This window comes from Tabrizicola sp., assembly GCF_041911175.1.
Lineage (GTDB): Bacteria > Pseudomonadota > Alphaproteobacteria > Rhodobacterales > Rhodobacteraceae > Tabrizicola.
On record NZ_JAYRPN010000139.1, the window covers coordinates 1 to 42,662 of the forward strand.

Here is a 42,662-nt window from a genome sequence, read left to right on the forward strand (position 1 = left end):
CACCATCCTGTCGACCGCCCTGCCCACCATCGCCAGCGACCTGAACGTCAACCCTCTGGCGCTGAAGCTGGCGCTGACCTCCTACCTGATCAGCCTGGCGATCTTCATCCCGCCCTCGGGCTGGATCGCCGACCGCTTCGGCGCGCGGCGGGTGTTCGCGTCTGCCGTCCTGGTCTTCATGGCCGGATCGGTCGCCTGCACCACCGTTTCGACGCTGGAAGGCTTCGTCGTCGCGCGCTTCCTGCAAGGCATGGGCGGGGCGATGATGGTGCCGGTCGGGCGGCTGATCGTCGCCCGCAACACGCCGAAACAGGGCTTCGTCGCGGCGATGACCTGGCTGACCATGCCCGCGCTTCTTGGTCCGGTGCTTGGCCCGCTGGTCGGCGGGATCATCGTCACCAACTACCCCTGGCACTGGATCTTCCTGATCAACATCCCCATCGGCCTTCTCTGCCTGGGGCTGGCGCTCGCCCTCCTGCCCCGTGAGGCCCCGCGCCCCGTCGGCCGCTTCGACGGCTGGGGTTTTCTCCTCTCCGGTTTCGCGCTCTCCGCCCTGATGCTCGGCTCGATGGAAATGACCGAGATGACCGGCCCCTCCGCCAGCATGCTGGGCCTGCTGGCCTTTGGCGCGGTGATGATGGCGGTTCTGGTCTGGCACTGTCGCCGGGTGCCGCAGCCGATCCTGGATTTCTCGCTTTTGCGCATCGCCACCTTCCGCAGCTCGGTCCTCGGCGGCACCCTCTTCCGCACCGGGATCGGGGCCATCCCCTTCCTCCTCCCCCTCATGCTGCAACTGGGCTTCGGCCTGTCGGCAATCCAGTCCGGCGCGCTGACCTTCGTCTCGGCGCTTGGCGCGCTGTTCATGAAGCCGGTCAACGCCCTGATCCTGCGCCGCTTCGGCTTTCGCCGGGTGCTCTTGGTCAACGGCGCGCTGGCCATCGCCTCGCTGGCCGCCATCGGGCTCTTCCGCGCCGACACCCCGCATCTGGTGATCTACGCCGTGCTCTTCCTCGGCGGCTGCCTGCGGTCGATCCAGTTCACCAGCCTGAACTCCATCGCCTTCGCCGACCTCGCCCAGGAGGAGATGAGCCGCGCCACCTCGCTCTCCAGCGCCGCGCAGCAGGTCTCGCTCGGCCTTGGCGTCACCCTTGGCGCGACCGCCGTTGCCGCCAGCATGGCCTGGCGCGGGGGCGACACGCTGACCGCCGCCGATTTCCCGCCCGCCTTCCTGATCGTCGCCCTCGTCTCGGGCCTGTCGCTCCTCGTATTCCGCCGCCTTCCCGCCGAAGCAGGCGCCCAGATGTCGGGCCGCCGCGCCTGACCTCGTGCGTGCGCTGGCACGGTACCCTCGGGCCGGACCGCCCGGGCGACGCGATAGCCTTGGGCGAGAGGCTTCCGTTCGTCTATCGTCGGCGGCGTTTCCATCAGTGTCACCTGCGCCAGATCATCGCGACCCACGCCACGGCCTTGCCTCCGATACCGCAAAGTGGCAAGAAAGACTGACCAATTTCGCCAGGACACCCCATGCCCGTCATCACCTGCATCGACGACCTGAAACGCCTGCACCAGAAACGCACGCCGAGGATGTTCTGGGATTACTGCGAATCCGGCAGCTACACCGAGCAGACCTTCCGCGAGAACACCTCCGACTTCGCAAAACTGCGCCTGCGCCAGCGCGTCGCCCGCGACCTTTCGGGCCGGGTGCTGGACAGCACGATGGCCGGGCAGAAGGTGTCGATGCCCGTCGGGCTTTCCCCCGTCGGGTCGGCGGGCATGCAGCATCCCGACGGCGAAATCCTCGCCGCCCGCGCTGCCGCGAAGGCCGGGGTGCCCTTTACCCTATCCACCATGTCGATCTGTTCCATCGAGGATGTGGCGGAAGCCAGCCCCGATCCGTTCTGGTTCCAGCTTTACGTCATGAACGACCAGGATTTCGTCGACGCCATCATCGAACGCGCCCGCGCCGCGAAATGCTCGGCGCTGGTTCTGACGCTGGACCTGCAGATCCTGGGGCAACGGCACAAGGACCTGAAGAATGGCCTGACCTCGCCGCCCAAGCTGACGATCCCGAACATCCTCAACATGATGACCAAGCCGCGCTGGTCTTTGGGCATGCTGCGCACCCCGCGCCGCCAGTTCCGCAACATCGTCGGCCATGTGAAGGGGGTGACGAAGCTCGCCGACCTGACCGCCTGGGCCAACGAACAGTTCGACCCCAAGCTCGACTGGTCCAAGGTCGCCCGCATCCGCGACCAGTGGGGCGGCAAGTTCATCCTGAAGGGCGTGCTCGACGCCGAGGACGCGAAGATGGCCGCCGATGCCGGGGCCGATGCGGTGATCGTCTCGAACCACGGCGGGCGGCAGTTGGACGGGGCGCTCTCCTCGATCCGCATGCTGCCCTCCATCGTCCGCGCCATCGGCGACCGGACCGAGGTCTGGCTGGATTCGGGCATCCGCTCGGGCCAGGACGTTCTGAAAGCGCTGGCGCTCGGGGCGAAGGGCACGATGATCGGCCGCGCCTATATCCACGGCCTCGGCGCAATGGGCGAGGCGGGGGTGACGGCGGCGCTTGACGTGATCCGCAAGGAGATGGACATCACGATGGCGCTCTGCGGCGAGCGCGACGTGAAGAACCTCGGGCGGCATAACCTGCTGGTGCCCAGGGATTTCGAGGGCGACTGGATCTGACAGGCGGCTCCTCGTCGACTTCGTCACTCGTCGCTGGCGCCCGCGAGGAGAAGTCGAAGACGCACGACGAGCCGCCCCTTGCAATTTGATCAAATTCCGGCGCATAACCGCTGCGACGCTTTCCGGGGCCTGCCATGTCCGCTGATCTGATCGCCGGTATCCGCCGTGACCACCTCGCCGCCTTCGCCGCGCGCGAGGCCGAAGCCTACACCAAGGCCCGCCCGAAGGCCCTGAAGGCCTTGCAGAAAGGCGCGGGGACCTTCCTCGGCGGCGTGCCGATGCACTGGATGGCCGACTGGCCGATGCCGCACCTTCCGCTGGTCGCCAAGGCCCACGGCGCGCGGATCGAGGATATCGACGGCCTGACGCTGGACGACTTCTGCCTCGGCGACACCGGGTCGATGTTCGGCCACTCCCCCGCCCCGGTGGCGAAAGCCATCCGCCACCAGGCCCGGCGCGGCCTGACCTACATGCTGCCGACCGAGGCTGCGCTGGAAGCCGGGCGCTTGCTGACAGACCGGTTCGGCCCCTTCCGCTGGCAGATCGCCACCACCGCGACCGACGCCAACCGCTTCGCCCTGCGCGTCGCGCGCGCCATCACCGGCAAGCCCAAGGTGCTGGTCTTCAACGGCTGCTACCACGGCACGGTGGACGACACCTTCGTGTCCTTGGAAAACGGCCGCACCACCGCCTCCCCCGGCCTTCTTGGCCAGGTGGCCGACCTGACGCAGGCCGCCGTCGCCTGCGAATTCAATGACCTCGCCAGCGTCGAAGCCGCGCTGGCCAAGGGAGACGTCGCCGCCATCCTGACCGAGCCGGTGATGACCAACTCCTGCATGGTCCTGCCCGAAGCCGGGTTCCATGACGGGCTGCGGCAGCTGTCGATGAAATACGGCGCGCTCCTCATCATGGACGAGACGCACACCATCTCCTCCGGCCTCGGCGGCTATACCCGCGTCCATTCGCTGCGCCCTGACATCTTCGTCGTGGGCAAATGCGTCGCGGGCGGCATGCCCACCGCCGTCTGGGGCCTGACCGAGGACACCGCGAAGCGCTATCACGCCGCCGACGCGATGCGCGAACCCGGTCGCACCGGCATGGGCACCACGCTCTCCGCCAACCCGATGCAGTTCGCCTGCCTTGTGGCGACCCTGTCCGAGGTGATGACCCCGGAAAACTACGCCCATATGGAAAAGCTGGCCGAACGCCTCTCGCACGGGCTTGCCCGGATCATCGACAAGCACCACGCCCCCTGGCACGTCGTCCGCGTCGGCGCGCGGGTGGAATTCATCTGCGCCCCCGGCCCGCTGAAGAACGGCACCCAGGCCGGCATGGCCCACCACCCGCAGGTCGAAGCCGCGATCCACACCGGCCTCATCAACCGGGGCACCCTCATCGCGCCCTTCCACAACATGATGCTCATCAGCCCGGCGACGAAGAAGGCCCAGGTCGACCGCCTGATCGCCTCCTTCGACGCCATCCTTTCCGATCTTTTCCAGGCAGCCTGAAAATGACCCAAGTTAGTCCCTCCGGTTCCACTCCGTCCGAGGCCGAAGCCTTCCTCGCCGCCCATCCCGAGATCGAGGCTTTTGACATTATCCTGCACGATGCCAATGGCATTGGCCGGGGAAAGATCATCCGCCGCCATGAGCTTTTGTCCTTTTACAACAATGGCCGCCACCTGCCGATTTCCATCCTCGGCCTCGACATCTGCGGCGAGGATGTGCACGAAACCGGCCTGATCTGGGACCAGGGCGACGGCGACCTGCGCGCCTGGCCGATCCCCGGCACGCTGAAGCCCCTGCACAACACCCAGCCCCCGCGCGGCGAGGTGTTCATGTCGATGTACACCCTCGACGGCGCGCCGATGACCTCGGACCCGCGCCACGCCCTGCAACGGCAGGTCGACCTTCTGGCGCAGGACGGCCTGCACCCCGCCGGGGCCTTTGAACTGGAATTCTTCCTCCTCGACCCCGAACGCGGCCCCGACGGCAAGATGCAGCCCGCTTGCGACGTGCTGGACCGCCGCGCCAGCCACAAGACCGAGGTCTATTCCGTCGACCACCTGCACGGGATGCTGCCCCTCTTCTCCGACATCTATGCCGGGGCGGAAAAGGCGGGCATCAAGGCCGAGACGCTGATCTCGGAATACGCCCCCGGCCAGTATGAACTGACCCTGCACTACCGCACCGACGTGATGCAGGCCGCCGATGACCTGATGCGCCTCAAGCGGATCGTCCGCGCCCAGGCCCGCGCGCATGGCGTCGTCGCCTGCTTCATGGCCAAGCCGAACGAGAACTACGCCGGATCAGGCATGCATTTCCACGTCTCGATGCTGGACGATGCGGGCAAGAACGTCTTCGTCGAGGCGGAAGAGGGCAAGTGGAACCCCACCATCCTGCACGCCCTCGGCGGCCTGAAGCAGACGATGGGCGAATCGATGCTGGTTTTCGCCCCCCACGCGAACAGCTGGCGCCGCTTCGCCAGCCAGTCCTATGCCCCGGTCAGCCCGACCTGGGGCGTCAACAACCGCTCGGTCGCGCTGCGCATCCCGGCGGGCGACATCAAGGCCCGCCGCATCGAACACCGCCCGGCGGGGGTGGACGCGAACCCCTATCTGGTTGCGGCCACGGTCCTCGCCGGTGTGCGCAAGGGGATGCGGGAGCAGATCGACCCCGGCCCAGAAACCACCGGCAACGGCTATGAGGACGAAAGCGGCGCGGAAATCCCGGCCGAATGGAAATCCGCCATCGACGCCGCCAAGCGGTCGGCCTTCCTGCAGGACGCGCTGGGTGAGGACATGCACCGCACCTTCACCGCGATCATGGCCGCCGAATACGCCCGGGTGATGCGCACCGTCAGCGAGGTCGACTTCGATCTCTACCTGCACACGGTCTGATAGCTGGGGACCAAATTTCTTGAGTAAGAAATTTGTCAAAATCCTTCCTTAAGGATTTTGGCCCCCGGCCCAGCGGCAACTGCCCGAACAGACCGGCACCCCCAGCAGCAGCGCCGAGGCGATCAGCCCCGGCACCCGCCCGTCGGCCCCGACCGGCGGCAGGATGCGTCCCCGGAAGCCCGCCTCGGCAAGCGCCCGCGGCAGGTCATCTTCAACATGCCCGCCCGCCGCCGCGAAGAACGGCAGGCAGACCGCGCCCGGCCCGAACCCGGTCAGCGTCGACAGCTGCGGCGCCTGGTCGATGAAGCCGACCTCGACCCGCGCGATCCCGGTCTCCGCCCTGATCCGCGCCGCGACATGCCGGGCGACCTCCGAGGGCTCGGCGGATTTCGACGACCCGTGCGCCGCAACGATTACCTCGTCCGCCCCGGATTCCCGGACCAGCGCCACGCAAAGGTCCTGCACCTTCGGATCGCAGCCGAAGGGCTCCAGCACCTTCCAGCGCGACGCCCCGGACTCGAACAGCCGGTTCGGGATCTGCACCTTGGTGAACCAGCCCCGGGCCATGAACAACGGGTAGACCAGGCCGAAGTCCCTGCCGGACACCCCCCTTGCGATGGCCAGGGGTTCGGCCAGCGTCGCGGCCTTCACGCTCCAGCGCGGCAGATAGGCCGCCACCTGCATCGCCAGATCCTCCAGCGCACGAGCAGCCGGAAACGGGTCCGAAGGCTGCCCGTGGGCGACCAGCAAGGCAGGGGAAAGGCCGTCGTTCATATTCATGAGCCCATCAGCGCCGCACATCGGGCTTTGGTCAAGCCCCGCCCGACGGCCGCGACGATCCGCGCCGCAGCCTCCCCCGGACCCGCCCGCCGCCGCAGGTCAGGCAGGCATCCGGCTGGCAATGTAACGGGCGAAGTCATAGTTCGGCCGCTCCAGATGGCTGAGCGCCCCCGGCGCCGACATCCCCGCGCACAAGCCCTTCCAGACCTTCTCGACGCAACCCTTGTCCTCGACATTCACGTCATCCAGCAGGGCCTTGACCTGCGCCAGATGCGCCTCCGCCTCCGGGTCCGCCATCCATTCCGCGCTCATGCCCCCGCCGAACAGCACCCGCACCGAGCCCGGCCCGTCCGGCGTCAGGGAAAGATACCAGAAATACCCCGGCGTCAGCGTGATGAGCAGCGCCGGGTAGATCGCCAGCAGCCAGGTGATCCGCCGGTCATCCCCTTTCAACACCGTGTTCGACGGATGCGCCAAAGCCAGCGGGACAAGGTCGTTCTTGACGATCCAGTGGTAGTTGAACGCCGCCTCGCCTTCCGGGCATTCCATCTTGTTCAGGTCGCTGGCCCCGCCGATGGTCCCGGCATGGCAGACCGGCAGGTGGTAGCTTTCCATGAAATTCTCGGCCAGCACCTTCCAGTTGGTGTCCCAGCGGAACTCCTCCCGGAACACCTCGCGATAGTCGGCCATCGGCAGGTGTCCGACCAGCCGATCCACCCCCGCCAGCCGCTCGGCCACCGGGGGCGCCTCGGGGTTCCGCGTCACCATGATCCAGCCCTGCCAGTCCTCGACCCGGACCGGCGGCAGCTTCACGTCGTCGCGGCAGAAGTCCTCGTTCCGCGCCATCGCCGGGGCGCCGCGGAGCGAGCCGTCGAGGTTGTAGGTCCAGGCGTGGTAGGGGCAGACGATGGACCGCACGTTGCCCCGGCCTTCCAGCAAAGTGCTCATCCGGTGGCGGCAGACGTTGGACATGCCACGCAGCGCGCCTTCGCGGTCGCGCAATATGATCACCGGCTCGCCCGCGATGTTCATCGTCAGGTAGTCGCCCGGTTTCGCCAGCGCATCCGCCCGGCCCGCGCACAGCCATTCCTGCGCGAAGATGTGCTCCTCCTCGGCCTTGGCGAAGGCGGGCGAAGTGTAGACCGATTTCGGCATGGCATGGGCGCGTTCGAACGGCACCGAGACATTGGCGCGCAGTTCCGCGATGGCGAGCGTGGGATCGTGCTGGGTCATGGCGGGCCTCCTTTCCCCGATCCTGCGCCCGATCCGGCAGGCCGTTCTAGCGGAATTGCGCCATCAATCGGGGAAATGCGCCGTGATCGCCGCCGCGAAAGCCTCCGCCAGCGCCGGGTTTGCCTCGGCGCCGTAGTGGATGCCGTCGACGGGCGAGACCTGCACCACCTGTCCCGCGTCCAGGAACGCGACGCCCGCCCGCCGTGCCGCCGCCCCGATCTCCCGCGCCAGACCTTGCGACTTCGCCGCCCCGCCCGCGAACATCCCCGCCAGGCACCCCACCTCCAGAATCGGCGGCGGCGCCACCAGCAGCACCCCCGGCGCCGCTCCGGCCGGCCCGGCCTCCGAGACCTTGATCACCCGCACCAGCCGCTCCAGCGACAGCCCGATGTCGCAGGCATTGACCGAAAAGCGTTCCTTCAGGTCGTTGGTCCCCAGCATCACCAGCACCAGATCCAGCGGCCTGTGGGACTCAAGCAAAGCCGGCAGCACCGTCAGCCCGTTCCGATGCGCCCCCTCGACCGGGTCGTCATGCACCGTGGTCCGCCCCGGATGCCCCTCGGCGATCACCTCCCAATCCGGCAGCAGCTTCGCCAGCCGCCCCGCCCAGCGCTCGTCGCGGTCGAAGCGGCCATCGAAGTCCAGGTCGGGCATCGGCATCGTGCCGTGCGTGTTGCTGTCGCCGAACAGAAGCAGGCTGCGCATGGGGGTCCCTCCGTTTCGGGCAGGATGCACCGGGGGGACCGGGAAGGGGAAGGGGGTGAGCCAAGCGCGGCCCGCCAGAAGCGACACCCTTGCGGCCCCAAGGACCTCCACCCGCCAGAAGCGCCTCCCTCCCCCCTCTGTGGGGAGGGATGGGGTGGGGGGCACCGGCGAAACCCCTAACATCAAGTAAATGCCCACGCCCATCCTCCTGATTCCAAACCGGAATCAGAAAATGTCCACCGTGGGCACTAGCCCTCCCGCTGGCCGACGTTCTGGTCGATCAGATACCTCTGCGACAGCGGAATCGCCGCGGCCCCCAAGGCGCGGGCATCCGCCCCCACTGTTCCCTCCCGGATCACCGGAGGCTCGATCCCCGCCAGGTCGAGGCCCAGCAGCGCCGCCCCCGTCCGCCGCACCATCTCGGCCCGCACCGCAACCGGCATCCAGCCGTCGATCAACACCGCCTGCACCTCCAAGAGCGCCGCCGCCGCCAGCGTGGCATGGGCCAGCGCCCCCGCCGCCTGGTCGAGCCAGGCCGACAGCACCCCCTCCGACACCTCCCAGCGGTCGTGCTGCGACCAGAGGTGGTCCGACCCCTCCCCCGCCGCCTCCATCGCCGCCGCCAGCACCGACATCGAGGCGAGGTCGATCAGCCGCCGCGTCCCGCCCCCCGGCGCGGGCACCTGGATCGACCCCACCGCCGCCGCGTTGCCGGTCCGGCCGAGGAACAGCTGGCCGTTCATCACCAGCCCCCCGCCGATGAAAGTCCCGAAATAGAAGTAGAGGAAGTCCTTCGGCCGCTCCCCCGTCCCGAAGATCAGCTCCGCCCCGCAGGCAGAGGTGGCGTCGTTCTGGACATAGACCGGCAGGCCCAGCGCCGCCCCCAGCTCCGCCCCGATGTCGCGCAGCCGCCAGGCGTCCATCTCCTCCTGCGGGACCCCCAGGACCGAGACCCAGTTCCACAGCTGGAAGGGCATCGCGACCCCCATCCCCATGATCCGGCTCCGCAGGGCCGGGGACAGCTCACCCGCCAGCGCCGGGGCGGCCTCCTGCACGAAGCTCACCACCGCGTCGGGGGTCGGGTAGCGGTAGACCCGGCGGCGCGCGGCGCGCAACCGGCCGCGGAAGTCGGTCAGGACCAGATCCGCCGACCGCCGACCCACCTTCAGCCCGAAGAAGAACGCCCCCTCCGCCGCCAGCGACATCGGGATCGAGGGCTGCCCCACCCGCCCCCGCACCGGCTCGCCGCGCTCCAGCAGCCCCTCCTCCTCCAGCCCGCGCATGATCACGCTGACCGTCTGCGCCGAGAGCCCCGTCATCCGCGCGATGTCCGACTTCGCCAGCGCCCCGTGACGGCGGACCAGCGACAGCACCAGCCTTTCGTTGTGGTCGCGCATGCCGGACTGGTTGGTGCCGCGCAGGGCCTCGGTCGTGCTGCGGTCGGGCGGCGGGGCGTCCTGCATGTCCGAACCGTCCCCCCTTGCAGCCCGGGCTCATCCCGCCGGGCCGATCACGCCCTTGCGCAGGATGACATTGGCAAACAGCGCCATCTCACTGGTCGCCACGATGGCGTGCGCCGCGCGGATGCGGGGATAAAGCGCCTCGCCGGACAAGGCAACCACCAGCATATCCGGCACCATGCGGGCGCAAAGCGCGTCGATCTGGCCGTGAATCTCGCCCCTCTGGCCCGGATCGTTGTTCAGGCTGGCCCGGAACAGCGCGGCGGGCACCGCCCGGTCGATCGGCATCACCGTGAGCACCGCCTGAACCACCGCCAGCAGCCCATGCCCGTCCGCCCGCACCAGCCGCCGCGCGTGGTCGAGCGCGGGATAGTTGCCGTCGACGATGGCGATCTCGTCGCCGTGGCCCATCGCCCGAAGGGTCGCCAGGAAGTCGGGCCCCAGGAGGGGCGGAATGCCGATGAGCATGGTCGTCTCCCCCCTCAGCGGGACTCGTGTTCCCGCAGACTGGCGGTCGACGCCAAATCTGTCAATAATAAATCACAGAGATTTAATTATCTTGACGCAGGTGCGAGAATCAGGTTTCTTTCCCCTCGGCGCAGCGGACCAAAGGACCGCCGCGCACAGATTGCAACGGGGCGTAACCGCCCTCACCTTGGGAGGAAGACCATGAAAGTCATCACCAAAGCCCTTCTGGGCGCGGGCGCGCTGGCGCTGTCGGCGGGCATCGCCTCGGCGCAGGACGCCGTCTCGGCCTGCCTGATCACCAAGACCGACACCAACCCCTTCTTCGTCAAGATGAAGGAAGGCGCCGAGGCCAAGGCCGCCGAACTGGGCGTGACGCTGAAATCCTATGCGGGCAAGGTCGACGGCGACCATGAAAGCCAGGTCGCGGCCATCGAGGCCTGCGTGGCCGACGGCGCCAAGGGCATCCTGATCGCCGCTTCGGACACCAAGGCCATCGTCGACTCGGTCAAGGCCGCGCGGGATGCGGGTGTGCTGGTCATTGCGCTCGACACGCCGCTCGACCCGATCGACGCCGCCGACGCCACCTTCGCGACCGACAACTTCCAGGCCGGGCTTCTGATCGGCCAGTGGGCGAAGGCCACGATGGGCGACGCGGCGGCCGACGCCAAGATCGCGATGCTCGACCTTGCCATCTCGCAGCCTTCGGTCGACGTGCTGCGCGACCAGGGCTTCCTGACCGGCTTCGGGATCGACGTGAAGGACGCCGCGAAATGGGGTGACGAGGAAGATCCCCGCATCGTCGGCAACGAAGTCACCGCCGGCAACGAAGAGGGCGGCCTGAAGGCGATGGAAGCGCTCCTCGCCAAGAACGCCGACATCAACGTGGTCTACACGATCAACGAACCCTCCGCCGCCGGAGCCTTCGAGGCGCTGAAGGCCGCGGGCAAGGAAGGCGTGCTGATCGTCTCGGTCGACGGCGGCTGTCCGGGCGTGGCGGATGTGAAGGACGGCGTGATCGGCGCGACCTCGCAGCAATATCCGCTGCAGATGGCGGCGCTTGGGGTCGAGGCCATCGCCAAATATGCGGCCGACGGCACCAAGCCCGCGCCGACCGAGGGCAAGGCCTTCTTCGACACCGGCGTGGCGCTGATCACCGACAAGCCGGTGGAAGGCGTCGAGTCGATCGACACCGCCAAGGGCACCGAGCTTTGCTGGGGCTGAGCCCAGATCATTGTTGATCGGCGGGCCCCATGTGGCCAGACTGACGTCAAGGGCGGCCCTCGCGCCGCCCTTGGCACAACCGGGTCCGGGCAACGGACCCCTGGGGAGGGGAAGGCCCATGTCGAACGACGCCAAGTCGGTCTCGGGCAGCTATGAGGCGGGCCTTGCCGGTGCCGCCGAAACGGTCGCCGAATTCCACGAGCCTGAAAGTCTGCTGAAGAAGCTGCAGCACTGGCTGCACCAGACGCCCTCGGCGGTGCCGATGATCGTGCTGGTGGTAGCGCTGGTGGTCTTCGGACTTCTGGCCAGCAACTTCTTCAAGGCGGCCACGCTGTCGACCATCCTGCAGCAGATCGCCATCGTCGGCATCCTGGGCTGCGCGCAGACCATCGTCGTGCTGACCGCAGGCATCGACCTGTCGGTCGGGGCCATCGCGGTCTTCTCCTCGGTGCTGATGGGCCAGATGACCTTCCGCTACGGACTTCCGGCGGAATTGTCGATCGTGATCGGCCTGATCCTCGGCACCGCAATGGGGGCCTTGAACGGCGTCCTGATCGCCCGGCTGAAACTGCCGCCCTTCATCGTGACGCTCGGGACCTGGCAGATCCTCCTCGCCTCGAACTTCATCTATTCCGCGAACGAAACCATCCGCTCCTCCGACATCGAGGCGCAGGCCCCGGCCCTGCAGCTCTGGGGCAAGGACGTGGTCTTCTTCGCCGACGCCGCCGTGAAGAACAGCGGGGTGAAGGTGCTTTACGCCGTCTTCCTGATGATCCTCCTGGTGGCGATCATGGCCTATGTCCTGCGCCACACCGCCTGGGGCCGCCATGTCTATGCCACCGGCGACGATCCGGGCGCGGCGGAACTGGCCGGGGTGCCGACGAAGAAGGTGCTGATCCAGGTCTATGCGCTGGCGGGTTTCTTCTGCGCCATCGCGGGCTGGGTGATGATCGGCCGCTTCGGGTCGGTCTCGCCCACCGCCTCCACCGGGCAGCTTGGCAACATCCAGTCGATCACCGCCGTGGTGATCGGGGGGATCAGCCTCTTCGGCGGGCGCGGCAGCATCGTCGGCATGTTCTTCGGCGCCCTCATCGTCGGCGTCTTCGAGATGGGCCTGCGCCTGGTCGGCACCGACCCGCAATGGACCTTCTTCCTCATCGGCGTCCTGATCATCTTCGCCGTCGCCGTGGACCAATGGATCAGAAAGGTGGCAGGCTGATGGAACCGATCCTGAACGCGAAGGGCCTGACCAAGCGCTACGGCAAGGTCACCGCGCTGAACGACTGCGACTTCGAGCTCTATCCCGGCGAAATCCTCGCCGTGATCGGCGACAACGGCGCGGGGAAATCGACGCTGATCAAGGCGATCTCGGGCGCGGTGGTGCCCGACGAGGGGCAGATCTGGCTCGACGGCAAGGAGGTCGCCTTCAAGGCCCCGATCGAGGCCCGTGCGGCGGGGATCGAGACGGTCTACCAGACCCTCGCGATGTCGCCCGCGCTGTCCATCGCCGACAACATGTTCATGGGGCGCGAGCTGCGCGCGCCGGGGATCATGGGGTCGCTCTTCCGCAAGCTCGACCGCCCGAGGATGGAGAAATTCGCGCGGGAGAAGCTGAGCGAGCTGGGCCTGATGACGATCCAGAACATCAACCAGGCGGTCGAGACTTTGTCCGGCGGCCAGCGCCAGGGGGTCGCGGTGGCGCGCGCGGCGGCCTTCGGCTCGAAGGTGGTGATCCTCGACGAACCCACCGCCGCGCTGGGGGTCAAGGAAAGCCGCCGGGTGCTGGAGCTGATCCGCGACGTGCGCGCCCGCGGCATCCCGATCATCCTGATCAGCCACAACATGCCGCATGTGTTCGAAGTGGCCGACCGCATCCACATCCACCGCCTCGGCCGCAGGCTCTGCGTGATCCGACCGCAGGATTATTCGATGTCGGATGCGGTGGCCTTCATGACCGGGGCGAAACTGCCCGAAGGCGTGACCGAAGCCGCCTGACCCGGCGCGGCGGCAACCAGATCGAGCGGCTGCCGCTTGCCAAGCTCTCAGGTCGTCTGCGCGGGCTTCGCATCCGCTTGTCTCCGCGGCTCCCGGCACGGGCCTTGCGCTGCTCCTCAAGCGCTGCGCCTGGCCGCAAGGTGGGATGCCTCCGGCGGGAGTATTTCGAAAAGAGCAACTGCAAGAGTGCACGCCCGCCCGACGCGACGAAAGTCTGGGCTTGGTGTCCCCCGCCGGACGGGACGCGACTTGCTCCTTGCGGTCATCGGGACTCCTCCCTGTACCGCGAGAAGAAGGATGCGACGGCAAAGGTTAAGAAATCGCAAAGCAGATTGCTCCTTGCGAAATACTCCCGCCGGAGGCATCGACGCCTCCCCCTGCTCCACGCTCCAGGACCCTCCCGCGGCAGCCCGGACGCGGGGGCTCGATGCCCCCAAGGACGGTCCCGGCTCAAGATTGCCATTGCCCCCGCTCGCCCTTCCGGGTTGAACTGGCGCGGAAAGGTGCCATATCGACGGGAACCCGCCGCGACGCAAAGCCCGCGCCCAGAACGCACGCACGACGAGGAAGCCGCCTGAATGTCCCTAGCCCTGATCGCGGCTCTCCCCTTCCTTGGCGCCGTCCTTCCCGCGCTCGCGATCCGCGCCGGACGCGATGCCGCAGCCATTGCCGCCGGGGCCGTGACGCTGGCGGCGCTCCTGCTCCTTGTCGCCGAGGCCCCCGCCGTCCTTGCCGGCGGCGTGGTCCAGACCCGGATCGACTGGCTTCCCGCCCTCGGCCTCAACGCCAATTTCATGCTCGACGGCCTTGGCCTCCTCTTCGCCGGCCTGATCCTCGGCATCGGCCTTCTCATCATCCTCTACGCCCGCTTCTACCTGGCGAAGACCGACCCGATGGGGCAGTTCTTCAGCTACCTCCTGCTCTTCCAGGGCGCGATGCTGGGGATCGTGCTCTCCGACAACATCCTCCTGCTCCTCGTGTTCTGGGAGCTGACCTCGCTCTCCTCCTTCCTGCTCATCGGCTACTGGAAGCACCTGCCGGAGGGCCGCCAGGGCGCGCGGATGGCGCTGGCCGTCACCGGCGGCGGCGGCCTCGCGATGATCGGGGGCATGCTGATCCTCGGGCAGATCGCGGGCAGCTACGACCTGAGCGTGATCCTGACGCAGAAGGAGGCGATCCAGGCCTCGCCCCTTTACCTGCCCGCGCTGATCCTGATCCTCGCGGGTGCCTTCACCAAATCCGCCCAGTTCCCCTTCCACTTCTGGCTGCCGCACGCGATGGCCGCGCCCACGCCCGTCTCGGCCTACCTGCACTCGGCCACGATGGTGAAGGCCGGGATCTTCCTGATGGCCCGGCTCTGGCCCGTCCTCTCCGGCACCTGGGACTGGTTCGTGATCGTCAGCCTGACCGGGCTTTTCACCATGCTCCTCGGGGCGAAGGTCGCCTTCTTCAAGGACGACCTGAAGGCGATCCTCGCCTATTCGACAGTCAGCCACCTCGGCCTGATCACCATGCTCCTCGGCTTCGGCACGCCCGAGGCGGCGGTGATCGCGATCTTCCACATCGTCAACCACGCCACCTTCAAGGCCGCACTCTTCATGACCGCCGGGATCGTCGACCACGAGACCGGAACCCGTGACCTCCGCCGTCTCGGCGGGCTTCGCCGCCTGATGCCCGTCACCTTCACCCTCGCCGCCCTCGCCGCGCTGTCGATGGCCGGGGTGCCGCCGCTGAACGGGTTCCTCTCGAAAGAGATGATGCTGGAGGAAGCCGCGCATGTCGCCTGGCCGACCCCCTGGGCGATGGGCCTTGCCGCCACGCTCGGCGCGCTGCTGTCGGTCGCCTACTCCTTCCGCTTCCTTGCCCACGGCTTCCTCGGCCCCGAACGGTCCGACTACCCGCACGAACCCCATGATCCCGGCCCCGGCCTGTGGACCGCCCCCGCCGTGCTGGTGACGCTGGTGGTCCTGATCGGGCTTTTCCCGAACCAGACGGCCCGGGGGATCGTCAACCTCGCCGCCAGCGCCACCACCGGGCGGGGCATCGGGATGAACGTCAGCCACTGGCACGGGCTCGCCGCCCCCGCGCTCTGGATGTCGCTCGCGGCCATCGGCGGCGGCCTCGTCCTCCTCGGCGCCTGGCCCCGCCTTCGCGCGCTGTGGGACGCCTTCCCCAAGCCCGAGGCGAAGCGCCTCTTCGACGCCGTGGTCGAGCCCCTGGCCGCCGATGCTCGCAGGCTGACCACGGCGATCCACAACGGCAGCTTCGGCCGCAGCCTGGCCCTCGGCCTCGCCGCCATCCTCGCCGCCGGAGCCTATGCCTTCCTCTCCGCCCCGCACCTGCCCGGCAGTCGGGCGATGCTCCCTCTCGACGTCGAGACGCTGGCGCTGGGAACCGTCCTGATCGCCGCCACGCTGGCGACCCCCGTCCTGCACCGCAACCGCCTTGTCGCGCTGATCCTGACCGGGGTCGTCGGCCTGATGATCGCGCCCCTCTTCGCCCGCTTCTCCGCCCCCGACCTCGCCCTGACCCAGGTCGCGGTCGAGGTGGTGACGGTGCTTCTCATGCTCCTCTCCCTCGCCTTCCTTCCGCCCGAGTCCCCGCGCGAAAGCGCTGCACCCCGCCGCCTGCGCGACCTGACCCTCGCCGCGACCGGCGGCCTCGCCACCGGCGCGCTGGCGTTCGTCATGCTGACCCGCGCACCCGCCTTCCCGCCGATCTCCGCCTTCCACCTGGCGCAGTCGAAGCCCGGCGCGGGCGGGACCAACGCGGTCAACACCATCATCGTCGACTTCCGAGGCTACGACACCTTCGGCGAGATCATCGTGCTCTCCATCGCCGCCCTGGTCATCTTCGCGCTCTCCGAGACGCTGCTCACCAGCCCCGCCGTCACCCGCCGCCTCGCCAGCCTGCCGCGGCGCGAGGAATCCGGCGACCGCCACCCGATGATGCCGGTTGTCGTCACCCGGCTTCTCCTGCCGATGGCGATGATGGTCGGCACCTATGTCTACCTGCGCGGCCACAACCTGCCCGGCGGCGGCTTCGTCGCGGGGCTGGTCTTCGCCATCGCCTATCTGCTGCAATATTTCGCCTCGGGCTATGACTGGTCCCAGGCCCGCCAACGCATCGACCACCACGCCCTGATCGGTGCGGGCGTCTCCGTCGCGCTCCTGGCGGGCGTCGGCGCCTGGGCCTTCGGCCTCCCGTTCCTCACTTCGGGCTACACCTACCTGCACCTGCCCGCCCTGGACGAGATCGAACTGGCCACCGCCGCGATCTTCGACCTCGGCGTCTTCCTCTGCGTCCTCGGCGCCGTGCTCCTTGCGCTGGCCTCGCTTTCGCGCCTGGCGCTGAAGACCGGCGAGCGTCCGAACACCACCGCCTTCGACCTTCAGGAGCCGCGCTGATGGAAGCCCTCCTCGCCCTTGCCATCGGCCTCCTGACCGCGACCGGCCTCTACCTGATGCTGCGGCAGCGGACCTTCCCGGTGATCCTCGGCCTCACCTTCCTCAGCTATGCGGTCAACCTCTTCCTCTTCGCCTCCGGCCGCCTGGCGCTGAACGCCACCCCGATCATCGGCACATCGGAGACCTATACCGACCCCCTGCCGCAAGCCCTGGTCCTGACCGCCATCGTCATCTCCTTCGGCATGACCGCCGTCATCACCATCCTCGCCATCGGCGGCCACCTGCACGCAGGCCACGACCGCATCGACCTCGGCCCCGACGACGAGGCCCCGAAGTGACCCGCCCCCTGCCTTTCACATTTGCCCAAATATCCCCGCCGGAGGCCGTCCGAGGCCTTGTGCGTCCTTCACGCACAAAGTCGAGACAAAAGACTTGCGCGCCAGCGCTCGATTCGATTGACGCCCCCGACACAAGAAGCGCCCCCGCCAGCCCTTCAACCCCGACACTGGCCAAAGGCGCCCCCCTCCCCCTCGTGGGGAGGGACGGGGTGGGGGGTTCCCCGGCCAACCGATATCCGACCCCGGGGCGCAGCGCATGAGCCACTGGATCATCGCCCCCGTCGTCCTGCCCGCCGTCGCCGCCGCGCTGATGGTCCTCGCGCTGCGCGGGACCCTCGCCCTGCAACGCGTCCTGAGCCTCGCCGCGATCCTCGCGCTGAACGCCATCGCCCTCGCCCTCCTCCACGCCACCACCACCGGCGCGCCGCAGGCCTATTTCCTCGGCGACTGGCCCGCCCCCTTCGGCATCGTCCTCGTCCTCGACCGGCTCTCCGCCCTGATGGTCGCCCTCCTCGCCGCCCTGGCACTCCCGGTTGCCCTCTACGCCATCGGCTCCGGCTGGGACGCGAAAGGCGCGCATTTCCACCCGCTCCTGATGTTCCTCCTGATGGGGATCGGCGGCGCCTTCCTGACCGGCGACGCCTTCAACCTCTTCGTCTTCTTCGAGGTCCTGCTCATCGCCTCCTACGGGCTGATGATCCACGGCGGGGGCGAGGCGCGGACCCGCGCGGGCCTCCACTATGTCGCCTTCAACCTCCTGGGCTCTGCGCTCTTCCTCTTCGCGCTGGGGCTTCTCTACGCCACCACCGGCACGCTCAACATGGCCGACCTCGCCGTGAAGCTGCCGGACCTGCCCGAAGGCGACGCGGCCCTTCTGCGCACCGCCGCGGTGATGCTGTTCCTGGTCTTCGCCATCAAGGGCGCGCTGGTGCCGCTGCACTTCTGGCTCCCCTCGACCTATGCCAACGCGCCTGGAGTGACCGCCGCCCTCTTCGCGATCATGACCAAGGTCGGCGCCTATGCCACCTTGCGCTTCGCCAGCCTCGTCTTCCCGCCCGACCTGCCCGCGACCGGGTTGATCCTGCCGACCTTCCTCCTCCCCGCCGCGCTCCTCACCCTCGGCCTCGGGGCCATCGGCACGCTCGGCGCCGCCACCCTGCCCCGCCTCGCCGCCTTCGCCGGGATCGCCTCGATGGGCACTGTCTTCCTTGCCCTCGCGCAGATGAGCCCCGTTGCCAACGCCGCCGCGCTTTTCTATCTCGTCCACTCCACCCTCGCGACCGCGCTGATCTTCCTCGTGGCCGACCTCCTGAGCCGCCGCCGCGCCCACCTGCGCCTCGACACCCCCGCGAACATCACGCAACCCGGCCCGACCGGCGCGCTCTACTTCGCCGCCGCCATCGCGCTGGCAGGCCTGCCGCCGCTCTCCGGCTTCCCCGGCAAGCTGATGATCCTCGACGTCTGGCGCGACCAGGCCGCCGTGATCTGGCCCGCCGTCCTCGTCTCCTCCTTCCTGATGCTCCTCGGCCTCTCCCGCGCGGGCTCGTGCCTCTTCTGGAAACCCGGTTCCGACCCGGCGCCGACCGCCCCGCACGAGCCGCTGGCGCTCGCCGCAGCCTTCGCCCTTCTCGCGGGCCTCGCCGCCCTGACCGTCTTCGCCGGGCCCGTCACCGACTGGCTCACCGCCACCGCCGACGCCCTCTCCGACCCCGCCGCCTATATCGCCGCAAACCGGCTCGGGGTCGCGCCATGAGACGCCTCTTCCCCCACCCCGTCCTCTCTGCGACCCTGACCCTCCTCTGGCTCCTCCTCGCGAACCGCTGGACGCTCGGCAGCCTCATCCTCGCCCTGATCCTCGCCACGCTGATCCCGCTCCTCACTGCCCCCTGGTGGCCCGACCGGCCACGGGTCCGCCGCCCCTTCGGACTGGTCGGCTATCTCCTCGTCGTCATCCATGACGTGATCGTCGCCAGCTTCCAGGTTGCCCGCATCATCCTGTTCCTGCCCGCCGACCAGATCCGCTCCGCCTGGATCGCCGTGCCCCTCGACCTCACCTCGCCCGAGGCGATCAGCCTTCTTGCCGGGACCATCACCATGACCCCCGGCACACTCACTGCCGATGTTTCCGCCGACGGTCGCGCGCTTCTCGTCCACGCGCTGCACGCCCCCGATCCCGACGCCGTCCGGGACGAGATCAAGACCCGCTACGAAGCCCGGCTGAAAAGGATTTTCGCATGATCCTCTCCCCCGTCCTGTCGGTCGCCCTGACCTTCGCCCTCGGCTGCTTCGCCCTGGCGCTGGTCCTGAACCTGGTCCGCCTCTTCACCGCCCCCACCCTGACCGACCGCATCCTCACCGTCGACACCATGACGGTGAACACCATCGCGCTGATTGTGCTTCTCGGCCTCCGCACCGGTTCGGCGCTTTCGGTCGAGATCGCGCTCCTCTTCGCGCTGACCGGCTTCGTCTCCACCGTCGCCTTCTGCAAATACCTCCTGCGCGGGTGCATCATCGAATGACAACGTTCGCCGAATATCTCCTCGCCGCGCTCCTGGTCATGGGCGGCGGTTTCGGCCTGATCGGCAGCTATGGCCTCCTCAAGCTGAAGGACCCGATGCAGCGCCTGCACGCGCCCACGAAGGCCACTACGCTGGGCGTCGGCGCCGCGCTCGTCGCCTCGGCGCTGGGGCTCGCGCTCCAGGGCCACGGTATCGCCTGGCAGGAAATCCTCATCTCCGTCTTCCTGTTCCTCACAGCCCCCCTCTCGGCGCTCTACCTCGCCAAGACCCATATCCTGCACACGATCCGGCGCCGCGATCTGCCCCCCAGCGCCAGTGACGCGGCCTGGGCCACGCTGTCGCAGGGCACCGCCGGGGACCGCCCACCCGGAATTTGACCATCCGGTCAACATTTCCCGGCGAACCCCTTGCCCGACCGCCCCCCGCATGGCATCGTCCCCTGGTCCCGCACCCGTCTGGGAGAGGCCCGATGACCACGCTTTCCCCCGCCCGAACGGGCCTTTTGCCGCAAGTCACCCATGCCCGGAACCCCGGCATGGCGCTCGACCTCGACTGGGTGGCAAGCGTGCAGGCCAACACCTCCGCCATCGAACGCCGCGCCGCCACCCTGCCCGGTCGCCGAAGCGTGAAGAAGGAGTATCAGGCGGCCTGGCTCCTGAAGGCGATCAGCCTCATCGACCTCACCACCCTCAGCGGAGACGACACCGCAGGCCGCGTCCAGCGCCTCTGCGCCAAGGCCCGCCAACCCGTCGCGCCCTGGATGCTGGAGAAGCTGGGGATGCAGGGCCTGACCACCGGCGCCGTCTGCGTCTATCACGAGATGGTCGAAACCGCCGTCCGCGCCCTCGAAGGCACCGCGATCCCCGTCGCCGCCGTCTCCACCGGCTTCCCGGCGGGCCTCTCGCCCTACCGCTTGCGCATCGCCGAGATCGGCGAAAGCGTCCGTGCCGGGGCGCGCGAGATCGACATCGTCATCTCCCGCCGCCATGTCCTGACGCAGAACTGGCAGGCGCTCTACGACGAAATGCGCGACATGCGCGAGGCCTGCGGCGACGCCCATGTGAAAGCCATCCTCGCCACCGGCGAACTCGGCACGCTCCGCAACGTCGCCCGCGCGAGCCTCGTCTGCATGATGGGCGGCGCCGATTTCATCAAGACCTCGACCGGGAAAGAGGCGGTGAACGCCACCCTCCCCGTCTCCCTCACCATGATCCGCGCCATCCGCGACTATCAGGAGCGCACCGGCTTCAAGGTCGGCTACAAGCCCGCAGGCGGCATCGCCAAGGCCAAGGACGCGCTGGTCTACCTCTCGCTCATGAAGGACGAACTCGGCCATCCCTGGCTGCAACCCGACCTCTTCCGCTTCGGCGCCTCCAGCCTCCTCGGCGACATCGAACGCCAGCTCGAACACCACCTCACCGGCCACTACTCCGCCGCCAACCGCCACGCGATGGGTTAAGCAATGATCTGGATGCTAATTGCCGTAATCGAAGGTGAGCCCATCAAGACTAACCTGACGTTTGACAGTTTGTCGGCCTGTCTCGCTGCCGATGATGAGGTAAGGTTGGAACACGCGAAAGAGTTCAACGCCTGGGTGAGTTGGGCAGCGGAGAACCCTTCCGATTCATCCTATCCGGAGTCTCAAGCGTTCATGGAGAAGCGCATTGGGCTGAAAACCTACTACACTTGCATACCTCACAACGTCGAAGACATAGGCGCCCCATGACCATCAAGGAAATCTTCGACAGCATGGCCTACGGCCCCGCCCCCGAATCCGCCGCCGAAGCCCTCGCCTGGATCGCGAAACACGGCGGCACCTTCGGCCACTTCATCGACGGCACCTTCACCAAGCCGGGCGAGACCTTCACCACCTCCAACCCCGCCACCGGCAAGCCCCTCGCCGAAGTCACCCAGGGCACCGCCGATGACGTCGCCACGGCGGTGCAAGCCGCCCGCCGCGCCCAGCCGAAATGGGCCAGGCTCCCCGCCTTCAAGCGCGCGCAATACCTGTATGCTCTTGCAAGGCTCACCCAGAAACATTCCCGCCTCCTCGCCACGCTGGAAACCCTCGACAACGGCAAGCCGATCCGCGAGAGCCGCGACATCGACATCCCCCTCGTTGCCCGGCATTTCTCCTACCACGCGGGCCTCGCCCAGCTCCTCCCCTCCGAACACCCCGGCCTCGCCCCACTGGGAGTCTGCGGCGCCGTCATCCCCTGGAACTTCCCGCTCCTGATGCTCGCCTGGAAGGTCGCCCCGGCCCTCGCCGCCGGGAACACCGTGGTCCTCAAACCCGCCGAATACACCCCGCTCACCGCGCTGCTTTTCGCCGACATCAGCCGCGAGGCGGGCCTCCCCAAAGGCGTCCTCAACATCGTCACCGGCGACGGCGCGACCGGCGCCGCCCTCGTCGACGCGCCAGTGGACAAGATCGCCTTCACCGGCTCCACCTCCGTCGGCAAGCGCATCCGCGAGGCGACCGCAGGCACCGGCAAGGCGCTCACCCTCGAACTCGGCGGCAAGTCCCCCTACATCGTCTTCGACGACGCCGATCTCGACAGCGCCATCGAGGGGCTGGTCGACGCGATCTGGTTCAACCAGGGCCAGGTCTGCTGCGCCGGCTCCCGCCTCCTCGTCCAGGAAGGCGTCGCCCCCCGCTTCTACGACAAGCTGAAGCGCCGGATGGACGGCCTCCGCCTCGGCGACCCGCTGGACAAGGCCATCGACATCGGCGCCATCGTCGATCCCATCCAACTCGACACCATCACCCGGCTGGTCAGGGACAACCCCGAGGGTGACCACTACCAGGCCCCCTGCCCCCTCCCCGCGAGCGGATCCTTCTACCCCCCCACCCTCATCACCGGCCTCGGCACCGCCTCCCCGCTCATGCAAGAGGAAATCTTCGGCCCCGTCCTCGTCGCCATGACCTTCCGCACGCCCGAGGAAGCCGTCCAACTCGCCAACAACACCAAATACGGCCTCGCCGCCACCGTCTGGACCGAGAACATCAACCTCGCCCTCGACATCGCCCCCAAGCTGAAAGCCGGGGTCGTCTGGATCAACGCCACCAACCTCTTCGACGCCGCCGCAGGCTTCGGCGGCGTCCGCGAATCCGGCTTCGGCCGCGAAGGCGGCTGGGAGGGCCTGATGGCCTACCTCAAGCCCTCCGCCAAACCCGCCGCCCTCAAGACCGCGACCCCGATTGCGGCCCCCGAGGACCCGCAAGTCGACACCCTCGACCGCACCGCCAAGATGTACATCGGCGGCAAACAGACCCGCCCCGACAGCGGCTATTCGCAACCCGTCTACGGGCCCAAAGGCAAGCTCCTCGGCCACATCGGCATCGGCAACCGCAAGGACATCCGCAACGCGGTGGAGGCCGCCCATGCCGCCAAAGGCTGGGCCAGGACCACCGCCTACAACCGCGCCCAGGTCCTCTACTTCATCGCCGAAAACCTCTCCGCCCGCGCCGCCGAGTTCGCCACCCGCCTCCAAGACCTCACCGGCAAACCCGGCGCGCAGGAGGTGGACGCCGCGATCCAGCGCCTCTTCACCTACGCCGCCTGGGCCGACAAATACGACGGCGCCGTCAAATCCGTCCCGATCCGCGGCATCGCGCTTGCGATGAACGAACCCGTGGGCGTGATCGGCGCCCTCCTCCCCGACGAATGCCCCCTCCTCGGCCTCGTCTCCGTCATGGCCCCCGCCATCGCGATGGGCAACACCACGGTCCTCGTCCCCGGCACCGCCCCGCTCAGCGCCACCGATTTCTACCAGGTCCTCGACACCTCCGACGTACCGCCCGGAGTCGTCAACATCGTCACCGGCCCGGCGCAGGACCTCGCCAAAACCCTCGCCGGCCACCTGGACGTAGGCGCCGTCTGGAGCTTCTCCTCCCACCCCCTCTCCGCCCTCATCGAGCGCGAGGCGGCAGGCAACCTCAAACGCACCTGGGTCAACCACGCCCGCGCGCGCAACTGGCTGGGACCCGAGGGCGAAGGCCGGGCGTTCCTGTCCCAGTCCACCGAGGTCAAGACCATCTGGGTGCCGTATGGGGAGTGACCCGTAGGTCGGGGCTTGCCCCGACTCTCACGGGATGCGCATTCATTGTGCAGCCGCACTGAGAGGTCGAGACCCTACTCAGCGATCCTTAGTGTTGCATCAGCCTTCCCCTCGCACCGGAACAAGAGACGTCACCGGAACGCCATGGACGCGAAGGTCAAAGATGTCAGGCCGAGAGTAATGCCCTGCCGAGTCGCAGGCGGTCTTTGCGGCGCGGATGACAGAGGGATCGGCCTCGAAGGTCAGAATCGTCTCTTCGCCGCGAGGTGCCCGGGCCACGATCTCGCCGCGAGGATCGATGATCAGACTGCCTGCCCCACTGGAATAGGCAAGCGAACGAAACTGTTCGGGCACGAGGTCAGGGGTGATGATCCCCCCGACGGAGATGACATAGCACGCCCCTTGCGATGCAAAGGCCCGCGACAGAAGTTCCTGTCGCGACCAAAGCGCCTCGGGTGACGCGGGTACGGTGGCAGGTTCTCCCCCAGGCCAATTGGCGACATGCACTTGGGTGCCTTGCGCCATCAGTGCATAGCCAGGTAGCACCATCTGGTGTTCCCAGCACGCCAATGTGCTGATACGGGCGTAAGATCGCTCCCATACAGTCAGATCATCTCCGCGCCCCTCACCCCAGGCAATACGCTCCTCCATGGTCGGCTTCAGCTTGCGGTGGCAACCCAGAATGCGGCCTTCGCGCCCAATCACCAAGTTGGTGCAATAGACCGTTCCGCGTGTCCGGCTTTCAAGCTCGACCACTCCAATCACGACATCCACATCTGCGGACTTGGCAGCGTCGCAAAGCGCGTCCGTCTCTGGACCGGGGATCGTCATCGCCTGATCCAGATACAATTGCGCCGCATCCCAGCGGGCAGCCGATGATTCAGCAAAGGCAAAGAAGGCATAACCGGGAATCCAGGTTTCGCCAAAGGCAGCCAGGGAAGCACCCTTCCGACCAGCTTCCGCAATCAGGCAAATTGCCTTTTCAACTGAGGCTTGACGATCCAGGTAAATGGGCGCCGCCTGAATGGCAGCAAGGATGAAGTGTTCGGACACGGACCACCTCCCAACTTGCTCGGCAAACGTAGCACATGAAGCGAACTCCGCAGCAATTTTCCAGTCGATCTTCTGCGCTTCACCTTGGTCCGACCAGGCCGCCGCTACCTCGATTCGCCCCTCAAGGTTAACGCCCCACCCCCCATACGCGCGTATGGCCGCTTTCCATACGCTTCCCATACGGTTTCCAGACTCCCGAAAAGCCCAAATCCCCCGGATTAACCCAGCGTTCCCAACCCCTTACTCGGAGTTCCTTGCGGCCTCAGGCCCGCCCCGCCGCCGCGCTCAGGGTCAAGGGATCAATCCCCATCCCCCGCAGCGCCGCCGACCACTTGGCCCCGTCATCCGGCGCAAACAGCAACCCCTCCGGAGCCTCACAGGTCAGCCAGTCGTTCCGCGCGATCTCGGCCTCCAGCTGACCCGGCCCCCAGCCGGAATAGCCCAATGCCAGCAAAGCCTTGCCCGGCCCCCCGCCTGAGGCCAGGGCCTCCAGCACGTTGATCGTCGCGGTCATCTCCAGGCCGCCCGGCACCTTCATCGTGCCCTCGCCGTCCCGCGCCCAGTCGGCGGAGTGCAGGACAAACCCCCGCCCCCGCTCCACCGGGCCGCCGAAATGCACGCGGATGTCGCGGCCCTCGGGCCCCAGGGGGATGTTCAGATGCTCCAGCAGCCCGGAAAAGCTCAGCTCTTCCAAGGGCTTGTTGACGATCAACCCCATCGCCCCCTCGTCGGAATGGGCGCAGACCAGCACCACGCTCCGCTCGAAGCGCGGGTCGGCCATTCCCGGCATGGCGATCAGGATCTGTCCGGCAAGGTCCATGCCCCAAACATGACCCGCAAACCCCGGCCCGGCAAGACCCGGACCAGTGCCAAAACGCCACGCTCACGGCGCTTCGCCGAAAGGTGATTTCCCAATCCGCCCGCATTTCCTATGTTCCCCCCATGATCAAGACCGCTGCCACCCTCGCGCTCCTCGCCGCGCCCGCCCTTGCCACGACGCAGGACGACGTGCTTGCCGCCCAGCTAAGGCCCGGATATCAGATGGAAAACGGCAGCTACATGGCCGCTGTCGAACTCCAGCTTGCCCCCGGCTGGAAGACCTACTGGCGCAGTCCGGGTGATGCCGGGATTCCGCCCAGCTTCGACTGGTCGGGGTCCGAGAATGTGAAATCCGTCCGCCTGCACTGGCCCGCGCCCGAGGTGTTCGAGGCCAACGGGATGCAGACCATCGGCTACCACGAACGCCTTGTCCTGCCGGTGGAAATCACCCCCGAGGACCCGTCCCGCCCGGTCCGGCTGTCGGTCGTCATGGCGCTTGGCGTCTGCGACGAGATCTGCCTGCCCGCCACCATCGACCTGACGTCCAACCTTACAGCCCCCGGCGCCCCGGACCCCAGCATCAAGGCCGCGCTGCAGGCCCGGGCCGAGACGGCGGGCGAGGCGGGTGTCACCTTCGTCGCCTGCCAGGTCGACCCGATCACCGACGGGTTGCGCGTCACCGCCCGCGTCCGCCTGCCTGACCCCGGCCGTCCAGAGGTTGTGGCCTTCGAGACAGCCGACCGCCAGGTCTGGGTGTCCGAGGCCATCACCCAGCGCCAGGGCGGAGAGCTGGTCAGCTCGGCCGAGCTTGTCCCGCCGAACGGCGCGCCCTTCGCGCTGGACCGGTCCGGGATCACGCTGACCATCCTTGCTGCCGGGGGCGCGGTCGAGGTGAAGGGTTGCCCCGCCGCACCTTGAGCGGCCCGGTTGTGGCCCTGACCCGCAGGGCCTAGTCTGCCGACATGGGAATCGCCGCCGAGATCGCTGACGACTGGCACGCCGCGCTGGCCGCTCTCGCCTGGGAGGTCGAGGCGGGCGCGGACGAGACGATCCTCGACGCTCCGGTCAACCGCTACGAGCTTGCGGCGGAGGCCCCCAAGCCACTGTCGGCGAAGCCTGTTTCGCCGCCCGTCGCCGCTGATCCGGTCCAGGCCGACCCCGCCGCCGCCGCCCGTTCAGCCGCCGCACGCGCGCAGACGCTGGATGCCCTGCGGGATGCCATCTCCGGTTTCGACCTATGCGAGCTGAAGAAGGGCGCGCGGAACACCGTCTTCGCCGACGGCAACCCGAAGGCCCGTGTGCTGATCCTGGGCGAGGCACCGGGGGCCGAGGAAGATCGCGAAGGTCGCCCCTTCGTCGGCCGTGCGGGCCAGCTTCTGGACCGGATGCTCGCCGCCATCGGCCTGTCGCGCACCAGCCCCGACAGCGAAGCCGCGTTCTACATCACCAACGTCATGCCCTGGCGGCCCCCCGGCAATCGCGACCCGGACCCGGCGGAAATCGCGATGATGATGCCCTTCGTCGAGCGCCACATTGCGCTGGTCGACCCGCAGGTGATCGTGGCGGTCGGCAACACCTCCCTCTTCGCCCTGACCGGCTCAAAAGGCATCCTGCGGGCCCGCGGGAACTGGACGCTGGCCCTTGGCAAGCCGCTTCTTCCGATGACCCATCCGGCCTATCTCCTGCGCAACCCCGCCGCCAAGCGCGAGGCCTGGGCGGACCTCCTGTCCCTGCAAGCAAGGCTACGGGGATGAAGGTTGCTTTTTCGCTTCTGTTTCTGGCCTCACCATCCGGAGCCGAGCCGTGGATCGACTATGAGCTTCTTTTCCAGCAGAATGCCGACAAGATTGTGGTCACGACGGATGCCATGGGCACAGTCACGCGCAGCATTGACCTAGGCGACGGGGTCACGGTGTCATGTTCGGATGAGGGCTGCATCGGAGTAGATATGAAGGGAGGGGTCGGATGCTCATGGCTGATCTTCTCCGAATTGCTGGCCGTGGCCGAAGTCTGCGATCTACCGAAGGACCAGACAGCGAACCTGACAGAGTTTCAGCGGAAGCAGACAGCCTTCATCGCCGAGAATGCTGTGCCGCCGCGAAGTTTGGCCGAAGTCGAAGGGTATCATCGGCAGACGGTCGACCTGTTTCGCTTGGGCGGCGCTGGCGCGAAACCTCTGGACTGCAAGGCGATCACTGCACCTGACTCCGATGCCATGGTTATGTTGAAGAATCTGTCTGACTCTCTTGCCAAGCAAAACTTGGAAGACCTGAATTTTGAACCCCGCCTGCCCGTGATGAACCCCTGTTTCTGAGGTCCCATGCTTCCCGTCGAACCGCTGACCCTTCTCGCCTTCATCCCCGCCGGGCTGGCGCTGAACCTCACGCCGGGGGCGGACATGATGTTCTGCCTTGGCCAGGGGCTGAAATCCGGCTGGAAGCCCGCGATGGCGGCGAATTTCGGCATCGCGACGGGCGGGATGGTGCACACCCTTCTCGCTGCGCTTGGCCTCGGGGCGCTGGTTGCGGCGCATCCGGCGGCTTTCGAGGCGATCCGCTGGCTGGGGGTCGGCTACCTGCTCTGGCTCGCCGTGGCCGCCCTGCGCGCCTCGCCCTTCGCGGCCGAGGCCAAGGTGGTGCCGACTTCCACCGCCAAGGCCTTTGGCCAAGGGCTGATGGTCAACCTCTTGAATCCCAAGGTGATCCTCTTCATCCTCGCCTTCCTGCCACAGTTCGTCGATCCCTCGCGCGCAATCCTGCCGCAGTTCCTGACGCTCGGCCTGGTGTTCAGCTTCGGCGGGCTTCTGGTCAACGGGGCCATCGGTATTTTCGCGGGCTCCATCGGCCAGCGCGTCGCGCGCTCGGCAGGGCTGGCGAAATGGCTCTCCCGGATCAGCGCCACGATCTTTGGCGCGCTGGCCCTGCGGCTGGCGCTGATGCCCCGGAGCTAGAGATGCCGCGCATCGACGAGAGCCTGCCCTTCCACCCGGTCCGTATCGCGGTGCTGACGGTCAGCGACAGCCGCACGCCCGGCACGGACAAGTCCGGTGACACACTGGTCGAGCGGTTGACGCAGGCCGGTCATGTGCTGGCCGACCGCGGAATCGTGACCGACGACCGGCCCGCCATCACCGCCCGCCTGCGCGGGTGGATCGCCGATCCGCAGGTGGATGTGATCCTGACCACCGGCGGCACCGGCCTCACCGGCCGCGATGTCACGGTCGAGGCCCACCGCGAGGTCTACGAGAAGGAGATCGAGGCCTTCGGGACCGTCTTCACCATCGTCTCCATGCAGAAGATCGGCACGTCAGCCGTGCAAAGCCGCGCCACCGGGGGCGTGGCGGGGGGAACCTATCTCTTCGCCCTTCCGGGCAGCCCCGGCGCCTGCCGCGACGCCTGGGACGAAATCCTGAAGCCGCAACTCGACAGCCGCCACCGGCCCTGCAACTTCGTCGAGATCATGCCGCGCCTGGAAGAGCACCTGAAGCGGAAGTGACGCCTCGCCGGAAACCTCCTCGTTCGCCTTCGGCTTCTCGTCGGGGATGCGCCCGCGAGGAACGAGGTTCCCGACGAGCAGACCGCTTGCCGTGCCCCGTTGGCTTTGCGATAGAGGGCGAAACCGGACAAGGGGACGAACATGGCTTTCCGCGCCCGCCATCTTCTGGGGATCGAGCAGCTTGCACCCTTGGAGATCACGACCGTCCTCGACCTGGCCGAGCGCTATGTCGACCTGAACCGCCGCACGGTGAAGCAGTCCGACGTGCTGGCCGGGATGACGCAGATCAACCTCTTCTTCGAGAATTCGACCCGCACCCAGTCCAGCTTCGAACTGGCTGGGAAACGGCTGGGCGCGGATGTGATGAACATGTCGGTGGCGAATTCCTCGGTGAAGAAGGGGGAAACCCTGATCGACACCGCGATGACGCTGAACGCGATGCACCCGGACCTGCTGGTGGTCCGCCACGGTGCAAGCGGCGCGGTCAACCTGCTGGCCCAGAAGGTGGATTGCGCGGTGCTGAACGCGGGCGATGGGCGGCATGAGCATCCGACGCAGGCGCTGCTCGATGCCCTCACCATCCGCCGCGCCAAGGGCCGCATCCAGCGCCTGACCATCGCCATCTGCGGCGACATCGCCCATTCCCGCGTCGCCCGCAGCAACCTGATCCTGCTGGGAAAAATGGAGAACCGCCTGCGCCTGATCGCCCCGCCGACGCTGATGCCTTCGGGGGTTGAGGACTTCGGCTGCGAGTTGTTCGACGACATGCGCGAGGGGCTGAAGGGCGCCGACGTGGTGATGATGCTGCGGCTGCAGAAGGAGCGGATGGACGGCGGCTTCATCCCTTCGGAGCGCGAGTACTACCACCGCTACGGGCTGGATGCCGAGAAGCTCAGCCACGCCGCGCCGGATGCCATCGTCATGCACCCCGGCCCGATGAACCGGGGGGTAGAGATCGACGGGGACCTCGCCGACGACATCAATCGAAGCGTGATCCAGGACCAGGTGGAGATGGGTGTGGCCGTGCGGATGGCCTGCATGGACCTTCTCGCGCGGAACCTGCGGGCCGAGCGCGGGCGGAAGATCGTGGGGATGATGGCGTGAAGCGCCGGTCCGCCGTAGGGTGCGCTACAGCGCACCTCTTCCCGGTGGAGCGGCGCGCGGTAGCGCACCCTACGCGACTCCGGCGCGCGACCTCCACCGCGTGACCCCCCTCCCGCTCCGCCCCAATGAAACCGTGCTCTGGGAGGGCGCCCCCGTCCCCGGCCTGCACCAGCGCGGCAAGGCTGTGTTTCTGATGATCTTCGGCCTGCCCTTCCTGATCATCGGCATCGCCTGCTTCTTCTTCGGCCTGCACCGTCTGACCCAGGCCCCCACCCTATCGGACGCCGGTCTCGCGCTCTTCCTCACCGCCTTCGGCCTGCCCTTTGCCGCCCTCGGGGCCTTCCTCGTCTTCGGCCCGCTGGTCGAGGCCCGCACCGCGTCCCGCGACATCCGCTACGCGCTCAGCACACGCGCGGCCTATGTGCAGCGGACGGGGCGGTTCCCCAGCCTCAAGGTCTACCCGATCACCCCTTCGACCCACCTGGAACTGGAACCGGGCAAACGCGCCTCGACCATATGGCTGCACGCCCGGCTTGAGCGGGACTCGGACGGCGACCTCGGCACGACGAAGGCAGGCTTTGAAAACATCGCCGAGGGTGAGAAGGTGTTCGGAATGATCCGCGATTTGCAGGACAAGCCCGCATGACCCCCGACCCCGACCGCAAGCCCACACGTCAGGAGATGCGCCAGGGCGGCATGGTGGCCGCGGCCGTCCTCGTCTTCATCGCGGTCTTCACCACCGTCATCGTCTGGATCGCCTGATGGCCCGGATCTCACCCGACAGCCTCCCCGGCCCCGCCCCCCCATTGCAGGGCGGCGAAACGCTGGTCGCCGAGTTCCGTGCCGACCGCCTCGCCTACTGGCGCAGTCACCTGATCATGGCCGTGGTGCTTGGCGTCGCGGCCGGGCTGTTCCTTATCCTCCTGGGCAACCCTTATCCCGCCGCCGGTCCCTTCGGCGCCGTTCTGGCCATTGGCGCGCGGGCGGCCTATCTTGCCCCGCAGGCACTGGCCGAAGTCTGGCGGCTGACCGACCGCCGTCTCCTCGGACCCGATGGACGGGCGATCCCGCTGGCCCGCATCCGCTCGGCCCGGCCCTTCCTTGGCGCGGTGCAGATCACCACCACGACCGGCGACCGCGCGCTTATCCGATACCAGTCCGACCCCGATGCCACCGCAACCCGCATCACGGAGCGATCATGACCAGTGTCAGCATTCCCGCCCATGACCAGCACGGACTTCGCGTCTTCACCGCGCGCCTGACCCCGGAAGACCTGCGGCGCGACAAGGCCGCCCTGGTGGCCGATCTTCTGCACGACCCTGACCTCGACCCTGCCTTCGTCGAGATCTTCGATCTGGCCGACCTGTCGGGCGTCGGGCTGGCGGGCTACCTGACCGAAGGCCTGGGCGTGCCCGACGCCGCAGTTGCCGCCGACCGGGCGCGGCTGGACACCTTGCAGGGCCCGGTCCTGATCCTGCTGTCCAAGGCGCTGCACGGACGGGCCGCCACGCTGACCCCCGACCCACGCCTGACCCTTGTCGGCACCTTTGCCGAAGCCAGCCCGCCGGTGCATTTCGAACCGCTGCCGACCGCTGCGGCGAAAGGCACGCTGACCCCCAACCTTCCGCCCGACCGCACCCCGCAACGCCCGACCCGGGCCTTCCTCCTTCTTGGCCTCGCCCTCCTCCTGGTGGCGGGCGTCACGTTCTGGCTGGCCCGGGGCTGAGTTCCAGTGGACAACCCGCCCGCGCCGTCGCATATCGGGCCAGCCCTTCGGACGGACCGGACATGACCACGCTGCACTTCGCCAACGCCCGCCTGATCGACCCCGAGGCCGGGACGGACACCCTGGGCAGCCTGACGGTGAAGGGCGGGCTGATCCTTGCCCGCGACGAAAAGGCGCCGAAGGGCGCGCGGGTCGTCGACTGCGGGGCCAGATGCCTCGCGCCCGGGATCGTCGACTGGGGCGTCAAGATCGGCGAGCCGGGGGAACGGCACCGCGAAAGCTTCGGCTCGGCGGGTCAGGCGGCGGCGGCAGGCGGCGTGACGACGATCATCGCCCGGCCCGACACCTCCCCCGCCATCGACACGCCAGAAACGCTGGAATTCGTCACCCGCCGCGCGGCGGAAGCCCCGGTGCGCATCCGCCACATGGCCGCGCTGACCAAGGCGCGCGAGGGGCGCGAGATGACCGAGATCGGCTTCCTCCGCGATGCCGGGGCGATTGCCTTTTCGGATGTGTTCCGCGTCTCGACCGAGGCCAAGGCGATCACCCGCGCGATGAGCTATGCCCGCTCGCTGGGCGCGCTGGTCGTCGGCCACCCGCAGGATCCCGGCCTGTCGTCAGGCGCCTCGGCAACCTCGGGCAAGTTCGCCTCGCTGCGCGGCATCCCCGCCGTCTCGCCGATGGCGGAACGGATGGGCCTCGAACGCGACCTCGCGCTGGTCGAGATGACCGGCGTCCGCTACCACGCCGACCAGATCACCACCGCCCGCGCCCTGCCCGCGCTGGCCCGGGCCAAGGCCGCCGGGCTGGACGTGACGGCGGGGACCTCGATCCACCACCTCACGCTGAACGAATTTGACGTCGGCGACTACCGGACCTTCTTCAAGTTCACCCCGCCGCTTCGGTCGGAACCGGACCGGCTGGCGATGGTCGCGGCTGTAGCGGACGGCACCATCGACGTGATCTCCTCGCTGCACACCCCCGCCGACGAGGAATCGAAACGGCTTCCCTTCGAGGACGCCGCTGCCGGGGCCGTCGCGCTGGAGACTTTCCTCCCGGCAGCGATGCGGCTTTTCCACGCCGGGCATCTGGACCTGCCCTCGCTCTTCCGCGCGATGGCTCTGAATCCGGCGAACCGGCTGGGGCTGCCGCAGGGGCGGCTGGCCCTTGGGGCACCTGCGGACCTTGTCCTCTTCGACCCCGACGCCCCCTTTCTGATGGACCGCTTCAAGCTGCGGTCGAAGTCGAAGAACACTCCGTTTGACGGCGCACGGATGGAGGGTAAGGTGCTGGCCACCTGGGTCGGCGGGATGCAGGTCTTTGCGGCGGAAGAGTGAGACATGCCTGATTTCGTGACCTCGCAGGGGATGCTGCTCCTGACTGCCGTGCTCGGCTACCTGCTGGGATCGATCCCCTTCGGCATCCTGGTGACGCGGGCGATGGGCCTGGGCGACCTGCGCTCCATCGGGTCGGGGAACATCGGGGCCACCAACGTGCTGCGGACCGGGAACAAGCGGGCGGCCCTGGCGACGCTGCTCCTCGACGGCGGCAAGGGGGCGCTGGCGGTGCTCATGGCCCGCTGGTTGGTGGGCGGCGAGGATGCGGCACAGGTGGCGGGGCTGGCGGCCTTCCTGGGGCACCTCTATCCGGTCTGGCTGGGCTTCAAGGGCGGCAAGGGGGTGGCGACCTTCCTCGGCCTCTTCCTCGCACTCGACTGGCGGGTCGGGGTCTGCCTCTGCCTGACCTGGCTGGTGACGGCGGTAGCGACGCGGTATTCCTCGATCGCGGCGCTGTTCGCGGCGGCTAGCGCGGGGCTGTGGGTCCTGTGGTGGACCGACGGGAGCCTGCTGGTCCTCGCGCTGGTCCTGACCGTGCTGGTCTATGTCCGGCATTCGGCGAACCTCGGCCGGTTGAAGGCGGGGACAGAGCCGCGGATCGGACAGAAGAAGGGCTGACAGTCCGCGCAGGACGTGGCTTCCGAAATCAACGGAATCAACGGGTTATTTGTGGGCGTTTACGGTCCGGCAACGCCTCCGACTTCCGCCCGCCGAAGATTTCGTACCGCCGCACGGCCTTTCCCGACGAAGCAACGAAGGCGAACAGGCCCGCTGGGCAGCCTAGCCGCGCACCTCGACCGCCGCATCGACGATGGCCGCCGCGATATAGTCCAGCTCACCTTCCGTCAGCCGCGTCGGCAGCCGCACGTCGCAGGCCCGCATCAACATGGCCCGGGTCTGCGGCAATTCCGGGGTCTCCCCTAAAAACTGCCAGTTCCAGAACGCCCGCGCATTGCCCTCGCTCAGCCCGAAGACCTGCACCGAGACCCCCCGCGCCTTCGCCGCCGCCTGGAAAGCCACCGCCTCGGCATCCGACCAGTCGCCCAGCAGGTTGAACTGGATCGAATCCGGCGCGCGGCTCTCCGGCCCCAAAGCCTCCGGCACGGCCAGATGCGCCGAACCGTTCAGGACGCCCGCCACCCGGTCATGCCCCGCCCGCCCCTTCGCCACCCGCTCGGCCACCAGCGGCAGTTGCGGCCGGATCACCGCCGCCGACAAGTTCTGCATCCGCAGGTTATAAAGCGGCAGCTTGTTCTGCCAATGTGCGCAGGAATTGGTCAGCCCCGGATGCTTCTTCCAGTTGGTCTCGTAAGCCCCCGACATGATGATCGCCCGCGCCGCCACTTCGGGATCGTCGGTGATCATGATCCCGCCCTCGCCCGCGTTCACCAGCTTGTAGGACTGGAAGCTGAAGCAGCCGACACGACCGATGGTCCCGATGTTCCGCCCGCCCCAGACCGTCCCCAGCGAATGCGCCGCATCCTCGATCACCGGCACCCCGGCGGCGTCACACAAGGCCATGATCGCGTCCATGTCCGAGGTATGCCCCCGCATGTGGCTGATCATCACCGCATCCGCGCCCGGCAGCTTTGCCGCGAAATCCGCCATGTCGACGCGGTAGTTCTCTCCGACCTCGACCAGCACCGGCACGCAGTCGGCATGGACGACCGAGGACGGCACCGCCGCGAAGGTGAAAGCCGGGATCAGCACCTTGGCCCCCGCAGGCAGGTCCAGCGCCTTCAAGGACAGGAACAGCGCCGCCGAACAGGACGACACGGCCAGCGCATAGCGGGCACCCAGAAGCTCGGCGAACTCGGCTTCCAAGAGGGCCACCGGCGCATCCGAGGGCGCGGTATAGCGGAACAGGTCGCCCGAGGAGAGCAGCCGCTCGATCTCGGCCCGCGCGGCTTCGGGGATCGGCTCGGCATCATAGACGTTCGGAGCCAGGGTCTGACCGTCGGGAGCCATCATGCACCTTTTCTTAATCTCGCGTTAAGAAAAGATGTAAACTCCTGTCAGATCACGCGCCAGTGACAAAATCTTCCCCTTGCAGCTTTCCGCCTAGATTTTCGTCCCCGCGCGCGCCGCGACCATAAGCATTGTGGTCTCCAGCTCGTGCCAGGCCGTGCGGGCCATCGACCGGAACCCCAGGATCTCGAAGGCATGATCACCCGTGCGCAGGATCACCACGTTCATGTGGTTCAACTGCGTGCGGATCACCCGACCCACCGGGAGGGCCGCCAACCGCAGGTCGACCGGCACCAGCCGCGCCAGCACGTCGACCGCACCCGCCCCCGAAAGCGCCAGCGCCGCCCAGCCGTCCGACTGGTCCGTCAGCGCCGCCCCCTCCAGCGCGGGCGGTTCGGCCCCCATCAGGAAGGCCTGCTCCCGCCCGGTCCAGACGATCCGCGCGCCCTTCTTCTCGGCGAAGGCATTCGGCTCGGGCATCGCCAGACCCAGGGTCCTCAACCCCTTCGCCACGGCCTTTCCCCCGCCGGGGAACACGGCAATCGAAGAGATCGGCCCGACATCCACCTCGGCCAAGGTCACCGTCCCCAGCGTCAGGCTGCGCCCCTCAAGGGCGGATTTCGCGATGAGTTCAGGCACGCAGCTTCTCCCCCTCCGGGTCGTGGACGACCGGGTTCACCACTTCGCAGATCACGTCGAGGCCCCGCAGGTGGTCGACCAGCCGGATCTTCTCGCCCAGCCGGGCGCGGCCATCCTTGAGGAAGCCAAGCCCCAGGAAGGCCCCCACCGTCGGCGACCAGCACACGCTTGTCACATAGCCCTGATCCGTCTCGCGGTGCACCTCCTGCCCCGGCACGAAGAGATGCGCCCCCGCAGAAATCGGCGCCTGCGCCTTCAGGCCGACCAGCTGCTCGCGCTCTGGCCCCCACATCCCGGGCCGCGTCGCCGCCGCCTTGCCGATGCAGTCCTTCTTCGCGCTGACCATCTTCTCCATGCCGATGTCATAGGCCGTGACCCGGCCATGAATCTCGGCGTGCGTAATAAAGCCCTTCTCGATCCGCAGGACGTTCAGCGCCTCCATCCCGTAGGGACCGCCGCCCATCGTCTCGGCCCGGGCCAGCAGGTCGCGGAACAATGCCTCGCCGAACCGGGTAGGCACGGCCAGCTCATAGCCCTCCTCCCCGCTGAACGAGATGCGGAAGAGCCGCCCGTCGACGCCCCCGATCCGCACCGGGGCCACCCCCATGAAGGGAAGCTCGACCGGCACTTCCAGGAAGGAATTGACCAGCGCCCGCGCCATCGGCCCGGCCACCGCGAACTGCGCCCAGCTTTCGGTCACGCTGATGAACCGCACCTGCCAGTCGGCACAGAAGGCCTGATGCACGAAGTCCAGATGCCGCATCACCAGCCCCGCCGCCGCCGTGGTGGTGGTCATCAGGTAGTGATCTTCGCCCAACCGCGCCGAGGTGCCGTCATCCAGCACCAGCCCGTCCTCGCGCAGCATCAGCCCATAGCGGACCCGGCCCACCGGCAGGGTGGAGAAGGTGTTGGTATAGACGAAATCGAGGAACCGCCCGGCATCCTTGCCCTGAATGTCGATCTTGCCCAGCGTCGAGACATCGGCCACGCCGACCGCCTGCCGCACCATGTTCACTTCGCGGTCGCAGGCCTCGCGCCAGGTGGCCTCCCCCGGCTTCGGGAAATACGACGGGCGATACCAGAGCCCCGCCTCGATCATCGGCGCATGGCGGTCGCGGCTCGCCTGGTCGCTGGTCAGGAAGCGTTGCGGCGCGAAGCCCTCGGCGCGGCCCCCGGCCCCCATCGCCGCAATCGACACCGGCGTATAGGGCGGTCGGAAGGTCGTTGTCCCGGTTTCGGGAATGGCCCGCCCCGTCGCATCCGCCAGCACCGCCAGCGCCCCGACGTTGGAATTCTTGCCCTGGTCCGGCGCCATGCCCTGCGTCGTATAGCGCTTCATATGCTCGACGCTGCGATAGCCTTCCTGCGCCGCCAGCTTCACGTCCTTGGTCGTCACGTCATTGGCAAAGTCGAGCCAGGCCCGCCCCTTGCCCTCGACCGCCCAGAGCGCCTTCAGCCGATAGGGCGCATCCTCCGCCTCGGGCACCGGGACCGACACCTTCCGCCCCAAAGCCTCCACCATCTTCACCGCCGCCGCATGGCCCGTCGCCAGCGCGCCGTGGGTGGACATGGAGCCATTCGCCGCCCCCACCGCGACAAGGCCCGGCACCGCGCCCTCCATCGGCACGAAGGCCGCCAGCTCCTCGCTCCACCGGGGCCGTCCGTTCATGTGGCAGGTCAGGTGGAGCGTCGGGTTCCAGCCGCCCGACATCGCCAGACAGTCGGTCTCGATCTCGATGACCTCCGACCCCTTGCGCACCTGGATGCCGGACAGCCCCAGCCGCCCGCGACTGCCCACCACTTCGGCCCCGACATGCACCGGGCAATCCTCCACCGCACTGGCCTCGGGCCGGGGGTCGATGATCGCCGCCACCGTCACCCCCGCCGCCATCAGCTCCCGCGCCACGCCCCGCGCCTGGTCGGTGTTGGCAAACAGCGTCACCCGCCTGCCCGGTACCACGCCATAGCGGTTGAGATAGGTCCGCACGCCCGAGGCCATCATGATCCCCGGCCGGTCGTTGTTCTCGAAGGCCACGGGCCGTTCCAAGGCCCCCGAGGCAAGCACCGCATGCTGCGCCACGATCCGCCAGAAGCATTCCCGCGGCAGGTTCGGACGCGCGGGCTTGTGCAGCCCCACCCGCTCCAGCGCGCCATAGGTGCCGTTGTCATAGGCCCCCGTCACCGTCGTCCGCGCCATGATCCGCACGTTGGGCAGCGCCTGCAACTCCGCCACCACCTGCGCCACCCAGTCGCCCGCCGCCATCCCGCCAACGGTCTGGTTGTCGGAGAGCAAACGCCCGCCGAGCGCATGGCTCTCCTCGCACAGGATCACATCCGCCCCCGCACGGCCAGCGGTCAAGGCCGCCATCAGCCCCGCCGGACCCGAGCCGATCACCAGCACATCGCAGAAGGCGAAGGCCTTTTCGTAGGTCCCCTCGTCATGCTTGCCCGACAGGCTGCCCAGCCCCGCCGCGCGGCGGATGATCGGCTCGTACAGCCCCTCCCAGAAGGCGCGCGGCCACATGAAGGTCTTGTAGTAGAAGCCCGCCGACAGGAAGGGCGCGAGGTAGTCGTTCACCGCCAGCAGGTCATACTTCAGCGATCCCAGCCGGTTCTGGCTTTGCGTGACCAGCCCCTCGAACACCTCCTGCACCGTCGCCCGCACGTTCGGCGTCTGGTTGGTGGCGCCGATGACCTCGACCAGCGCGTTCGGCTCCTCCGACCCCGCCGTCAGGACGCCGCGCGGGCGGTGATACTTGAACGACCGCCCCATCAGCCGCACGTCGTTCGCCAGCAAAGCCGAGGCCAGCGTATCCCCCTTGTACCCGGCGTAATCCTTGCCGTCGAAGCGGAAGCGGACCGGCTTCGTGCGGTCGATGAGGCCCTTGCCGTCGATCCTCATTTCGCCCTCTCCGCCACCAGTTCGACGCCCGTGCTCTCATGCGTGACCGTGTTCCGCGTGACCAGAAGCCACTGCGCGCAGCCCGCCTCATGATACCAGAGGTCCTTCGTCACTCCCGCCGGATTGTCCCGCAGGTGCAGGTAGTTGTCCCAGTCGGTTAGCGGAGCGCCCTCCGCCGGACGGTGCAGGAAATCCTCCGCCCCGTAGTAATAGAACTCCCGCCGGTCGCGGGTGCCGCACAAGGGACAAGTCAGCCGCATCTCCCGGCCTCCGCTTTCATCTTTGCAATAATATCCCCGCCGGAGGCATCCGACGCTGCGGCAAGGCGCACCGATGCGTTCCTTGCGCGCCGCCGAGGCCAAGCGCCTCCCCTCCCCCTCGTGGGGAGGGGCCGGGGGTGGGGGGCCGCCGTCAGGTCCATGCGCATCGCCATCTCAATGCAAGTTATGCTGGCTGCCGGTGCCTTCTTCATCCAGAAGATGCCCCGTCGCGAACCGGTCCAGCCGGAACTTGCGCGCCACCTCATGCGGCTCGCCGGTCGCCATCAGATGCGCCATGCACCAGCCCGAAGCCGGCACCGCCTTGAACCCGCCGTAGTTCCAGCCGCAGTCGAGGAACAGCCCCTCGACATGCGTCTTGTCGATCACTGGCGAGCCGTCCGGCGACATATCCATGATCCCGCCCCATGACCGCAGCACCTTGGCGCGGCCGATCATCGGCATCAGGGTCATCCCCGCCTCCATCACATGCTCGACCATCGGCAGGTTCCCTCGCGCGGCGTAGCTGGCGTAGAAATCGAGATCACCCCCGAAGACCAGCCCGCCCTTGTCGGACTGGCTGATATAGAAATGCCCCATCCCGAAGCTGACGACATGGTTGATCACCGGCTTCAGCCCCTCGGTCACGAAAGCCTGCAGGATGTGCGATTCGATCGGCAACCGCATCCCCGCCATCGCCGCCACCTGGCTTGACCGCCCCGCCACCACGATCCCGACCTTCTTCGCCCGGATCGCTCCTCGGGTGGTCTGCACGCCGCGAACCACCCCGTTCTCGATGTCGATCCCCGTGACCTCGCAGTTCTGGATCAGGTCCACCCCGCGCTTGTCCGCCCCCCGCGCATAGCCCCAGGCCACCGCGTCGTGCCGGGCCGATCCCCCGCGCGGATGCAGCAAGCCGCCATAGATCGGGAACCGGGTCTGCTCGAAATCCAGATAGGGCAGATGCTCCCGCACCCCGTCCCGGTCCAGCAGGATCGCGTCATCCCCCTGGTTGATCATCGCATTGCCGCGCCGGGCGAAGGCATCCCGCTGCCCGTCCGAATGGAACAGGTTGATCAGCCCCCGCTGCGAATGCATGACGTTGTAGTTGAGGTCGGCTTCCAGCCCCTCCCACAGCTTCAGCGAATGCGAATAGAACTCGCTGTTGCCCGGCAGGAAGTAGTTGGCCCGAACAATTGTGGTGTTCCGCCCCACGTTGCCGCCGCCGAGGTAGCCCTTCTCCAGCACCGCGACATTGGTGATCCCGTGGTTCTTCGCCAGGTAATAGGCCGTCGCCAGCCCGTGCCCGCCGCCGCCGATGATCACCACGTCATAGTCCGCCTTCGGCGCCGGGTCGCGCCAGGCGGGCGTCCAGCCCTTGTTGCCGAACAACCCTTCCGTGATGACCTTGAGGCCGGAATAGCGCATGGATCAACTCCCCTGACCCGGCCATCAAAGCGGGTCAGGAGGAGTTATTCAACCGCCAACCGTTCAAACCTTTGCCAGCCGCGACATAAAGACGTCGCGGAAGGCGGTTCCCGGCCCTCGCCGCTCAATGCCCGCCGCTCAGTGCCGGACGCAGGGTCTCGAACAGGAACCAGACCCGGCGCTCGGCATTGTCGATCCAGACCTCGATCATGCTCGCCGTGGCGACGTCGCCGTGTTCGTCGCACAGGTCATGCACCTCGCGCAGCGCCGCGACATAGGCCTTGTTGTCCTCCATCAGCTCGGCCAGCATGTCGGCGGGCTCGACATAACCGGCTTCGTTCGGCTTCACCCGCGTCATCGCCGCAACCTGGTTGATGGATTTCAGCGTCGCGCCACCGATCTTGCGGGCGCGTTCGGCAATGTCGTCCGTCCCCGCCAGGATCTGCGCCGCCTGTTCGTCCAGCATCAGGTGATAGTCGCGGAAATGCGGGCCCGAGACATGCCAGTGAAAGTTCTTGGTCTTGAAATACAGCGCGAAACTGTCGGCCAGAAGCCCGTTCAGCGCCGCCGAGATGTCCTTGACCGCATTGTCGCCCAGGTCGGACGGGGTCTTCAGCCTGCCCCGCGCGGGCTGGGCTTGCGTCGTGTTCGCCATTGTCGTGCTCCTCGATCTTGCCCCCGGCGGGGGTCGGCAAGGCAACCCGGCACGCAGTCAGGTGGTTCCCGGCGACGATGCCGCGCCCCTTCGCACCCTCAGCCGTTCAGCGCCGCCGCGTCATGCGGTCCGCGGCAATGCGCATGGTCGGCCAGGCTTTCCAGCACCGCGCAGCGTTCCGCCCGCCCGCCCCGACAGGCAGCGAGCATCCGCTCCAGTTCCGACTCCAGCCCCTTCAGCGCGTCGATCCGGCGGCGCACGTCGGTCAGCCGCTCCTCGGCCAGTCGGTCGGCAGCGGCGCAGGGCTGGTCGGGATGCGCCGACAGCTCCAGCAGCCCCCGGATCGCCTCCATCCCGAAGCCCAGGTCGCGGGCATGGCGGATGAAGCGCAGCCGGGCGAGGTCGCGCGCCGCATAGAGCCGCTGGCCCCCCTCGCTGCGCGGCGGCGCGGGCAGCAGGCCCCGCTCCTCGTAGAAGCGGATGGTCGTCACCTTGACCCCGCTTTCCCTCGCGGCCTCGCCGATCGTCACGTCGCGCATCACGCCCACCTTTCCGCTTGCCTCTACAGTCACTGTAGATGCTATCGCCGATTCGACAGATCAAGGATGGAGCAGGAAAATGTCGGCCAGTTGCGGACACAACGTCAGTTTCGATGGCACCTCTGCCGGGTATCGCCGCGCGCTCTGGGCGGTGATCGCGCTGAACGCCGTCATGTTCGCGGTCGAGATCACCGCCGGGGCGCTGGCCGGGTCGCAGGCCCTGCGCGCCGATGCGCTGGATTTCCTCGCTGACGCGCTGACCTATGGCGCAAGCCTCTGGGTCATCGGCCGCGCCGCCCGGCTGCGGGCCAAGGTGGCGCTGGTCAAGGGCCTGTCGCTCCTGACGATGGGGCTCTGGGTCTTCGGCTCCACGCTCTGGCTGGTCTTCGGCCCCGGCCTGCCCCGCGCGGAAGTCATGGGCGTGGTCGGCGCGCTGGCACTGGCGGCCAACCTCGCCAGCGTGCTGATCCTGATGCGCTACCGCGACGGCGACGCCAATGTCCGCTCGGTCTGGCTCTGCTCGCGCAACGACGCGGTGGGCAACGTGGCGGTGATGGGTGCGGCCCTGCTGGTCGGCCTGACCGCGACGCCCTGGCCCGACCTGGCGGTCGCCGCCGCAATGTCGGGGCTGTTCCTGTCCTCGGCCTGGCAGATCCTGGCCCGCGCCCGGGCCGAGTTGCGCCACGTCGCTGCGGGCCACGACCATCCGCAGGACCATGATCACCACCACGGCCACGCCCATTAGCCCTCGCGGTCGGGCCGACCCGGCACCCGGGTCGGCCCTGCGGCCTTACAGTCCCTTTGACCTGTAGGTCTGTGCGACTCGACCGATGGAGACGATGTAGGCGGCCACCCGCAGGTCCTCGACGTCCTGGCGCGAGTGCCAGATCTCGCGCATCGCCTGGTAGGCCGTCCGCATCGTGTCGTCCAGGCCCGAGCGCACCAGCGCCAGCTCGTCCGAGCCG

At 67.9% G+C, this 42,662-nt stretch carries 42 protein-coding genes and 1 pseudogene; 28 read left to right on the forward strand and 15 right to left on the reverse strand.

Annotation, left to right across the window (positions count from 1 at the left end):
- From ACE3P6_RS19070 to ACE3P6_RS19085, 4 genes are all read left to right on the forward strand, one after another.
- A partial coding sequence (locus ACE3P6_RS19070) for an MFS transporter (RefSeq protein ID WP_374398022.1) occupies positions 1-1,321 on the forward strand: 1,321 nt, incomplete at its 5' end.
- Positions 1,322-1,524: 203 nt separating this feature from the next.
- Entirely contained in the window at positions 1,525-2,688 is a 1,164-nt protein-coding gene (locus tag ACE3P6_RS19075) for an L-lactate dehydrogenase (protein WP_374398023.1), read from the forward strand.
- 134 nt (positions 2,689-2,822) lie between these two features.
- The gene (locus ACE3P6_RS19080) at positions 2,823-4,196 is read left to right on the forward strand and encodes an aspartate aminotransferase family protein (RefSeq protein WP_374398024.1); all 1,374 of its coding nucleotides are present in this window, start codon (positions 2,823-2,825) and stop codon (positions 4,194-4,196) included.
- 2 nt (positions 4,197-4,198) lie between these two features.
- Positions 4,199-5,587 (forward strand): glutamine synthetase family protein, encoded by a 1,389-nt coding sequence (locus ACE3P6_RS19085; RefSeq protein WP_374398025.1) that lies wholly within the window; start codon positions 4,199-4,201, stop codon positions 5,585-5,587.
- Between the two features lie 48 nt (positions 5,588-5,635).
- Here ACE3P6_RS19085 and ACE3P6_RS19090 read toward each other — a convergent pair whose 3' ends face one another.
- The 5 genes from ACE3P6_RS19090 to ACE3P6_RS19110 all read right to left on the reverse strand — a co-directional run bounded on the left by ACE3P6_RS19090 (position 5,636) and on the right by ACE3P6_RS19110 (position 10,233).
- Entirely contained in the window at positions 5,636-6,367 is a 732-nt protein-coding gene (locus ACE3P6_RS19090; RefSeq protein ID WP_374398026.1) for a CbiX/SirB N-terminal domain-containing protein, read from the reverse strand.
- A 99-nt stretch (positions 6,368-6,466) separates the two neighbouring features.
- Positions 6,467-7,600 (reverse strand): aromatic ring-hydroxylating dioxygenase subunit alpha, encoded by a 1,134-nt coding sequence (locus tag ACE3P6_RS19095; protein ID WP_374398027.1) that lies wholly within the window; start codon positions 7,598-7,600, stop codon positions 6,467-6,469.
- A gap of 63 nt (positions 7,601-7,663) precedes the next feature.
- The gene (locus ACE3P6_RS19100) at positions 7,664-8,305 is read right to left on the reverse strand and encodes an SGNH/GDSL hydrolase family protein (protein WP_374398028.1); all 642 of its coding nucleotides are present in this window, start codon (positions 8,303-8,305) and stop codon (positions 7,664-7,666) included.
- Between the two features lie 248 nt (positions 8,306-8,553).
- Complete coding sequence (locus ACE3P6_RS19105) at positions 8,554-9,768, reverse strand: ROK family protein (protein WP_374398029.1); 1,215 nt, start codon at positions 9,766-9,768, stop codon at positions 8,554-8,556.
- A 30-nt stretch (positions 9,769-9,798) separates the two neighbouring features.
- The gene (locus tag ACE3P6_RS19110; protein WP_374398030.1) at positions 9,799-10,233 is read right to left on the reverse strand and encodes an RbsD/FucU family protein; all 435 of its coding nucleotides are present in this window, start codon (positions 10,231-10,233) and stop codon (positions 9,799-9,801) included.
- A 201-nt stretch (positions 10,234-10,434) separates the two neighbouring features.
- On the opposite strand from ACE3P6_RS19110, the gene ACE3P6_RS19115 reads away from it, so the two are divergent.
- The 12 genes from ACE3P6_RS19115 to ACE3P6_RS19170 all read left to right on the forward strand — a co-directional run bounded on the left by ACE3P6_RS19115 (position 10,435) and on the right by ACE3P6_RS19170 (position 23,775).
- Positions 10,435-11,454 (forward strand): sugar ABC transporter substrate-binding protein, encoded by a 1,020-nt coding sequence (locus ACE3P6_RS19115; RefSeq protein ID WP_374376389.1) that lies wholly within the window; start codon positions 10,435-10,437, stop codon positions 11,452-11,454.
- A gap of 118 nt (positions 11,455-11,572) precedes the next feature.
- Positions 11,573-12,673 carry an ABC transporter permease gene (locus tag ACE3P6_RS19120; protein WP_374398031.1) on the forward strand — a complete coding sequence of 367 codons (1,101 nt, stop codon included), beginning with the start codon at positions 11,573-11,575 and terminating at the stop codon, positions 12,671-12,673.
- Complete coding sequence (locus tag ACE3P6_RS19125; protein ID WP_374398032.1) at positions 12,673-13,449, forward strand: ATP-binding cassette domain-containing protein; 777 nt, start codon at positions 12,673-12,675, stop codon at positions 13,447-13,449. Before ACE3P6_RS19120 ends, ACE3P6_RS19125 begins: the two co-directional genes overlap by 1 nt.
- A gap of 578 nt (positions 13,450-14,027) precedes the next feature.
- Complete coding sequence (locus ACE3P6_RS19130; RefSeq protein ID WP_374398033.1) at positions 14,028-16,856, forward strand: monovalent cation/H+ antiporter subunit A; 2,829 nt, start codon at positions 14,028-14,030, stop codon at positions 16,854-16,856.
- A complete protein-coding gene (locus ACE3P6_RS19135) occupies positions 16,856-17,194 on the forward strand; it encodes a Na+/H+ antiporter subunit C (RefSeq protein ID WP_374398034.1) in 339 nt (112 codons plus the stop codon). Before ACE3P6_RS19130 ends, ACE3P6_RS19135 begins: the two co-directional genes overlap by 1 nt.
- Before the next feature lie 256 nt (positions 17,195-17,450).
- Positions 17,451-18,947, forward strand: a complete 1,497-nt coding sequence (locus ACE3P6_RS19140; protein WP_374398035.1) for a monovalent cation/H+ antiporter subunit D — start codon at positions 17,451-17,453, stop codon at positions 18,945-18,947.
- Complete coding sequence (locus tag ACE3P6_RS19145; RefSeq protein ID WP_374398036.1) at positions 18,944-19,432, forward strand: Na+/H+ antiporter subunit E; 489 nt, start codon at positions 18,944-18,946, stop codon at positions 19,430-19,432. Before ACE3P6_RS19140 ends, ACE3P6_RS19145 begins: the two co-directional genes overlap by 4 nt.
- Complete coding sequence (locus ACE3P6_RS19150; protein ID WP_374398037.1) at positions 19,429-19,713, forward strand: K+/H+ antiporter subunit F; 285 nt, start codon at positions 19,429-19,431, stop codon at positions 19,711-19,713. Before ACE3P6_RS19145 ends, ACE3P6_RS19150 begins: the two co-directional genes overlap by 4 nt.
- Positions 19,710-20,090: a Na+/H+ antiporter subunit G gene (locus ACE3P6_RS19155; protein ID WP_374398038.1), complete on the forward strand. Its 381-nt coding sequence runs from the start codon at positions 19,710-19,712 to the stop codon at positions 20,088-20,090. The genes ACE3P6_RS19150 and ACE3P6_RS19155 overlap by 4 nt, the downstream gene beginning before the upstream one ends.
- A gap of 92 nt (positions 20,091-20,182) precedes the next feature.
- Positions 20,183-21,172 (forward strand): deoxyribose-phosphate aldolase, encoded by a 990-nt coding sequence (deoC, locus tag ACE3P6_RS19160; RefSeq protein ID WP_374398039.1) that lies wholly within the window; start codon positions 20,183-20,185, stop codon positions 21,170-21,172.
- A gap of 3 nt (positions 21,173-21,175) precedes the next feature.
- Positions 21,176-21,439, forward strand: a complete 264-nt coding sequence (locus ACE3P6_RS19165) for a hypothetical protein (protein ID WP_374398040.1) — start codon at positions 21,176-21,178, stop codon at positions 21,437-21,439.
- Entirely contained in the window at positions 21,436-23,775 is a 2,340-nt protein-coding gene (locus ACE3P6_RS19170; protein ID WP_374398041.1) for an aldehyde dehydrogenase family protein, read from the forward strand. Before ACE3P6_RS19165 ends, ACE3P6_RS19170 begins: the two co-directional genes overlap by 4 nt.
- Positions 23,776-23,874: 99 nt before the next feature.
- Here the strand turns inward: ACE3P6_RS19170 and ACE3P6_RS19175 are convergent, their stop codons facing one another.
- A complete protein-coding gene (locus tag ACE3P6_RS19175) occupies positions 23,875-24,828 on the reverse strand; it encodes a carbon-nitrogen hydrolase family protein (protein WP_374398042.1) in 954 nt (317 codons plus the stop codon).
- A gap of 262 nt (positions 24,829-25,090) precedes the next feature.
- Entirely contained in the window at positions 25,091-25,648 is a 558-nt protein-coding gene (locus tag ACE3P6_RS19180; RefSeq protein ID WP_374398043.1) for a YqgE/AlgH family protein, read from the reverse strand.
- A gap of 122 nt (positions 25,649-25,770) precedes the next feature.
- Between ACE3P6_RS19180 and ACE3P6_RS19185 the strand changes: the two genes are divergently transcribed.
- From ACE3P6_RS19185 to plsY, 11 genes are all read left to right on the forward strand, one after another.
- Positions 25,771-26,565 (forward strand): protein-disulfide reductase DsbD domain-containing protein, encoded by a 795-nt coding sequence (locus ACE3P6_RS19185; RefSeq protein ID WP_374398044.1) that lies wholly within the window; start codon positions 25,771-25,773, stop codon positions 26,563-26,565.
- A gap of 44 nt (positions 26,566-26,609) precedes the next feature.
- Entirely contained in the window at positions 26,610-27,401 is a 792-nt protein-coding gene (locus tag ACE3P6_RS19190; protein WP_374398045.1) for a uracil-DNA glycosylase family protein, read from the forward strand.
- Entirely contained in the window at positions 27,398-27,961 is a 564-nt protein-coding gene (locus ACE3P6_RS19195) for a hypothetical protein (protein ID WP_374398046.1), read from the forward strand. The genes ACE3P6_RS19190 and ACE3P6_RS19195 overlap by 4 nt, the downstream gene beginning before the upstream one ends.
- Before the next feature lie 6 nt (positions 27,962-27,967).
- On the forward strand, positions 27,968-28,597 hold the full coding sequence (locus ACE3P6_RS19200) for a LysE family translocator (RefSeq protein ID WP_374398047.1): 630 nt from the start codon (positions 27,968-27,970) through the stop codon (positions 28,595-28,597).
- A 2-nt stretch (positions 28,598-28,599) separates the two neighbouring features.
- On the forward strand, positions 28,600-29,142 hold the full coding sequence (gene moaB / locus ACE3P6_RS19205; protein ID WP_374398048.1) for a molybdenum cofactor biosynthesis protein B: 543 nt from the start codon (positions 28,600-28,602) through the stop codon (positions 29,140-29,142).
- 141 nt (positions 29,143-29,283) lie between these two features.
- Positions 29,284-30,246 (forward strand): aspartate carbamoyltransferase catalytic subunit, encoded by a 963-nt coding sequence (locus ACE3P6_RS19210; RefSeq protein WP_374398049.1) that lies wholly within the window; start codon positions 29,284-29,286, stop codon positions 30,244-30,246.
- A 100-nt stretch (positions 30,247-30,346) separates the two neighbouring features.
- The gene (locus ACE3P6_RS19215) at positions 30,347-30,892 is read left to right on the forward strand and encodes a hypothetical protein (protein ID WP_374398050.1); all 546 of its coding nucleotides are present in this window, start codon (positions 30,347-30,349) and stop codon (positions 30,890-30,892) included.
- 115 nt (positions 30,893-31,007) lie between these two features.
- Positions 31,008-31,448, forward strand: coding sequence for a hypothetical protein (locus ACE3P6_RS19220; RefSeq protein WP_374398051.1), 441 nt, complete (start codon positions 31,008-31,010; stop codon positions 31,446-31,448).
- The gene (locus ACE3P6_RS19225) at positions 31,445-31,972 is read left to right on the forward strand and encodes a hypothetical protein (protein WP_374398052.1); all 528 of its coding nucleotides are present in this window, start codon (positions 31,445-31,447) and stop codon (positions 31,970-31,972) included. The genes ACE3P6_RS19220 and ACE3P6_RS19225 overlap by 4 nt, the downstream gene beginning before the upstream one ends.
- A gap of 62 nt (positions 31,973-32,034) precedes the next feature.
- Positions 32,035-33,309, forward strand: a complete 1,275-nt coding sequence (gene pyrC, locus ACE3P6_RS19230; protein WP_374398053.1) for a dihydroorotase — start codon at positions 32,035-32,037, stop codon at positions 33,307-33,309.
- Positions 33,310-33,312: 3 nt separating this feature from the next.
- Positions 33,313-33,927 (forward strand): glycerol-3-phosphate 1-O-acyltransferase PlsY, encoded by a 615-nt coding sequence (gene plsY, locus ACE3P6_RS19235; RefSeq protein ID WP_374398054.1) that lies wholly within the window; start codon positions 33,313-33,315, stop codon positions 33,925-33,927.
- A 162-nt stretch (positions 33,928-34,089) separates the two neighbouring features.
- Here the strand turns inward: plsY and ACE3P6_RS19240 are convergent, their stop codons facing one another.
- The 7 genes from ACE3P6_RS19240 to ACE3P6_RS19270 form a co-directional block, all read right to left on the reverse strand.
- Entirely contained in the window at positions 34,090-35,277 is a 1,188-nt protein-coding gene (locus ACE3P6_RS19240) for a DegT/DnrJ/EryC1/StrS family aminotransferase (protein WP_374398062.1), read from the reverse strand.
- Positions 35,278-35,370: 93 nt separating this feature from the next.
- The gene (locus ACE3P6_RS19245; RefSeq protein ID WP_374398055.1) at positions 35,371-35,916 is read right to left on the reverse strand and encodes a sarcosine oxidase subunit gamma; all 546 of its coding nucleotides are present in this window, start codon (positions 35,914-35,916) and stop codon (positions 35,371-35,373) included.
- The gene (locus ACE3P6_RS19250; protein WP_374398056.1) at positions 35,909-38,818 is read right to left on the reverse strand and encodes a sarcosine oxidase subunit alpha family protein; all 2,910 of its coding nucleotides are present in this window, start codon (positions 38,816-38,818) and stop codon (positions 35,909-35,911) included. Before ACE3P6_RS19250 ends, ACE3P6_RS19245 begins: the two co-directional genes overlap by 8 nt.
- Positions 38,815-39,078, reverse strand: a complete 264-nt coding sequence (locus ACE3P6_RS19255) for a sarcosine oxidase subunit delta (RefSeq protein ID WP_374398057.1) — start codon at positions 39,076-39,078, stop codon at positions 38,815-38,817. The genes ACE3P6_RS19250 and ACE3P6_RS19255 overlap by 4 nt, the downstream gene beginning before the upstream one ends.
- Before the next feature lie 174 nt (positions 39,079-39,252).
- Positions 39,253-40,503: a sarcosine oxidase subunit beta family protein gene (locus tag ACE3P6_RS19260; RefSeq protein WP_374398058.1), complete on the reverse strand. Its 1,251-nt coding sequence runs from the start codon at positions 40,501-40,503 to the stop codon at positions 39,253-39,255.
- Positions 40,504-40,627: 124 nt separating this feature from the next.
- On the reverse strand, positions 40,628-41,158 hold the full coding sequence (locus ACE3P6_RS19265; protein ID WP_374398059.1) for a Dps family protein: 531 nt from the start codon (positions 41,156-41,158) through the stop codon (positions 40,628-40,630).
- A gap of 98 nt (positions 41,159-41,256) precedes the next feature.
- Positions 41,257-41,697, reverse strand: coding sequence for a helix-turn-helix domain-containing protein (locus tag ACE3P6_RS19270; RefSeq protein ID WP_374398060.1), 441 nt, complete (start codon positions 41,695-41,697; stop codon positions 41,257-41,259).
- Positions 41,698-41,776: 79 nt separating this feature from the next.
- Between ACE3P6_RS19270 and ACE3P6_RS19275 the strand changes: the two genes are divergently transcribed.
- Complete coding sequence (locus ACE3P6_RS19275) at positions 41,777-42,442, forward strand: cation transporter (RefSeq protein WP_374398061.1); 666 nt, start codon at positions 41,777-41,779, stop codon at positions 42,440-42,442.
- 45 nt (positions 42,443-42,487) lie between these two features.
- On the opposite strand, the pseudogene ACE3P6_RS19280 reads toward ACE3P6_RS19275, so the two are convergent.
- A pseudogene (locus ACE3P6_RS19280) lies at positions 42,488-42,662 on the reverse strand (glutamate dehydrogenase); the annotation flags it as partial.

Coding starts and splice junctions, on each gene's coding strand:
- ACE3P6_RS19075 (WP_374398023.1), top strand. CDS start 1,525: ATGCCCGTCATCACCTGCATCGACGACCTGAAACGCCTGCACCAGAAA.
- ACE3P6_RS19080 (WP_374398024.1), top strand. CDS start 2,823: ATGTCCGCTGATCTGATCGCCGGTATCCGCCGTGACCACCTCGCCGCC.
- ACE3P6_RS19085 (WP_374398025.1), top strand. CDS start 4,199: ATGACCCAAGTTAGTCCCTCCGGTTCCACTCCGTCCGAGGCCGAAGCC.
- ACE3P6_RS19090 (WP_374398026.1), bottom strand. CDS start 6,367: ATGAATATGAACGACGGCCTTTCCCCTGCCTTGCTGGTCGCCCACGGG.
- ACE3P6_RS19095 (WP_374398027.1), bottom strand. CDS start 7,600: ATGACCCAGCACGATCCCACGCTCGCCATCGCGGAACTGCGCGCCAAT.
- ACE3P6_RS19100 (WP_374398028.1), bottom strand. CDS start 8,305: ATGCGCAGCCTGCTTCTGTTCGGCGACAGCAACACGCACGGCACGATG.
- ACE3P6_RS19105 (WP_374398029.1), bottom strand. CDS start 9,768: ATGCAGGACGCCCCGCCGCCCGACCGCAGCACGACCGAGGCCCTGCGC.
- ACE3P6_RS19110 (WP_374398030.1), bottom strand. CDS start 10,233: ATGCTCATCGGCATTCCGCCCCTCCTGGGGCCCGACTTCCTGGCGACC.
- ACE3P6_RS19115 (WP_374376389.1), top strand. CDS start 10,435: ATGAAAGTCATCACCAAAGCCCTTCTGGGCGCGGGCGCGCTGGCGCTG.
- ACE3P6_RS19120 (WP_374398031.1), top strand. CDS start 11,573: ATGTCGAACGACGCCAAGTCGGTCTCGGGCAGCTATGAGGCGGGCCTT.
- ACE3P6_RS19125 (WP_374398032.1), top strand. CDS start 12,673: ATGGAACCGATCCTGAACGCGAAGGGCCTGACCAAGCGCTACGGCAAG.
- ACE3P6_RS19130 (WP_374398033.1), top strand. CDS start 14,028: ATGTCCCTAGCCCTGATCGCGGCTCTCCCCTTCCTTGGCGCCGTCCTT.
- ACE3P6_RS19135 (WP_374398034.1), top strand. CDS start 16,856: ATGGAAGCCCTCCTCGCCCTTGCCATCGGCCTCCTGACCGCGACCGGC.
- ACE3P6_RS19140 (WP_374398035.1), top strand. CDS start 17,451: ATGAGCCACTGGATCATCGCCCCCGTCGTCCTGCCCGCCGTCGCCGCC.
- ACE3P6_RS19145 (WP_374398036.1), top strand. CDS start 18,944: ATGAGACGCCTCTTCCCCCACCCCGTCCTCTCTGCGACCCTGACCCTC.
- ACE3P6_RS19150 (WP_374398037.1), top strand. CDS start 19,429: ATGATCCTCTCCCCCGTCCTGTCGGTCGCCCTGACCTTCGCCCTCGGC.
- ACE3P6_RS19155 (WP_374398038.1), top strand. CDS start 19,710: ATGACAACGTTCGCCGAATATCTCCTCGCCGCGCTCCTGGTCATGGGC.
- deoC (WP_374398039.1), top strand. CDS start 20,183: ATGACCACGCTTTCCCCCGCCCGAACGGGCCTTTTGCCGCAAGTCACC.
- ACE3P6_RS19165 (WP_374398040.1), top strand. CDS start 21,176: ATGATCTGGATGCTAATTGCCGTAATCGAAGGTGAGCCCATCAAGACT.
- ACE3P6_RS19170 (WP_374398041.1), top strand. CDS start 21,436: ATGACCATCAAGGAAATCTTCGACAGCATGGCCTACGGCCCCGCCCCC.
- ACE3P6_RS19180 (WP_374398043.1), bottom strand. CDS start 25,648: ATGGACCTTGCCGGACAGATCCTGATCGCCATGCCGGGAATGGCCGAC.
- ACE3P6_RS19185 (WP_374398044.1), top strand. CDS start 25,771: ATGATCAAGACCGCTGCCACCCTCGCGCTCCTCGCCGCGCCCGCCCTT.
- ACE3P6_RS19190 (WP_374398045.1), top strand. CDS start 26,610: ATGGGAATCGCCGCCGAGATCGCTGACGACTGGCACGCCGCGCTGGCC.
- ACE3P6_RS19195 (WP_374398046.1), top strand. CDS start 27,398: ATGAAGGTTGCTTTTTCGCTTCTGTTTCTGGCCTCACCATCCGGAGCC.
- ACE3P6_RS19200 (WP_374398047.1), top strand. CDS start 27,968: ATGCTTCCCGTCGAACCGCTGACCCTTCTCGCCTTCATCCCCGCCGGG.
- moaB (WP_374398048.1), top strand. CDS start 28,600: ATGCCGCGCATCGACGAGAGCCTGCCCTTCCACCCGGTCCGTATCGCG.
- ACE3P6_RS19210 (WP_374398049.1), top strand. CDS start 29,284: ATGGCTTTCCGCGCCCGCCATCTTCTGGGGATCGAGCAGCTTGCACCC.
- ACE3P6_RS19220 (WP_374398051.1), top strand. CDS start 31,008: ATGGCCCGGATCTCACCCGACAGCCTCCCCGGCCCCGCCCCCCCATTG.
- ACE3P6_RS19225 (WP_374398052.1), top strand. CDS start 31,445: ATGACCAGTGTCAGCATTCCCGCCCATGACCAGCACGGACTTCGCGTC.
- pyrC (WP_374398053.1), top strand. CDS start 32,035: ATGACCACGCTGCACTTCGCCAACGCCCGCCTGATCGACCCCGAGGCC.
- plsY (WP_374398054.1), top strand. CDS start 33,313: ATGCCTGATTTCGTGACCTCGCAGGGGATGCTGCTCCTGACTGCCGTG.
- ACE3P6_RS19240 (WP_374398062.1), bottom strand. CDS start 35,277: ATGGCTCCCGACGGTCAGACCCTGGCTCCGAACGTCTATGATGCCGAG.
- ACE3P6_RS19250 (WP_374398056.1), bottom strand. CDS start 38,818: ATGAGGATCGACGGCAAGGGCCTCATCGACCGCACGAAGCCGGTCCGC.
- ACE3P6_RS19255 (WP_374398057.1), bottom strand. CDS start 39,078: ATGCGGCTGACTTGTCCCTTGTGCGGCACCCGCGACCGGCGGGAGTTC.
- ACE3P6_RS19260 (WP_374398058.1), bottom strand. CDS start 40,503: ATGCGCTATTCCGGCCTCAAGGTCATCACGGAAGGGTTGTTCGGCAAC.
- ACE3P6_RS19265 (WP_374398059.1), bottom strand. CDS start 41,158: ATGGCGAACACGACGCAAGCCCAGCCCGCGCGGGGCAGGCTGAAGACC.
- ACE3P6_RS19270 (WP_374398060.1), bottom strand. CDS start 41,697: ATGCGCGACGTGACGATCGGCGAGGCCGCGAGGGAAAGCGGGGTCAAG.
- ACE3P6_RS19275 (WP_374398061.1), top strand. CDS start 41,777: ATGTCGGCCAGTTGCGGACACAACGTCAGTTTCGATGGCACCTCTGCC.